The 44,134-nt window shown below is 40.6% G+C and carries 39 protein-coding genes (1 of these 39 running past the window's edge); 34 read left to right on the plus strand and 5 right to left on the minus strand.

From position 1 onward, the window contains the following. A protein-coding gene (gene pyrE, locus GT641_RS09735; protein WP_044944879.1) for an orotate phosphoribosyltransferase crosses the window boundary here: on the plus strand, positions 1–518 show its 3' portion. The gene continues 157 nt to the left of window position 1, outside the view; 518 of the gene's 675 nt are visible here — the last part of the coding sequence; its start codon lies beyond the left edge, outside the window; the stop codon is at positions 516–518. Positions 519–535: 17 nt separating this feature from the next. Further along, positions 536–1,405, plus strand: coding sequence for a methionyl aminopeptidase (locus GT641_RS09740; protein ID WP_008400640.1), 870 nt, complete (start codon positions 536–538; stop codon positions 1,403–1,405). Positions 1,406–1,678: 273 nt separating this feature from the next. Here GT641_RS09740 and htpG read toward each other — a convergent pair whose 3' ends face one another. Beyond that, positions 1,679–3,616, minus strand: a complete 1,938-nt coding sequence (gene htpG, locus GT641_RS09745) for a molecular chaperone HtpG (protein WP_161117413.1) — start codon at positions 3,614–3,616, stop codon at positions 1,679–1,681. A 243-nt stretch (positions 3,617–3,859) separates the two neighbouring features. Further along, the gene (locus GT641_RS09750) at positions 3,860–4,345 is read right to left on the minus strand and encodes a DUF5721 family protein (protein ID WP_008401024.1); all 486 of its coding nucleotides are present in this window, start codon (positions 4,343–4,345) and stop codon (positions 3,860–3,862) included. 187 nt (positions 4,346–4,532) lie between these two features. On the opposite strand from GT641_RS09750, the gene GT641_RS09755 reads away from it, so the two are divergent. Further along, positions 4,533–4,934, plus strand: coding sequence for a PH domain-containing protein (locus GT641_RS09755; RefSeq protein WP_243143736.1), 402 nt, complete (start codon positions 4,533–4,535; stop codon positions 4,932–4,934). Between the two features lie 560 nt (positions 4,935–5,494). Here the strand turns inward: GT641_RS09755 and GT641_RS09760 are convergent. Beyond that, the gene (locus tag GT641_RS09760; RefSeq protein WP_161117414.1) at positions 5,495–6,736 is read right to left on the minus strand and encodes a peptidoglycan-binding domain-containing protein; all 1,242 of its coding nucleotides are present in this window, start codon (positions 6,734–6,736) and stop codon (positions 5,495–5,497) included. A gap of 207 nt (positions 6,737–6,943) precedes the next feature. Between GT641_RS09760 and GT641_RS09765 the strand changes: the two genes are divergently transcribed. From GT641_RS09765 to hisF, 25 genes are all read left to right on the plus strand, one after another. Then, complete coding sequence (locus GT641_RS09765; RefSeq protein WP_008401020.1) at positions 6,944–7,588, plus strand: bifunctional precorrin-2 dehydrogenase/sirohydrochlorin ferrochelatase; 645 nt, start codon at positions 6,944–6,946, stop codon at positions 7,586–7,588. Between the two features lie 108 nt (positions 7,589–7,696). Next, the gene (gene rimP, locus GT641_RS09770; protein ID WP_226801019.1) at positions 7,697–8,167 is read left to right on the plus strand and encodes a ribosome maturation factor RimP; all 471 of its coding nucleotides are present in this window, start codon (positions 7,697–7,699) and stop codon (positions 8,165–8,167) included. 24 nt (positions 8,168–8,191) lie between these two features. After that, positions 8,192–9,373 carry a transcription termination factor NusA gene (gene nusA, locus GT641_RS09775; RefSeq protein WP_008401018.1) on the plus strand — a complete coding sequence of 394 codons (1,182 nt, stop codon included), beginning with the start codon at positions 8,192–8,194 and terminating at the stop codon, positions 9,371–9,373. Between the two features lie 69 nt (positions 9,374–9,442). Then, positions 9,443–9,712 (plus strand): YlxR family protein, encoded by a 270-nt coding sequence (locus tag GT641_RS09780; protein WP_161117415.1) that lies wholly within the window; start codon positions 9,443–9,445, stop codon positions 9,710–9,712. After that, the gene (locus GT641_RS09785; RefSeq protein WP_021943979.1) at positions 9,702–10,025 is read left to right on the plus strand and encodes a ribosomal L7Ae/L30e/S12e/Gadd45 family protein; all 324 of its coding nucleotides are present in this window, start codon (positions 9,702–9,704) and stop codon (positions 10,023–10,025) included. Before GT641_RS09780 ends, GT641_RS09785 begins: the two co-directional genes overlap by 11 nt. Positions 10,026–10,028: 3 nt before the next feature. Continuing rightward, positions 10,029–12,956 carry a translation initiation factor IF-2 gene (infB, locus tag GT641_RS09790; RefSeq protein WP_161117416.1) on the plus strand — a complete coding sequence of 976 codons (2,928 nt, stop codon included), beginning with the start codon at positions 10,029–10,031 and terminating at the stop codon, positions 12,954–12,956. Further along, positions 12,956–13,345, plus strand: coding sequence for a 30S ribosome-binding factor RbfA (gene rbfA / locus GT641_RS09795; RefSeq protein ID WP_161117417.1), 390 nt, complete (start codon positions 12,956–12,958; stop codon positions 13,343–13,345). Before infB ends, rbfA begins: the two co-directional genes overlap by 1 nt. Next, positions 13,335–14,282 carry a bifunctional oligoribonuclease/PAP phosphatase NrnA gene (locus tag GT641_RS09800; RefSeq protein ID WP_243143737.1) on the plus strand — a complete coding sequence of 316 codons (948 nt, stop codon included), beginning with the start codon at positions 13,335–13,337 and terminating at the stop codon, positions 14,280–14,282. Before rbfA ends, GT641_RS09800 begins: the two co-directional genes overlap by 11 nt. Continuing rightward, positions 14,276–15,208: a tRNA pseudouridine(55) synthase TruB gene (gene truB, locus GT641_RS09805; RefSeq protein ID WP_008401012.1), complete on the plus strand. Its 933-nt coding sequence runs from the start codon at positions 14,276–14,278 to the stop codon at positions 15,206–15,208. Before GT641_RS09800 ends, truB begins: the two co-directional genes overlap by 7 nt. A gap of 14 nt (positions 15,209–15,222) precedes the next feature. Beyond that, a complete protein-coding gene (locus GT641_RS09810; protein ID WP_021943975.1) occupies positions 15,223–16,152 on the plus strand; it encodes a bifunctional riboflavin kinase/FAD synthetase in 930 nt (309 codons plus the stop codon). Positions 16,153–16,247: 95 nt separating this feature from the next. Further along, positions 16,248–16,604 (plus strand): YlxM family DNA-binding protein, encoded by a 357-nt coding sequence (ylxM, locus tag GT641_RS09815; RefSeq protein WP_021943974.1) that lies wholly within the window; start codon positions 16,248–16,250, stop codon positions 16,602–16,604. Positions 16,605–16,636: 32 nt separating this feature from the next. Next, entirely contained in the window at positions 16,637–17,983 is a 1,347-nt protein-coding gene (gene ffh / locus GT641_RS09820; protein ID WP_008401009.1) for a signal recognition particle protein, read from the plus strand. Positions 17,984–18,024: 41 nt separating this feature from the next. Further along, positions 18,025–18,270 (plus strand): 30S ribosomal protein S16, encoded by a 246-nt coding sequence (rpsP, locus tag GT641_RS09825; protein ID WP_021943973.1) that lies wholly within the window; start codon positions 18,025–18,027, stop codon positions 18,268–18,270. A gap of 21 nt (positions 18,271–18,291) precedes the next feature. Then, a complete protein-coding gene (locus GT641_RS09830; RefSeq protein ID WP_008401006.1) occupies positions 18,292–18,519 on the plus strand; it encodes a KH domain-containing protein in 228 nt (75 codons plus the stop codon). Positions 18,520–18,589: 70 nt separating this feature from the next. Continuing rightward, entirely contained in the window at positions 18,590–19,099 is a 510-nt protein-coding gene (gene rimM / locus GT641_RS09835; protein ID WP_044945007.1) for a ribosome maturation factor RimM, read from the plus strand. A 17-nt stretch (positions 19,100–19,116) separates the two neighbouring features. After that, positions 19,117–19,842, plus strand: a complete 726-nt coding sequence (trmD, locus tag GT641_RS09840; protein ID WP_044945005.1) for a tRNA (guanosine(37)-N1)-methyltransferase TrmD — start codon at positions 19,117–19,119, stop codon at positions 19,840–19,842. Between the two features lie 80 nt (positions 19,843–19,922). After that, the gene (locus GT641_RS09845) at positions 19,923–20,624 is read left to right on the plus strand and encodes a response regulator transcription factor (protein WP_008401003.1); all 702 of its coding nucleotides are present in this window, start codon (positions 19,923–19,925) and stop codon (positions 20,622–20,624) included. Then, positions 20,599–22,206, plus strand: coding sequence for a HAMP domain-containing sensor histidine kinase (locus GT641_RS09850; protein ID WP_243143738.1), 1,608 nt, complete (start codon positions 20,599–20,601; stop codon positions 22,204–22,206). Before GT641_RS09845 ends, GT641_RS09850 begins: the two co-directional genes overlap by 26 nt. A 67-nt stretch (positions 22,207–22,273) precedes the next feature. Next, entirely contained in the window at positions 22,274–24,178 is a 1,905-nt protein-coding gene (locus tag GT641_RS09855; RefSeq protein WP_008401000.1) for a DNA gyrase subunit B, read from the plus strand. Positions 24,179–24,195: 17 nt separating this feature from the next. After that, a complete protein-coding gene (locus GT641_RS09860; RefSeq protein ID WP_161117419.1) occupies positions 24,196–26,475 on the plus strand; it encodes a DNA topoisomerase (ATP-hydrolyzing) subunit A in 2,280 nt (759 codons plus the stop codon). Positions 26,476–27,139: 664 nt separating this feature from the next. After that, positions 27,140–29,545 (plus strand): hypothetical protein, encoded by a 2,406-nt coding sequence (locus GT641_RS09865; protein WP_161117420.1) that lies wholly within the window; start codon positions 27,140–27,142, stop codon positions 29,543–29,545. Between the two features lie 289 nt (positions 29,546–29,834). After that, positions 29,835–30,419, plus strand: coding sequence for a hypothetical protein (locus GT641_RS09870; protein WP_161117421.1), 585 nt, complete (start codon positions 29,835–29,837; stop codon positions 30,417–30,419). 265 nt (positions 30,420–30,684) lie between these two features. Further along, the gene (locus GT641_RS09875; protein ID WP_161117422.1) at positions 30,685–31,665 is read left to right on the plus strand and encodes a hypothetical protein; all 981 of its coding nucleotides are present in this window, start codon (positions 30,685–30,687) and stop codon (positions 31,663–31,665) included. Positions 31,666–32,360: 695 nt separating this feature from the next. Next, complete coding sequence (hisH, locus tag GT641_RS09880) at positions 32,361–32,972, plus strand: imidazole glycerol phosphate synthase subunit HisH (protein WP_021943968.1); 612 nt, start codon at positions 32,361–32,363, stop codon at positions 32,970–32,972. A gap of 2 nt (positions 32,973–32,974) precedes the next feature. Beyond that, a complete protein-coding gene (hisF, locus tag GT641_RS09885; RefSeq protein WP_008400973.1) occupies positions 32,975–33,736 on the plus strand; it encodes an imidazole glycerol phosphate synthase subunit HisF in 762 nt (253 codons plus the stop codon). Positions 33,737–34,214: 478 nt separating this feature from the next. Here hisF and GT641_RS09890 read toward each other — a convergent pair whose 3' ends face one another. Then, positions 34,215–38,441, minus strand: coding sequence for an acyl-CoA dehydratase activase-related protein (locus GT641_RS09890; protein ID WP_347562885.1), 4,227 nt, complete (start codon positions 38,439–38,441; stop codon positions 34,215–34,217). A 249-nt stretch (positions 38,442–38,690) separates the two neighbouring features. On the opposite strand from GT641_RS09890, the gene GT641_RS09895 reads away from it, so the two are divergent. The 6 genes from GT641_RS09895 (at position 38,691) to GT641_RS09920 (ending at position 43,404) form a co-directional block, all read left to right on the plus strand. Then, complete coding sequence (locus GT641_RS09895; protein ID WP_008400969.1) at positions 38,691–39,026, plus strand: LysM domain-containing protein; 336 nt, start codon at positions 38,691–38,693, stop codon at positions 39,024–39,026. Positions 39,027–39,236: 210 nt separating this feature from the next. Then, positions 39,237–40,079 carry a hypothetical protein gene (locus tag GT641_RS09900; RefSeq protein WP_243104408.1) on the plus strand — a complete coding sequence of 281 codons (843 nt, stop codon included), beginning with the start codon at positions 39,237–39,239 and terminating at the stop codon, positions 40,077–40,079. A gap of 40 nt (positions 40,080–40,119) precedes the next feature. Beyond that, positions 40,120–41,547 (plus strand): hypothetical protein, encoded by a 1,428-nt coding sequence (locus GT641_RS09905; protein WP_161117424.1) that lies wholly within the window; start codon positions 40,120–40,122, stop codon positions 41,545–41,547. Positions 41,548–41,579: 32 nt separating this feature from the next. Then, positions 41,580–41,909 (plus strand): hypothetical protein, encoded by a 330-nt coding sequence (locus GT641_RS09910; RefSeq protein WP_119963046.1) that lies wholly within the window; start codon positions 41,580–41,582, stop codon positions 41,907–41,909. A 14-nt stretch (positions 41,910–41,923) separates the two neighbouring features. Continuing rightward, the gene (locus GT641_RS09915; RefSeq protein WP_161117425.1) at positions 41,924–42,997 is read left to right on the plus strand and encodes a DUF2953 domain-containing protein; all 1,074 of its coding nucleotides are present in this window, start codon (positions 41,924–41,926) and stop codon (positions 42,995–42,997) included. Then, positions 42,997–43,404, plus strand: a complete 408-nt coding sequence (locus tag GT641_RS09920; protein WP_117784793.1) for a spore germination protein GerW family protein — start codon at positions 42,997–42,999, stop codon at positions 43,402–43,404. The genes GT641_RS09915 and GT641_RS09920 overlap by 1 nt, the downstream gene beginning before the upstream one ends. 351 nt (positions 43,405–43,755) lie before the next feature. Here the strand turns inward: GT641_RS09920 and rpmB are convergent, their stop codons facing one another. Continuing rightward, the gene (gene rpmB, locus GT641_RS09925) at positions 43,756–43,941 is read right to left on the minus strand and encodes a 50S ribosomal protein L28 (RefSeq protein ID WP_008400961.1); all 186 of its coding nucleotides are present in this window, start codon (positions 43,939–43,941) and stop codon (positions 43,756–43,758) included. Positions 43,942–44,134: the final 193 nt, after the last annotated feature.

Consider the following 44,134-nt stretch of genomic DNA (forward strand, 5'->3'; position numbering starts at 1 on the left):
ATGCGGAAGCAATCAACAGTGCGTTTGGTCTTGATTTTGATGTATTGTTTGGACCTGCATACAAGGGAATTCCGCTTTCAGTAGCAACTACCATGTCAATTGCAGAAATGTATGATGAAGACATCAAATATTGCTCAAACAGAAAAGAGATCAAGGATCACGGAGATAAGGGGATCTTACTCGGAAGCCCGATCTCAGATGGTGATAAGGTTGTTATCATTGAAGATGTAACAACAGCCGGAACATCAATCCAGGAGACTATGCCGATCATTAAGGCACAGGGAGATGTAGATGTTATGGGACTCGTTGTTTCTGTTGACCGTATGGAGCGTGGACAGGGCAAGAAGAGTGCACTGACAGAGATTCAGGAAGAATATGGTATCCAGACAACTGCTATTGTTACAATGGCAGAGGTTGTAGAGCATTTATATAATAAAGAATATAAGGGAAAAGTCATAATCGATGATAAGTTAAAGGCTGCGATCGATGCTTATTATGACATTTATGGCGTAAAGTAGAAACGGTTGGTAGAAAAATGAAACTAGGAAGAAATGATATCTGCTGGTGCGGAAGTGGAAAGAAATACAAATCCTGCCATTTGAACATCGACAGCAAACTGGAAGAAATGAAGCTAAAGGGATATAAGATCCCGACGAGAAGAATGATGCGTTCACCGGAACAGATCGAAGGAATCCGCGTGGCATCCAAGGTAAATACAGAGGTGCTTGATTTCATCACTCCATTTGTAAAAGAAGGAGTATCTACAGGTGAGCTTGATCGAAGAATCTATGAATATACGAAATCAATTAATGCAATACCTGCCTGCCTTGGATATGAAGGATATCCGAAGAGTGTCTGTATATCGATCAACGATGTTGTCTGTCATGGTATACCGGATGAGAAAACAATCTTGAAAAATGGAGATATTGTCAACATTGACTGTACAACGAAATATAATGGATATTTTGGCGATTCATCCCGTATGTTCATGATCGGAGATGTTGATCCGGTCTGGAAGAAGCTGGTAGAGGATACAAAGAAAGCACTGGATCTTGGAGTAGAAGTATGTAAGCCATATTCAACGATCGGTGATATCGGATATGCGATCAATACATTTGCCAAAGAGCAGGGCTATTCTGTTGTCCGTGAGATCGGCGGACATGGTGTGGGACTTGATATCCATGAAGATCCGTATGTCAGCCATATCGGACAGCCGGGCAAGGATTATGTAATTGCTCCAAGCATGACATTTACGATCGAGCCGATGATCAATCTTGGTGTGCCTGACGTATGGCAGGATGCTGATGATGGCTGGACGATCCGTACAGATGATGGCAAGCCATCTGCCCAGTGGGAATACACCCTTCTTATGACCGAGCACGGAATTGAGATTTTGGCCAAATAATACTTTCATATAATTATACAAAACACAGGGATTGCCCCTATACAGACGATAAGCCCCATTATAAATGACTCGTTACGGTTTCTGTTCAATGCATATGCCTGATTCGTAAATACTCCTGCGCTAACTCGCCAACTAAACGTTGGCTCAGACAAGCGCTCGTATTTACTGGCAATATGCATTTCACGACGAAACCTTCACTAAATGTCATATTATAATGGGGCTTATGGTCTGTATAGGGGCAATCCCTGTGTTTTATATTTTAAATGAATGGCATTATTTGGCCAGAATGCTTAAGATCTCGTTGCTTCTTGCGACGAACTTGGTCATGGCATCGGCAGATAATGGTCTGTTGGCAAGGACTGCCAGATCATATAACTGACAGCAGATGGTAGGAGTGTTCTCGCCATCCGGGTTGTCAAGGACATATTTGACCAGATTGTTGTTGGCATTTAATACCAGTGTTTCGCCCTTGCCGCCGAACATGGCAGGATCCATGCCCATACCGGCCATACCATACATCTTCATCATTTCCTGCATACGTCTGGATTCTTCGGATAAGGTCAGCATAGAAGATAAGTCCTTATTCTTTAATGCTTCTACCTTGATCGTGATATTTTCGACATCCAGTGCTTTCTTGAAGAGTTCGGTCAGCTTATCGGTATAATCCTTTGCTGTTTCTTCGGATAATGCTTCATCTACAAAATTATCGGACAGATCTGCATCGATTCTGTAGAAATGTACATTTTCATTTTTCTGTTCCAGAAGCGTGATAAATGGGCTGTCAATCGTCTGTGTCATGATCAGGGCATCCATGCCTTCCTCTTTGAACATGTTAATGTACTGTGACTGAGCAACTTCATCCGTAACATAGAAGACTTTGTTTTCGTATTTTTCTTTTCCGGCTTCCAGATATTCCGGCAGAGTCAGGTATTTGCCTTCCAGATTCTTGTAGATACAGAAGTCTTTCATCTTCTCTAAGAATTTCTCATCCTTTAAGCAGCCGAATTTGATAAATGGGTTGATGTCATCCCAATATTTCTCATAATCTTCTCTGTGAACCTTATACATACCGGATAATTTATCGGCTACCTTCTTTGTGATGTAATCGGAGATCTTCTTAACAAATCCATCATTCTGCAGAGCACTTCTGGATACGTTCAGCGGAAGATCCGGACAGTCGATGGTACCTTTTAACAGCATCAGGAATTCAGGGATAACTTCTTTGATATTATCAGCTACGAATACCTGGTTGTTATACAACTTGATCGTTCCTTCCAGATTATCATACTGGGTATTGATCTTAGGGAAGTACAGGATTCCTTTCAGGTTAAATGGATAGTCCATGTTCAGGTGGATCCAGAACAATGGATCTTTGTAATCATGGAATACTTTATGATAGAAGTCTTTGTATTCATCGTCTGTACAGTCATTTGGATGCTTGGTCCAGAGAGGTGTTGTAGTATTTAAAGGCTTTGGTGCTTCTTTATCTTTCTTTTCGGCAGCATCCTTTGTTTCATCGGTTTCAGCAGTAGCTTCTTCTGATGCTTTAGCTTCGGTTGCCTTTTCTTCTTCATCTTTTGCAGGGGCATCTGCATTTGTAAAGTAGATCTCTACAGGCATGAAAGAGCAGTATTTGTCGATTACTTCTTTGATACGGTATTCATTTGCAAATTCATAGCTGTCTTCATTCAGATACAGGGTGATAACAGTACCTCTGGTTTCTTTGTCGCCTTTATCCATGGAGAAGTCCGTTCCGTTCTCACATTCCCAATATACAGGTTCTGCGTCCTGTTTGTAGGAAAGGGATTCGATTGTTACCTTATCGGCAACCATGAATGCGGAGTAGAAACCGAGTCCGAAATGACCGATGATCTGTTCCTCTGTTGCCTTGTCCTTGTACTGCTCAAGGAAAGCAGCAGCACCGGAAAATGCAATCTGATTAATATACTTTTCGACTTCTTCAGCAGTCATACCGATACCATTATCAATAAACTGTAAGGTCTTGTTGTCCGGGCTTGCGATCACATCGATACGATAAGGCTCATCCGGTTCGTCAAATTCGCCCATCAGAGATAATTTCTTTAATTTTGTTACAGCATCACAGCCGTTTGAGATTAATTCCCTGACAAAGATATCATGGTCGGAATACAGCCATTTCTTGATGACAGGGAAAATGTTTTCGCTGTTAATTGATAAACTTCCTTTTTTCATAAAAAATGCATCTCCTTATATAAATTCTATATTATTCCAGTTGTCAGAACAAATCGGAATACGCAAATATATATATGTGTAATGAGAGAAATATCTGCCCTATCTGTTCTGTGTTATCACTAACAGATATCATAAATCAGAAAAAAATAGAAGTCAAGACAAAATCAGCACTCAAATACGTTGAGTGCTAATAATTCACAAATATTTTATGGTTTATTTAGAAATGAATGCTGTAACAGGTGGTTAAAAGATCTGATTCTGTTTAAAAAAAGCAGATACATTTGCATCCCAGATGTTTGCAAGTGTTTTATCCATGGAGAAAATGTTCATGGATGCCATCGTTGTAAGTGAGATCTTTTCTCCGTCAAAGTAGATGTTTAAAGACAGATTTGCAATGTCGGATGTCGTGAGATTCAGATGGTTCTGTTCAATGATCCGGTTAATGTTCGCGTCCGATAAGATCAGCACGATCTTGAAGTTTAATGGGAGTTTATTGCCCTTGATGACATTGAAGATATGATGTCTGACAGCCCCCCATGTCGTATAAGTCTTTGAGGTCATTTCTTCCAGTTCTTCCGTATCAAAAAAAGATGGATTCAGTCTGCCGTCGATCGTATAAGAAACGTCGGAACGGACATAGGCTTCCACCAGCAAAAATGTGTCAAAGACCGGTTCCATCAAAAGCTTTTTAACGAAGTTTTTTGTTTCAGTAATTTCTATATTAAGCATATGCAGCTCTTACCTCCCTGCCATAAACAACGGATCGCGATAAAATGATGCTTTTAGTTTACAGGAAAAGAGGAAAGGTTGCAATCGGAAATCTGAAAACAGCCGGATGAGAAAATCCATTTGTTGAACTTTAGCGGGAGGTGTGTTAGTATTTTTACAGATTTATAAAAATATGGGAGGTTTTGAAATGGCAGAGATTATATGGAAGGATCGTAAACGTATATTTTTCGGATTACCATGGACATTTACAAAGTACAGCTTATCAGAGGATCGGTTATTTATCAGTACGGGGTTCTTCAGTGTGAAAGAAGATGAAGTACGACTTTATCGCATCATGGATGTTTCATTGGAACGTAAATTATGGCAGAGAATGTGCGGACTTGGAACGATCAAATGCTGTTCCGCAGATAAGACAATGGGAGATTTCGAGATCAAGAACATCAAGAAGTCCAGAGAGGTCAAGGAAATGTTATCAAATATGGTAGAAGATGAACGTACCAAAAAGAAGGTTTCCAGCCGTGAGTTCATGGATCATGAACGCGATGAACTCGACGACTACAACGAATACGACGACCACGATACATATTAAGAGGGACGATCAAAAGTGCGTTGTTGCTTTATATGTTTATATGATAGTAGCTTGCTTTGATCAGTAATGTAAGATCGTATCTGGTTGTTCAGCAAGAGGGATGCGTTGACAATTAAATGAGAACTGATATTACATATTATTCCGCAAGACGCTTCCGCTCTACCTTCGACGTAGTGGTACATAAGGCTGCAAAAGACGCAGCCTAAGTACCAACGCTCAGGCAGGCTTGCTTCATAATAGTAATATCAGTTCTCATTTTAAATTATAAGGTAAAGTGATTGCTGAACAACCAGATACGATCTTTTACGATATGAAAACAAGATACCATGATATAAAAGCAACAACGCACTTTTGATCTGTCAGTGGAATCAAGTATCGAAGTAGACTATATCTTATCATAGACAGACAGGGAACCCTGCATACCTTTATGGAGCAGACCTTTTTTCACGTCGGTTCTTAACGAGTCACCGAAGGTGAGAAGTTTAGTACCGTTACGTGAAAAATAGAACGCGAGTGTTCTGCGGAATAAAGGGTATGCAGGGTTCTCTGTCGTTCGGTGATCAGATATTCTCGGCTATCTTGGTGACGCCAACGTAGATTTGGGAGACTTTGTACCAGGTGGAGTAGTCGGTGATGCCGGTAACGGGCAGGTCGAAGATCTGCTGAAAGCGTCTGACGGCATCGGCTGTGGCAGGTCCATAGATGCCATCGGCGGCGACAGTTGGTATGGACGGATAATTCTGTGCGATACGATTTAACTGCTCCTGGAGCTGACGAACCTTGTCACCGGTTGCGCCGATTGACAGATCATATCCCGGATAAGAGGATGGAATACCGGCAATGGTTTCGGCAGAGTTGATATAAATGGAATCGCCATAGTAGTAGCGTAAGATCTCTATCGCAGACAGTCCCTGATCGGCAAGATGCTTGGAACCCCATTGGGTCATCCAGTTTGGACAGGTGACACGTTTCCCGTCACAATATTGTGTAAAGATCGGTTGTGTGACACCCGGCCTTGACAGATAATTGGCAAATTGTTCATCAACGATACGGGAGATATTTTTATATATAGTCTTGTTATAGATCCATTTCTGATCGTAAGCGGTTGAAGATGTGATCGTAAAATCGTATCCCTTTCCTCGATACCATTCTGTATAGACACGGTTTAATGTGAAGGACATAATTGCAAGAATATTGGCTCGCAGAGAAGCATCCGGCCACGTGGAGTAGATTTCATTTGATGCAACATTCTTTATGTAGTCTTTGTAAGGTACATAGTAGTCGATTGCAGTTGGGTCAGAAGGTGCTCCATCATGAACCACGATGGTTTCAGGAATCACGACACGGCTTAAGACGATCTCGCCTGTCTCTGCAACTGTTTTAATCTCATCCTCGGCAATCTTTGGCGGATATTCTTCCCAGAGGGTATGAGCACCGATCACCGTTGGGTTATAGCTCGATATGTCAGTATCAGAAACACGCAGCTTAACTGCCTGAATGCCCTTTTGTTCAGTAAACATCTGTACACCGGAGATAATACGTGGTTCAAATCCGGGTGCATTGATTTTCAGATTGTATTCGGAATATGGCTGGTTGTCAGATGGTTCCATGCTGTATTCCAGTGGAGGAGTTTCAAGGGTGATGCCGTCGATGATACCGTCACTGTCTGTTTGCAGTTCCTCTATTACTTCATCCGGAGTTCCGGTTGATGCGACAGAAACGACCGCATCGGTTACCGGATATGCAGTCTGTTCCGAGATGATCCTGATTTTTAATGTTCCGTTATTGTTTCCATTTGCCATTTTAGTAATCCTGAATTATAATCTGTTTATTATATGAAGCAAAGTTGCATTTCATGCCAATAATACTTTATCAATGCTGAAACAGGAAAAACATAATCAGTTGTTTACAGAAAGGTATGTTATGCATGGTATATAATGATGAGGTATATGAAAAAAGAATTTATTGAAAAGTAATATAAAAGAAAAGAAGCGACAGGAGGTTTCACTATGGCATATTTTCCAATGTTTATCAATCTGGAAAACAAAAAAGTAATCGTACTTGGCGGAGGAAAGACCGCACTTCGAAAGATTAACTCTCTGATAAAGTTTGACTGTAAGATCGCAGTTATCGCACCGAGAATCTGCGATGAGATCAAGGCAGTACAGGGAATCAGTGTACATGAGTCGAATATGACATTAGATGCGCTTGATACGGCAGATATGGTAATTGCAGCAACTAAGAGGGATGATGTAAATGCTAAGATCGGAAAGTATTGTAACGAACATAATATTCCGGTCAATGTAGCAGATAACAAGGATGTCAGCAGCTTCTTGTTCCCCGGAATTGTTATGCGTGAAGACTTGGTGATAGGGGTCACAACAGGAGGCTACAGTTCAAATGTAGCAAAGGAGATCCGTAATATGATCGAGAAGCTGATTCCTTATGAGTACGGAACCCTGACCAGAAAGATGGGAGCATACCGGGAGATTGCATCCATTAATATCAAGGATACTTATTTAAGGGAACTGGCACTGGATGAGATCATCAAACAGGCAATCAGCAATAAGTACATGATCGATGACCGAAAGGCAAATAAGATTCTGGATCGTTATGCGAAGGAAGATGAGCTGAGAGCGAAGGGCATGCGATAAAAAATACTTGCATTTTCTTTATAACGTGTTATAATCTTGTTTTAGTAAGATTATGGTAACTATTAAGAGTGGGTTTTGGCCCACTCTTAGTTTTTGTAGAAAGGTGGTATTGCTACGAAGAAAACAGATATTGAAGCAAAAGCAACAGAGATGGTTCTGCCGATCATTGAAGCAAATAACCTTGAACTGGTTGATGTGGAATATGTAAAAGAAGGCAGTGATTATTATCTGCGGATCTATGCAGATAAAGAAGGTGGAATAACGATCGGAGATTGTGAGATCGTGAACAGAGCCATGAGTGATCTGCTGGATGCAGATGACTTCATTAAGGATGCCTATATTCTGGAGGTCAGTTCTCCGGGGCTTACAAGACCATTAAAGAAGGAAAATGACTTTAAACGGAGTATTGGTAAGATTGTAGAGATCAAGACATATACCAAGATCGATAACTGTAAAGATTTTGAAGGTGAACTTACAGCATACGATGAAGAAACAGTTACCATTTTGACAGAAGATGAGAAAGAACTGAAGATTGCAAGAAAAGATATATCGATGATAAGACTTGCATTTGTATATTAATAAAAGAAGCGGGAGGATAAAAAAGTGTCAGAAATTATCGAAGCATTAAATCAATTAGAAAAGGAGAAAAACATCAGCAAGGATATTCTGCTGGATGCGATCGAAAGATCCTTAAAGGCGGCCTGCAAGAAGGACTTTGATACCGATGAGAATATCGATGTTGTTATGGATCGTGAGACCGGTGAGTTTCATGTATATGCGAAGAAAGAGGTTGTAGAAGAGGTTGAAAGACCTGCGACACAGATTTCTCTGGAAAAAGCTAAGATGATGAATTCCAAGTATGATCTCGGAGATATCATCAACATCGAGATCACAACAAAGGATTTCGGAAGAATCGCAGCACAGAGAGCAAGAAATGTAATCGTTCAGGCAATTAATGAGAGCGAAAGAGATGCGATTTACGATCACTTCTATACAAAAGAGAAGGATATCATCACAGGTATCGTTCAGAGATATGTTGGAAACAACATCAATGTCAGTCTGGATGACAAGACAGAAGCAATCTTAAAAGAGTCTGAGATGGTTCCCGGCGAAGTATATAACAGAGGTGACCGTATCAAATTATATGTAACAGAAGTAAAGAAAGGATCCAGAGGACCTAAGATCACAGTATCCAGAACACATCCTGATCTGGTAAAGCGTTTATTTGAAAAGGAAGTAACCGAGATTGCAGACGGTACAGTAGAGATCAAGAGCTCCTGCCGTGAGGCCGGTTCCCGTTCCAAGATCGCTGTTTATTCTCATGATGAGAATGTAGATCCGGTAGGTGCATGTGTAGGTGTAAACGGAAGCCGTGTTAATAACGTAGTTGAAGATCTGAACGGCGAGAAGATCGATATTATCTGTTGGGATGAGAATCCGGCAATCTTCATCAAGAATGCATTAAGTCCATCAGAGGTTATCGCAGTTGATGTAGATCTGAATGAAAAGAGCGCATTTGTCGTTGTACCGGATTACCAGTTATCACTTGCAATCGGTAAGAAAGGTCAGAATGCAAGACTTGCTGCAAAGCTGACAGGATATAAGATCGACATTAAGAGTGAGTCACAGGCAGAAGAGATGGGATATTTCTCAGAAGAAAATGATGACTATAAAGAGCCGGAGCAGGAAGAAGCATTTGACAATATCGACGATATCGTTGATGGTTCTTATGAAGAATCTCTGGAGCAGCAGGATACGGAAAAAGTAAAAGAAGACGAAGAATAAAATGAAGTTCTGACCGGGTACCATGCCGATTGGAACGGAGATAAATATATAAGCATAGGAAGTGATGTTATGGCAAAGAAGATACCGCTCAGACAGTGCCTTGGTTGTAATGAGATGATACCGAAAAAAGAACTCATCCGTATCGTGAAGGATAATGAGAATAATTTTGCGATCGACCTGACCGGCAAGATGAATGGACGGGGGGCATATATATGCCGTAAGGCAGAGTGCCTGAAAAAAGCTATGAAGAATAAATCTCTGGAACGCTCATTCAAGATGCAGATTCCAAAAGAGGTTTATGAGAAACTGGATAAGGAGTTAGAGGCAATTGAACAGTAAGAAGATTTATTCCATGATTTCCTTATGTGCAAAGGCCGGAAGGCTGGTAAGCGGAAACTTTTCAGTAGAAAAGGCCGTAAAAAACGGAAGCGCATGTGCCGTGATCGTGGCATGTGATGCAGCCCATAATACAAAGAAACTATTTGATCAAAAATGTAATTTTTATGAGATCCCATATTTTGAATTTGGAGACAAAGACAGTCTGGGAAAATTCGTTGGAAAAGAATTCCGGACGTCGATCGCAATCTTAGATGAAGGATTTGCGAAACAGATCATAAAATACATGAGTTTGAGTGAAAATATGGAGGTGTAACTTTTGACGAAACTGAGAGTACACGAATTGGCAAAAGAGCTGAATATAAGTAACAATGAAATCAAAGCAATCCTTGGCAAAAATGGTATCGAGATCAAGAGCCATATGTCGGCTGTTGATGAGAATATGATCAATATCGTTAAGAAGGCATGCGGAACCGGTACAAAGAAAGCAGATGCGCCGGCAGCAAAGCCTGTACCGGAGAAGAAGCCGGAGGACGTAAAGGCGGCAAAGACAGCGCCGGAAAAGGTTCAGAAAGAGATTCCTGTAAAAGAAGAGCCTAAGAAAACGGTTGCAAGAAATGATCGACCGGCTACAGGGGAAGCGAATAAGCCGAAACAGGGTAAAGATGAGGGACATACGAGATTTGTCAGAGATGACAGAAACAGAAATAATTCCGACAGACAAAATAATGAGAGAGTAAGATTTAACAATAGTGAGCGTATGAATTCTGATAAGACAAGATTTGGCGACAAGCAGGGAAATGACAGACCAAGATATAACAACGACAGAAATAACGGTGACCGTGTAAGATTTACAAATGGTGATAGAAATAATTCTGACAGACCGAGATATAATAATGACAGAAACGGTACTGACAGAAACAATTCCGACAGACCAAGATACAACAATGACAGAAATAACAATGACAGAAATAACACTGACAGACCAAGATACAATAATTCCGGTGACAGAAATAATTCTGACAGACCGAGATTTAACAATGACAGAAATGGTCAGGACAGAGGAAGATTCTCTAACAATGGCCGTGGTGGTCAGGATCGTGGCAGATTTTCCGGAAACGGAGATCGTCAGGGCGGCTTCGACAAGCCGAAGTTCGGTGACAGGCCGGATAACAGAAACAACCGGTTCAACAATAACAGAAACAATACTCCGATGGGATTCGGCAAGGATGACGAGGATGATAATAATAATAATCAGAGAAGAAGTCCAAGAGCAAATACCCGTAAGGATTTTGAAGCAAAAGAGATGCCGGGCAAGGATTTAAAGAGCCAGAACAGAGACAATTATAACAGAGATAAGAATAAGCCTCGTAAGGGCAACAGAAGATCTCCGGAAGAGGTTGAGGCAGATATCAGCAGACTGGCTAAAAATGTCAGAAACAAGCATCATCAGCCACAGCAGCCTCAGCAGCAGGCAGAGGACAAGGAAACGATCCGTACGATCACACTTCCGGAGGTTATAACGATCAAAGAACTTGCAGACATTATTAAGGAGCCTGTAAATGCGCTGATCAAGAAGCTTTTCCTTGCAGGTAAGATGTATAACGTGAACTCTGAGTTAGACTTTGAAACAGCAGCAGAGATCGCGTTGGAATATAACTGTATTGCTGAAGAGGAAGAGAAAGTCGATGTGATCGAGGAGCTCTTAAAAGAGGATGAAGAAGACGAGAAGGATATGGTTCCAAGACCACCTGTTGTCTGCGTTATGGGTCACGTTGACCATGGTAAAACATCCCTTCTGGATGCGATCCGTAAGACAAATGTAACATCTGCCGAGGCCGGTGGTATCACACAGGCGATCGGTGCATCTGTAGTAGAGATCAATGGACAGACGATCACATTCTTAGATACACCGGGACATGAGGCGTTCACAGCTATGCGTATGCGTGGCGCACAGTCTACCGATATTGCTATCCTTGTTGTAGCAGCAGATGATGGTGTTATGCCACAGACGATTGAGGCTATTAACCATGCAAAGGCAGCCGGTATCGAGATCATCGTTGCTATCAATAAGATCGATAAACCAAGTGCAAATATCGAGCGTGTAAAGCAGGAGCTTACAGAATATGAACTGATCCCTGAGGACTGGGGCGGATCAACGATCTTCTGCCCGGTTTCCGCACATACAGGTGAAGGACTGGATAACCTGCTTGAGATGATCCTGTTAACTGCAGAGGTTCTTGAGTTAAAGGCAAATCCAAACAGAAATGCCCGTGGTATCGTAATCGAAGCAGAGCTTGATAAGGGACGTGGTCCTGTTGCAACTATGTTAGTGCAGAAGGGTACACTTCATGTAGGAGATTATCTTGCAGTTGGATCTTCCCATGGTAAGGTTCGTGCAATGCACAATTCAAAAGGTGTCCGTGTAACAGAAGCAACTCCATCCACTCCGGTGCAGATCCTTGGTCTGGATACAGTTCCATCAGCCGGTGAGATCTTTATGGCGGTTGATAATGAGAAGGAGGCAAGACAGATTTCCGAGACATACATTTCGCAGAGCAGAGTGAAGATGCTTGCTGAGACGAAATCCAGAATGTCACTGGATGATCTGTACAGCCAGATCCAGGCAGGTAATGTCAAGGAACTGAACATCATTATCAAAGCTGATGTACAGGGTTCTGTAGAGGCTGTTAAGCAGAGTCTGTTAAAGCTTTCAAATGATGAAGTTGCAGTAAAATGTATCCATTCCGGTGTTGGTGCGATCAACGAGTCAGATATTATTCTGGCATCCGCATCCAATGCAATCGTAATCGGTTTCAATATCCGGCCGGATGCAAGAGCAAAAGAGACAGCAGAGACAGAAGGTGTAGATGTTCGTTTATACAGAGTCATCTACAATGCAATTGAAGATATTGAGTCTGCAATGAAGGGTATGTTAGATCCTATCTTTGAAGAACAGGTAATTGGTCATGCAGAGATCAGACAGACCTACAAGGCTTCCGGTGTCGGTATGATCGCAGGTTCTTATGTATTAGATGGTATCATCAACCGGAATTGCAGCGTAAGAATAACCCGTGAAGGAAATCTGATCTACGAAGGCAAGATGGCTTCCTTAAAGAGATTCAAGGATGATGTGAAGGAAGTTAAGTCAGGATTTGAATGTGGTATTGTTCTTGAGAACTTTAATGACATTCAGGTAGAGGATCAGATTGAAGCATATCAGATGGTAGAGGTTCCAAGAAAATAATGAGAAAGAACAGTGTAAAAAATACAAGAATTAATGCAGAGGTTCAGAGAGAACTCTCACGGATCATCAGCAGAGAAATCAAGGATCCCCGCATTAATCCGATGACATCCGTAGTAGAGGCGGTTGTAACACCGGATCTGAAATACTGCAAGGCATACATCAGTGTCCTTGGAGATCAGGATTCCGTAAACTCCACACTGGAGGGACTGAACAGTGCAATGGGATTTATCAGAAGAGAACTTGCACATTCCATTAATCTCAGAAATACACCTGAGATCACATTTATCATGGATCAGTCGATCGAATACGGTGTAACAATGTCCAAAAAGATTGATGATGTTGTAAAAGACATCGAAAATGATGAGGATGATACAGAAAATGAAGAATGATTTTCTTACCATGATCGAGCAGGCAGACACAATCGCTATAACCGGACATGTACGTCCGGATGGCGACTGTGTAGGCTCAACGGTTGGATTATATAATTATATCATCAGCAATTATGATAAGCAGGTACAGATCTATCTGGAGGAATTCTCCAAGGATTTTCTGTTTTTACATGATGCAGATAAGATCAGTCATACACCGACAGATCAGGTCTATGATCTGTGTATTGCGGTGGATTGTGGTGATAAGGAAAGACAGGGAGATTTTCTTCCGATCTTTGAACGTGCGAAGCGTACAATGTGTGTGGATCATCATATCTCCAATCCGGGATTTGGTGAGGTATGCTATGTAGATGAAGAAGCGTGTTCCGCGGCAGAAGCACTTTATAAGCTGATGGAACAGGACAAGATTAATAAGAATGCTGCCGAAGCACTCTATATGGGAATTGTACATGATACAGGCGTATTCAAACACAGTAATACAACAAAGAGTGCGATGAGTATAGCGGGTGATCTGATCGAAAAGGGTGCAAATCCGTCATTTATTATAGATGAAACCTTCTATAAGAAGACATTTGTCGCAAATAAGCTGCTTGGAATCGCTCTGACAAAAGCAGAGCAGCATGCAGATGGCAGGATCATCAGCACAGTGCTTGAGACAGAGGATTTCCGAAAAAGTGGTGCAGGCAAGATCGATACGGATGGTATCGTTGATCAGCTTCGGATCACAGAGGGAACGGAAACGGCGGTATTTATCTATCAGACAGGAGAAGAAGAATACAAGATTTCACTTCGGTCGAATAATATCGTTGATGTAAGCAGGATATCCTGCAATCATGGCGGCGGTGGTCATGTTCGTGCTGCAGGTTTCAGCATGAAGGGAGATATCAAAGAGATCCTTGCCGGCGTGATAGAGGAGATTAAGGAACAGTTATGCTAGACGGCTTTTTGAATGTATACAAGGAGCAGGGCTATACATCATTTGATGTAGTAGCCAAGCTTCGTGGTATTTTAAAACAGAAGAAGATCGGTCACACAGGCACACTTGATCCGATGGCGGAAGGTGTGCTTTTGGTGTGTCTTGGACAGGCAACAAAATTAAGCGAAATGCTGATCGATAAGGATAAGACATACCGCTGTGTCATGCTGCTCGGAAAGACAACAGATACAGAGGATGTAACAGGAAAAGTCCTTACAGAGACAGCAGATATCCCGGATGAAGCATCGGTAATAGAAGCGGTAAACAGCTTTATCGGCACTTATGGACAGATACCGCCAATGTATTCGGCTATCAAGGTAAACGGCAAAAAGCTCTATGAATATGCCAGACAGGGAATTGAGATCGAACGGAGTCCGAGAGAGGTAACAATCCTTGAGGTAAAGATAGAGGATGTGTCGCTTCCAAGGGTTACATTTACCATACATTGTTCCAAAGGAACGTATATCAGAAGCTTATGCCGGGATATCGGAGAAAAGCTTGGCTGCGGAGCAGTCATGGAGAAGCTGGTCCGTACTGAAGTGAAGAACTTCAGGGTTGAAGACAGCCTGACACTTGCGGAGATCGAGCAGGCGAGAGATCAGGGAACGATCGCTTCATATGTAATGAAGAAAGAACTATTGCTGCCGGAGTATCCGGAGCTTCATATCGGTACAGATGAATATGCAAGAAAGCTGTTAAGAAATGGAAATAAACTTCAGCTTTCCCAGTTTGCGGAAGCTGTGAGTCCTGAAACGGTTACAGATGTTCCGGGCATCCGTGTCTATGATGAAACGGACAGCTTTGCAGCGATATACCGATATGAAAAGGAAAAGAGCATCTGCCAGCCGGTAAAGATGTTCCCGAAGAATGCAGAGACAGATAGATGATAGGATAGAAGACAATGCAGCATTATTTTAATCAGAAAGATATACAGATCAATACAGAAAAAGGTTCCGTCGTTGCACTTGGCAAGTTTGACGGTTTTCATCAGGGCCACAAGCTGCTGCTTGACGAGGTGCTTCGTTTACAGAAGGATGGATATACCGGAGTCGTATTTACCTTTGATATTCGTAAAAATTCGATCTTTGATGTAGATAAGCTTCAAAGCATCATAACCTCGGAAGAAAAATGTATGCTTGCAGAACAGATGGGAATCGATGTACTGGTGGAGTATCCGTTTGATGATGCATTTGCATCGATGGAACCGGAAGCTTTCGTAACGGATATCCTTGTAAAAAGGTTACATGCCGGATATGTAGTCGTAGGAACCGATTACGGATTCGGAAAAAAGAAACGCGGGAATGTAGAGCTTCTGCGGAAGATGGCCGGCGAATACGGCTATCAGGTGATCGTGATAGAAAAGAAAAAGATCCATGATGTCATTGTAAGTTCCACTTATATCAGAATGTTGATCAGTGAGGGAAAAATGGAAGAAGCAGAAACCTTCCTTGGCAGACCTTATTTTCTGTCCGGTCATGTAGTGCATGGCAGAGAGCTTGGTAGGACGATCCAGGTTCCGACGGCAAATCTGCTTCCAAAGCATGGGAAAATCTATCCGGTAACGGGTGTTTATGCATCAAGGATACATCTGGAGGACGGCAGGGTCTGTTATGGGATTACGAATATCGGAGACAATCCGACGGTGAATACAGATCGCAGGGTAACGATCGAGACGCATATCTTTGATTTTGATGAGGATATCTATGAACAGAAGCTGGTCGTGGAATTGTTATCCTTTATTCGCGGAGAGCAGAAATTTTCAGGTGTTTCAGAATTAAAAGCACAGATGCTTGCAGACATGGAAGTGGCAAAACAGAGGATATTCGGATAAAAATTAATTTGTCAAGATATTTTACTTGACAACGATGCAGGCATGGTATAGAATAACCCATGGTAAAGGGAAAATACTTTACAGGCGGTGATCGTATGGAGAAAATAGTCAGACAGTCTTTATTATATGATTTTTATGGAGAGCTTTTGACGGAGCATCAGAAAGCAATTTATGAAGATGTGGTCAATAATGATATGTCCTATTCCGAGATTGCCAGAATGAATCAGATCAGCAGACAGGGTGTCTATGACATGATCAAGCGCTGCGATAAGATCTTGGAAGAATATGAAGATAAGTTACAGCTTGTTGACAAATTCATGAAAGCGAGAAAGCAGGTCGAGAAGATGAAAGACTGCATTTCAGAGCTGATGGAGGAGAATCGGGATGACAGGCTGAATTCGAAGATAGAAGCAATCGACCGGTTATCGGATCGGATACTGGACGAGTTTTAGTAGATGAGTGTTAGGAACGAAGGGAGATATTCATGGCTTTTGACAGTTTATCTGACAAGCTTCAAAATGTTTTCAAGAAACTGAGAAGCAAGGGTGTTCTTACAGAAGATGATGTAAAAGAGGCAATGAAAGAAGTAAAGCGTGCTTTACTGGAAGCCGATGTAAACTTCAAGGTTGTTAAATCATTTATCAAAGCTGTAAGTGACAGAGCTGTTGGTGAAGAAGTCCTTAAGGGTTTGAATCCCGGACACATGGTCATTAAGATTGTAAAAGAAGAGATGGATAAGCTGATGGGTTCTGATGTAACAGAGCTGAAATTACTTCCGTCAAATGAGATTACAGTCATTATGATGTGCGGTCTTCAGGGTGCCGGTAAGACAACAACGGCTGCAAAACTTGCATATCAGTTTAAGAATAAAGGCAAGAAACCATTGTTAGTTGCCTGTGATGTATACAGACCGGCTGCGATCAAGCAGCTGCAGATCAATGGTGAAAAGGTTGGCGTGCCTGTCTTTACGATGGGAGATAATCATAAGCCGCTTGATATTGCCAAGGCTGCGATCCTGCATGCAGAAAAGAATCATATGAATCTGGTATTTATCGATACTGCCGGACGACTTCATGTAGATGAAGATATGATGGATGAGCTTGCGGAGATCAAGGAAAATATCAATGTTACATATACAGTTCTTACCGTTGATGCGATGACAGGACAGGATGCTGTCAATGTTGCAACGACATTTAACGATAAGATTGGTATAGATGGTGTGATCCTAACGAAGTTAGATGGTGACACCAGAGGTGGTGCGGCACTTTCCATTAAGGCTGTTACCGGAAAGCCGATCCTGTATGCAGGAATGGGTGAGAAGCTGACAGATCTGGAACCATTTTATCCGAGCCGTATGGCGAGCCGTATTCTTGGAATGGGTGATGTGGAATCGCTGATCGAGAAAGCACAGAATGCGATCGATGATGAGAAAGCGAAAGAGATGGAACAGAAGTTCCGGAAAGCATCCTTTGATTTCAATGATTTTATGGAACAGATGGATCAGCTTGAGAAGATGGGTGGAATCGGAGACCTGCTCTCCATGATGCCCGGAATGTCCAGTCAGATGAAGAATGTACAGATTGATGAAGATGCAGGCAAGAAGCCGAAGGCGATCATTCAGTCCATGACACCGAATGAGAGATGTTTGAAGGATCCGATCTCACCATCCAGAAAGAAACGTATTGCAGACGGCGCGGGCGTTCAGATCGCGGAAGTCAACCGTTTCTTAAAGCAGTTTGAACAATCCAAGAAAATGATGAAGCAGATGTCCGGTATGATGGGTGGCAAAAAACGCCACGGTGGATTCAAGCTTCCGTTTGGATTTAAATAAATTTTTATATTTTATATTTTATTTCAGGAGGAACAAACAAAATGGCAGTAAAAATCAGATTAAGAAGAATGGGTTATAAGAAGCATCCTTTTTACAGAGTAATCGTTGCAGATTCAAGATCCCCAAGAGATGGTAGATTCATCGAGGAGATTGGAACATATGATCCTAACCAGGAGCCAAGCGTAGTAAAAATCGATGAAGAAGCAGCTAAGAAGTGGCTTCAGACAGGTGCTCAGCCAACTGAGACTGTTGCTAAGTTATTCAAGCAGGCAGGTATTGAAAAATAATATCACCAGGGAGGTGTTTAAATGAAAGATTTAGTTGAAATCATTGCAAAATCCCTAGTAGATCATCCAGAGCAAATATCTGTTACTGAGACAGAGAAAGACGATATAATTAAAGTTGAACTGACTGTTGCACCAGAGGATATGGGCAAGGTTATCGGAAAACAAGGCAGAATTGCCAAATCCATCCGTACAGTTGTAAAAGCAGCTGCTTCAAAGGGTGACAAAAAGGTAATTGTAGATATTAAGTAGTACAAAGATCTTTTTGGGGGAGTTATCATAACTCCCCCATTTTTAGTTATAGTGGAGGAAAGATATAATTTTGGAAGACAGACTGAGAGTGGGTGTGATCACAGCACCGCATGGTATCAAGGGAGAGGTAAAAGTATATCCGACAACGGATGACCTGAATCGATTTAAAAGCCTGAAAAAATGTTTTCTGGTATCAGGCAGCAAAGAGATTGAAACTGAATGTACATCCTGTAAATTTTTAAAAAACATGGTAGTTTTGAAGTTTGCAGGGTATGATAGTATAAATGATGTAGAAGCTTTAAGACAGTATGATATTCTTGTAAACAGAGAGGATGCCGTAGCCTTAGAGGATGGTGAGTTCTTTATCTGTGATGTGATTGGATCAAAGGTATACGATCAGAATGACACAGAGATCGGTGTGATCGATGATGTACTGGAGACACCGGCGAATCATATCTTTGTTATAAAGAAAAAAGGACAGGACGATATCTATGTTCCGGTTGTAAAGGAATGGGTAACAGATATTGATACGGTAAATAAAACGGTAAAGGTACATCTTCTGAAAATCGCAGAAGATTAGGACGAATGGAGAGAATGATGAATTTTTATGTTCTTACATTATTCCCCGATATGATCATGGACGGGCTTAGAACCAGTATTACCGGCAGGGCGATGGAAGCAGGGCTGATCCATATTGAAGCAGTGAATATCAGGGATTTTACAAAGGATAAGCATAAGCATGTAGACGATTATCCGTATGGCGGCGGAGCCGGAATGGTGATGCAGGCGGAGCCGGTTTATAATGCCTATCAGTATTTGTGTGAAAAGACAGGAAAGAAATTAAAGGTTATATATATGACACCGCAGGGACGGACATTTACACAGAAGGTGGCAGAAGAATTTGCTGTTGAAGATGATCTGGTGCTTTTATGCGGACATTATGAGGGTATCGATGAACGTGTGCTGGAGCTGATCGTAACGGATTATGTATCGATCGGTGATTTTGTCTTAACCGGCGGTGAGCTTCCGGCAATGGCAATCATTGATACTGTATCCAGACTGGTTCCTGGGGTATTGAACAATGATGACAGTGCGGAGATCGAATCCTTTCATGACGATCTGTTAGAATATCCACAATATACAAGACCGGTAGAATTCATGGGGAAGAAGGTTCCGGATGTGCTGCTTTCCGGTCATCATAAGAATATAGAGGCATGGAGACTGGAACAGTCGATCAGCCGGACAAAAGAACGGCGACCGGATCTGTATGCGAAATATGAAGCAAATCACCCGGTTGTGGAGAAGAAAAAGAGAAAAAGGTAAATTTCCCGATTGAAATTCACATTTATGACATAGATGTTTGTTAGAATACAGCAAGAAATGGAAATAACAGGAGGTCGCATATGGATAGTATAAAGGTATTGGTAGTTGACGATGAGAGCAGAATGCGTAAGCTGGTCAAGGATTTCCTGAGTAAGAAAGGATATATCGTTCTGGAAGCAGGAGACGGTGAAGAAGCGGTTGATATCTTTATGAATAATAAAGACATCGGACTGATCATTTTAGATGTTATGATGCCGAAGATGGATGGCTGGGAGACCTGTAAGGAGATACGGAAGTTCTCACAGGTTCCGATCATCATGCTGACTGCAAAGTCAGATGAAAGAGATGAACTTCTGGGATTTGAACTTGGTATTGATGAATATATCACGAAGCCGTTCAGTCCGAAGATCCTGGTTGCCAGAGTAGAAGCAATCTTAAGAAGAACCAGTGATGTACCGGCTGACAGTGTGATCTCAGCAGGCGGTATCACGATGGATCTTGCAGCCCATATCGTAACGATCGATGGAGAACCAATCGAGCTCAGTTATAAAGAATTTGAACTGTTGAATTATTTTATGGTGAATAAAGGAGTTGCATTATCCAGAGAGAAGATACTGAATAATGTATGGAATTATGATTATTTTGGAGATGCCAGAACGATCGATACCCATGTAAAGAAGCTCAGAAGCAAGTTGAAGGATAAAGGTGACTATATCAAGACGATCTGGGGCATGGGATATAAGTTCGAGGTGGATGATGAGAAAAAGGTCGATAAGGAGTAAGATAACACTTTGTCTGATGGCGATCATTACTGTGATGATCCTGCTGTCAGGCATTTTGTCCGTTATCTTCATTAAAAAATATTATTACAATGAACTGAAAAATAATCTGATCCAGACCTATCAGGAATGTGATGCTTTTTTCAAAGATTCATCAAATAAGAACAGAGATGGCAGCTATGACCTTGACAGCATGGAGAGCCTGCTCGAGAATAAATCCGATGCGATGATCTATATTGTGGATGATGTTCATATGAAGATCTATACAACGGTAAATGAGGATACGGCTGTATTTAACAATCTGAAAAGTATCGGTGAGTTCCTGATGTTCTCAGACAGTATAGATGCGAATAATTCCCAGATCGAACGGGAAGAGGTCGAGAAGCATAAGGATTATAAGATACAGATCACAAAGGATAAGGATACAGCTCAGAGTTATTTTGATCTGCTCGGATTTCTGGATAATGGATTTGTTATTATCGTGCGTACCACAATTGCCAGAGTGGATTCCACGATCCAGACAACGATCAAATATTTTATGGCTGTACTGATTACAACAGCAATCATCAGTTGTATTCTGATGTATTTTGTCAGTGAGATATTTGCCGGACCGATCAAACGGCTTACCAGGGTTGCAAAACGAATGGCAACTCTTGATTTTGATGCAAGGATCGAGCATCCGTCCAATGATGAGATCGGTGAGCTGTCCTGTTATATGAATGATCTGTCGTATAAGCTGAATAAGACGCTGACGGAGCTTAAGGAGACAAACCAGAAGCTTCAGGTGGAAATTGATGAGAAGATCAAGATTGACGAGATGCGTAAGGAATTCCTGTCACATGTATCACATGAATTAAAGACACCAATCGCACTGGTACAGGGTTATGCAGAAGGCTTGCGGGATAATATCAATGATGATGAAGAAAGTAAGAATTTTTACTGTGATGTCATTGTTGATGAAGCAAACAAGATGAATAAGCTGGTAAAGCAGTTACTTGATCTGAATGAGATAGAATTCGGGCAGAACCGAGTGAATAAGGAAATGTTCAATATCGTTGATCTGATCCATAATTCCATCGATTCGTCTGCAATCCTTGCAGAGCAGAGTCAGGTTACGATCGTTTATGATGATGTAGATCCGATCAATGTCTATGCGGACGAATTCATGATCGAAGAAGTCTTCCGTAATTATCTGACAAATGCGATCCATTACTGCTATAAAGAGAAAGAAGTCCGTGTCTGGACAGAAAAATATATGTATGAAAAACCGGGAGACACATATGAAGAAGGATCGATCCTTGGAAATCTCCGTGTCTATGTATATGATCAGGGACCAAATGTACCGGAGGGCGAACTGGAGAAGCTGTTCATCAAGTTCTACAAGGTAGATAAGGCAAGAACCAGAGAATATGGCGGAAGCGGCATCGGTCTGTCCATTGTCGCGGCTACCATGCAGGCACATAAGAAGTGTTATGGTGTGTATAATGTAAAAGATGGAGTTGTATTCTATTTTGATCTGGATATCATCGGGGAGACAGACGATATCGAAGAAAAAATCGGTATTGAAAAGAAAGAAACAGAATAATTTCTTTGCAAAAAAATGGAATACAGAATATACTAATCAATGATTATGTGGATAGAGAGGAAATGTTATGTCGTATAGTGCAAAAAATATAGAGGTGCTGAAGGGACTAGAGCCTGTAAGACTCAGACCGGGTATGTATATCGGTAACACCGGAAGAAGCGGTCTGAACCATCTGATTCAGGAGCTGATCGATAACTCCGTGGACGAGCACCTTGCAGGTTATTGTAAAAATATATATGTCAGTATCAATGAAGACGGTTCAGCGACCGTGTCAGATGATGGACGGGGTGTTCCTGTTGATATACATGAGACAGAGGGAATACCTGCGGAACGTGTCGTATATACCGTACTGCATGCCGGTGGTAAGTTCAACAGCTCCACATATAAGATCAGTGGTGGTCTTCATGGTGTAGGTTCTGCTGTTGTAAATGCGTTATCAAAGAAGCTATTGGTTGAGGTCGCAAGAGACGGATATCTCTACACGGACAGCTATGAGTATGGCGTTCCGGTAACGGAGCTGACTCCGGAAGGAAATCTGCCGCGTACCCGGTTAAAAGAGAAACGAACCGGAACAAAGGTAACCCTATATCCGGATGATACGATCTTTGAAACAGTAAAATTCAAAGCCGATGCGATCATGCAGAGAATCAAGGAAACGGCATATCTGAATCCGGAGCTTACGATCACATTTCATAATAAGAGAGACGGCAAGGAACCGGTCGTATTCCATCAGCCGGGCGGTCTGTCCGCATTTGTAGAGGATATATCGGAAGGACTTACACATACTTCACCGATCATTGCGATCAGCGGAGAGAAAGAGAATATAACTGCTGATATCGTATTCGTTATGACAGAGGATGGGGAAGAAAACATCATCGGTTTTACAAATAATATCACGAATCCGGAAGGCGGAACACATGTAACAGGTTTCAAGTCAGGATTTGCAAAGCTGATCAACTCGTATGCAAGAAATGAGCTTGGGTTATTAAAGGAAAAGGATGCAAACTTAAGTGGTGCGGATATTCGTTCCGGTATGCAGGCGATCATATCTGTAAAGCATCCGGATCCGCAGTTTGAAGGGCAGACGAAGACGAAGCTGTCGAATACAGACGTTACAAAGGCAGTCGATGATATTGTAAAAGAACAGCTTACTGTTTATTTTGACCGTAACTACGATGTCTTAAAGGATATCTGTGATCGTGCAGTCAGCCTGTCTAAGAAGAAGGCTCTGGAAAAATCCAAGATCAATCTGAATAAATTCTCCTTTGAAGGAAATGGAAAGCTTGCCAAGCAGGAATCCAATGATTCGTCCAAATGCGAGATTTTCATAGTCGAGGGTGATTCTGCCGGTGGCTCTGCTAAAACAGCCAGAAACCGTAAATATCAGGCGATCCTGCCACTTCGTGGTAAGATCTTAAACGTAGAGAAGAAAACAGTAGCCAAGGTTCTTGAGAATGCCGAGATCAAAGCACTTATTAATGCATTTGGATGCGGCTTTATGCAGGGCTATGGCAACGATTTTGATATTAATAAATTAAACTATGACAAGATCATCATTATGACTGATGCCGATGTCGATGGCGCGCATATCGCTACATTGCTTCTGACATTTTTCTATCGGTTTTATCCGGATCTGATCAATGAGGGTCACATCTATATCGCAATCCCGCCGCTTTACAGAGTGGGCGAGGGCAAGCATATGCAGTATCTGTATTCAGATGAAGAACTGAACCGTTATCGAAAGAAGCATACCGGTAAATTCACGATCCAGCGTTACAAAGGTCTTGGAGAAATGGATGCAGACCAGCTCTATGAGACAACGATGAACCCGGAGAGCCGTGTGTTAAAGCAGGTATCGATCAACAGTATCGTGGAAGCAAATAAGCTGACACAGACGTTGATGGGAACAGAAGTAGCACCGAGACGAGAATATATTGAGACACACAGTACAGATGCAGTGCTTGATATCTAAGAGGAAAGAGGAAATCTATGTCTGAAAAAATCTTAAATGTTGATTATGAAAGTGAAATGGGACAATCCTATGTAGATTATTCCATGAGCGTTATAACAGAACGTGCGCTCCCTGATGTCAGGGACGGTTTAAAGCCGGTACAGCGTCGTATCCTGTATTCATTAAATGGTCTGGCAGGTTCAGATAAGCCACATCGTAAATGTGCGAGAATCGTCGGTGATACGATGGGTAAATATCACCCACATGGAGACAGTTCAATCTATGAAGGTCTTGTAAATATGGCGCAGAACTGGAAGCTTCCGATCCCGCTTGTAGATCCGCATGGTAACTTTGGTTCGGTAGATGGCTCCGGTGCAGCGGCAATGCGATATACCGAGGCAAGAATATCCAAATATACCGAGGATGTCTGCATGAAGGATCTGTCTTTCTTTAAGGATCAGTTTATTCCAAACTTCGACGGAACAGAGACAGAGCCTACATTTCTTCCGTTTCAGGTTCCGAATATCCTAGTCAGTGGTTCGACCGGAATTGCAGTTGGTATGGCGACCAATATTCCGACACATAATCTCGGAGAAGTGATTGATGCAACCGTGATGTATCTGAATGATCCGGAAGTACCGCTTGAGGATCTATTAGATGTGATGAAAGGACCGGATTTCGCAACCGGCGGCATCATCAATGCATCCAAGGAAGATCTGATGCAGGTCTATGAAACAGGGCTTGGCAGGATCAAGGTCAGAGGTAAGGTGGAGATCCGTGATATCGGTCATGGAAGAAAAAGTATCTGTGTAACCGAGATCCCGTTTACGATGATCGGTGGAACAGCGAAGTTCTTGGATACGGTTGCAGAGCTTACCAGAAACCGTGAATTACCGGCCGTTGTAGATATCGCTGACCGTGGAGATAAGAACGGAGAATGTTTGTGTATCGATGTAAAGAAGGGTACAACAGATGAAGAAATCCGGAATATCATTAATATTTTATATAAAAAGGCAGGACTTGAGGATACCTTTGGTGTAAATATCAACTGTATTTATGACGGCAAGCCGGAGGTCATGGGACTGAAGCGGATCCTGTCAATCTATACAGATTTCAAATACGGACTATACAATACTAAATACACGAAGTTGTTAGAAAATCAGATGGAAGTACGGGAGATCAAGACCGGTCTTCTTACAGCGGTTGACTGTATCGACCTGATCATAGAGATTCTGCGTGGAAGTAAGAAGGTAGCGGATGCAAAGGCATGTCTGATGCATGGAGATACCTCCAACATTACATTCCGGTTCAAAGGTTCAGAGGCAGATGCAAAGTTCTTATGCTTTACCGAGAAACAGGCAGATGCGATCCTTGCCATGCGTTTACAGAAGCTCATCGGTCTGGAAGTAAATGCCCTTAAGAAAGAACTGGAAGATGCAGAGAAGCTGATCAAGAAGTATTCAAAGCTGCTTGAAAGCAAGAGCAATATGAAGAAGCAGATGATCGCAGATATGTTAGAGATTAAGGAGAAATATGCGATTCCAAGAAAGACTGTGATCGCAGATTGTGGCGAAGTTGTCGTTAAGAAGGCACAGGCAGTCGAGACAGAGGTTGCTGTACTTCTCGATCGTTTCTATTATATCAAGGTCGTTGATGCCAATCTTTATGATAAAAACAAAGCGCAGATCGACAAAGACTACCGGTTCTCATTCAAATGTAAGAACACAGAACGTGTCGGTGTATTTGCAGATAATAATCAGATGTATATGATCAAGGTTGCTGATATCATCAAGCTTCAGGCAAAGAAGAATACCGGTAAAAAGGGAAATGGTTCCGGTCTGATCGGCAGATTGTCGGATAAGGGTATTCAGATCTTTGAATTCTGCAATATGAATGGAAATGAAAACATATTATATATGTGCTGCCTCGAGCAGATCATAGATAAGAACCTGTTATTTGTGACCAAGCATGGTCAGGCAAAGCTGGTTCCGGGAAATAACTACGATGTACTTCGTAAGATGATCGCAGCGTCCAAGCAGGAAGAAGATATCATCTTTATCCATGATGCAGAGATGGAAGATTTCATCGTTGTAAAGAGTATGCTTGGCTACTATGCAAGAATCCAGATCAGCGAGATCCCGGTCAAGGGAAAAGGCGCAGGCTGCATCCGCCTGGTAAACATCACCGACGATGATGAGATCGAAGAAGTAGCAGTCGGCAGCACAAAGGACAGCTTCTTTGTAGATAACACAGAGATCCTGTTTACACGAATCAAAGCATGTAAACGCGGCAGTAAAGGAACAAAGCTGCGGTTGTAGGGAAGAAAGGTAGGATTCGTACCGGAAAGAAGCAGTTATAAGACAATTAAAAAGGGCACTTGAAAAAACAAATGCCCTAGTATATAATCTACTTAGAAAGGTTATCGGATGTGTTATCCGATTTGCCCTCAGTTGAGAAAAACTAATAAGAATAGCATCCTAAACTTTAGCGAGGGTTGGGGATGCTATTTCTTTTTATTATTATGATTGTCTATGTAAGACAGAGCCGCAAAAATTACTAGCACTAAAGTTAAAACTTCAAGCGTGTTCATAGGGCATCACCCTCCTTTGTAAACTAGAGGGCATCTAATAATCGGAACATCACATCCTGCTTTCTTTTCAATTATACAACAATAGTATAACACAAATAGAACAAATGTTCAATTAAAAAAGAATTAGTTACTACAAAGAGTAATTAGACACTATACCGTTTGTGTGTTATAATAGCACAGGACATTAATCAGGAACGTATAAATATAGTGATAAGTTTTAAGAATTGTTGATAAAAGTTAGTGTAATAAGATAAATTCTTTTACGATTATTGAATTTACAGACCTTAAAGATAATTTTAAATCTTTATTAATAATTAATGTTGTAATGAAGGAAGAAGATTTCCAGTACAGCAGATAACCAAATAAATGTGTATGTTGAAGGAGGAATTTCTATGAAAAATTTCAAAAGAATCATTATTGCATTAATTGTAGCCTGTGTGATTACAGCAAGTATCCCAGTAAGTGGAAGCGTTGTAGATGCTGCAACTATTAAGGTGAAATCTGGTGCGGATGTAACAAAGGTAGAGAGAAGTGGTAAAAAATATGTTGCGTATCGGGGGAAGCAGGCAGTTAAACCTGAAAAGGGTTGGTACAAGAAAGGAAGTACCCAGTATTACTTTGATGGCAAAGAGAACTATGCTACTTATGTGTGGTACAAGAACTCTGGTAAGTGGTATCTTAAGAAATGGAATAAATCCAAGAAAGTTTATAAGAAGTATACTGGTACCAAACGATTAAGCAATGACAAGTCTTACTACTTTAATAAGGGCAAGAAAGCTTCCGGAGTAGCAAAAGTGAGTGGAAAATACTATTATTACAAAGGTGGTAAGCAAACTGTTTATTCAAAAAGCTGTGATAAATGGAAAACTGGTAAAACACAGTATTACTTCGGAAAGGGTAATAAATCTGCAACATATGTGTACTATTCAGATAAAAAGACACTTAAAAAATGGAATAAGACCAAGAAGTCTTACCAAAAGTATACTGGAGTATTTACTTTAAGTGATGGTAAAACTTACCGATTTAGTATCGGTAAGAGAGGAACGATTAAGTCATCAATTACTGCTGGGACTGATAAAACAACGGCTGTTTACAAAAATGCAAAGGGTAACCCTGAAAATGTAACTGGTTGGAAACAGGTCAAGGATGTGCGGTACTATTTTAATAAAGCTGCAACAGCATCTTTTAAGATTGAAAAAGATGTGTGCTATGTTTTCGTAGCTGGAATTGACGAGCAGTCTACAGATAATCTGGATATAAATGGTACTTGGAAGAAGTATAGTGGTGTTTTTGATAATGAGTACTATGTTAAGGGAAAGGTTAAACCTGCTGAAAAGGACACTATTACTACTGACCAGTCTGGCTTGCGTGTAAAGTGGGATGGTAAGAAGTGGAAGAAATTTACTGGAACTTACAAAAAACTATACTATGTAAATGGCGATTATGCCAGTGGCATTGTTGATGGCAAATACTACAGAAATGGCAAGCTTGCTACCGGTATCTGCGAGAATAAATATTACAAGGATGGCGTTTTAGGCACTGGAAGCTACAATGGCAAGCGATACTTCGAGGGCAGTTTACTTACTGGTGATTACAAGAACAATTTCTACAAGAATGGTGAACTTTATACTGGTATGCGTAAATCAAATGGTAAATACTATGTAAATGGTGAACTTGCTACTGGAAGCTACAAGAATAAATACTACAAGGATGGCGAACTTTACACTGGTATTTACAAGAGTAAATACTACAAGGATGGCGTCTTAGGCACTGGCACTTGTAATGGCAAGTTCTACAAAGATGGTGAACTTTACACCGGTATGCGTAAGTCTAATGGCAAGTACTATGTAGATGGCGTGCTTGCAAATGGTACTTATGACGGCGTGAAATATGTAGATGGTGTAGCCCAGAGTGACTCAGAGGATCCAAGTGAACCTGAAGAAAAGCTTACTGAAGGAGAATTCAGAACTTCTGGCGGTAAATTGCAGAAGTGCCAGTATGAGCTAGCCAATGGCAGTGTTGGAGAATTTCCTAAACTTTGGAACTTTGATGACGGTGATATGATTTACAGTGATGAATCAACATTCAAACTTTCAGAGCATCCTAATATGAAAAAGGAGAATGGCAAATACTACACATTAGCGTGGAGAGATTACACTGGTGAGTATGAGAGCAAGTTCTATGAAGCTGGTAAGCATGTAGACTATAAGTTGTATGGTGCAGATGGTAAGTTATACACTGGTTGGTGCAGACTTTACAATCCAAGCAATTGGGAATACGCAAAGTGGATTCATGCAATCAACGAGAAGCAGTATTCTAATCTGTTATATGTAGAGAGTGGTGTTGTAAAACAGTACTATGTATATGAGAAAAATGAAAAAATTCATAGGTACTGTAATGAGTGCGGAGCGGATATTACATTAGAAAATGTAGATTTGTCTCTTTCAAGGCATGCAGAAGAGTGTCACAAAGGCACTATTATGCCAGAACTTTATTGGGATGGCGCCACAGATAATACAGCTCTGCCGGACAAGTACACTAATAATGGCAAGACATACTGGGTAACTGCTTCATATTTTAATTACTATCGTTGGGATACTTCTATTCAGCAGTATGTGAAGCATTTTGTAGATAATGCAGAGCAAAATGGTAGAGTCTGTGTTGATGCAGGTGCTTCTGATCTGTACTTGAGCAAAGAGGCTTCAAAAAAGACTTATTACGTTGTCTACTCTGCTTCTGACTGGAAAGTTGGACAGAGTTCAGTAATTGTTGTTGAGAATGATATTGTTCTTAAATAAACTTAGATTATTCCTGCAAACTGAAAATCTTTTTGGAGATTTAGAGTCTTCGAGATTTTCAGTTTGTGCGAAAATCTAAGTTTATTTTAATTTTGGTGAGGTAACTGTAAAAGGTTACCTCATTATTTTATGTTTAATTTGTCTTTTTAATCATTTACAAGGAAAGGAAAATGCATTATGGCTATCTAAAGGAGGTAGCTATAATGCTAGGTGTTGTTAAGTTAAGCTAAAAATTACATTCTTCTCTTTTTTGAAAAAGAAAGGGAGGTGTTTTTAGGGAAGGAAACGTATGAGTAAAAGAATGATAAAAGCTTTGAGAAATAAATATGTTTATGTAGATATAGACGGCACTTTAGCTGAATACCGCTTTAATAATCATGTAAGTGCAAAAGATGGGACTACTAACGGGCAAACTAGAGAAGAGATAGAGAATCATATTTTTTTGCATAGTAGACCATTAAAATCTATAATTAAAACACTTAAAAGAGCAAAACATGATGGGATTTGGATATGTGGTGCTATCATATCAACTGTGGAATTACAAGACAAAATTGTATGGCTTAAAGAAAACTGCAAGGACATTGAGTTCAACGGTAAGTTTTGGTTTGTGCCAGAAGAATATTGGGATTCGTTTCTTAATTATTTTGATCACTATAATAGTTTAATTTACAAGGTATCTAAGGATGATACTTGTATTGAAACTGAATATGGCGCAATTATGAAAGGTTCTAAAACTCGCATATGGGACTGGATTGTAAGTCATAATTTTACTGAGCTAGAAAAAACTGTATTTATTGATGATGTGTTACCTTATTTAAAATACGCAGAAGAAAAAGGTGTTACGGCCTATCATATAAGTAGTTTTGTTGAATAATTACTTACAAAAGAAGAAGAATTTCTGTTCCCAGATTCAGCTTTTCACTATTGGGTGAATTTGGACTTTAAAAGCGTGTGCGGTCAGCGCACAATAAAAAATGTCTACCAAAGCTTTTATAGCTCAATAGACATTTTCTTTTGATTTTGTAATCTCTTACTCAATGCCTGCTCAGATACTAGTAGTTGTCTCTTTAATTATTTACAAAGAAAGGAAAATGCATTATGACTATCTAAAGAAGGTAGTTATAACGCTAAGTGTTATTATGGATTCAATCAGAAAGAACAGTTTAGATGCTCAGTATTTATGTAATTTTGTTAATTATTCTATTTATTTGAAATCGCTTCTAAGTAGCTACAAGTTAGCTAAATCTCATGATATTTCAGACGATGTTGATATTTTCATGACGAATTTTATAAGCGATATGCGAAACCTGTATAGCTTTTTAACAGATTCTGAGGAAAATTATGAATTAACAGAAGAGGATTTTCTTTTAGATGGTAAGACGAAAGCAGCCTTTTTAGCAGCTTTAAAGACCTTTTTCCAGGATAAGATTCAGACTGTGGAAGAAAGGGAATATTGTAAATTTAAAAGCCTTCTATTCAGTCTGCTTGAGTCATTACAGGCATTGCAAAAAGTGTTAAAAAAGTTTTATTGTAATATTATTACAATAAATAAAGCAGTGGATGATAATTTGATAGGCCCTGTGTTGATAAAAACTGTGTTAAGTCTGAAGAAATCTTACTTAGAAGAAATGTGCAAACCTTATACAATTTCCACGAGAGTTGTAAACACTCTTGATGGTACAACAGATTGGTATCAGAATAATATGCGCGAGATCGCATTAATATATGATCTTGATTACGAGCATTTAATTTATATGAGTGCCTCGGATTTATGTACAGATAATGGAAGTACCTGTGCAACTTATGTAACAGGAAAAGGTCTATGCTTTTCAGATTCTTTTGTTGAGAGTCATTTACTATTTGGTATTCCAATACCAACAGATATGGAGATTGTTATGAATCTGTGTGGTGCATACCCTGCAATTACACTGGATGTTCTAAAAAGGGAGAATGAAGTTCTGCTATCACAGAAAGCTAGACAGATTGGTATTGTAGTGTCTGAACGTTATTACAGTACTATGGATCTAAGTGATAGATGTGGTGTTAAGGCTTACAGCGAGTATGCAGAGTTACCGGTGTATGTTGCCAGAAATGGTCGTTATGAAAAGATAACACTTTAGTAAATTAGGCAGAGCAATTGTAAAAGGTTGCTCTGTTTTTAGGTAGAAAAATAGAGCCAATCAAGGTTCTATTTTTGAGTTGAGGCTTCTCTGCCTTTCATAAAATTTCTTGTTTTACCCATAAATGATAAACCACTTGTGTCTAATTAATCTCTGCACTTTATGCCATTATACTCTGTGATGGAAAGTGTATATAAAATGGCAAAAGTTTCTCATATTAACTTGTACTAAATCTTGACATAGGACCAAAAAGGGCACTTGAAAAAACAAATGCCCTAGTATATAATCTACTTAGAAAGGTAATCGGATGTAATATCCGATTTGCCCTCAGTAATATGGTATTTATTAAGAAATAGCATTCACTTTGGTCGGAGGATGCTATTTCTTTTTATTATTATGATTGTCTATGTAAGACAGAGCCGCAAAAATTACTAGCACTAAAGTTAAAACTTCAAGCGTGTTCATAGGGCATCACCCTCCTTTGTAAACTAGAGGGCATCGAATAATCGGAACATCACATCCTGCTTTCTTTTCAATTATACAACAATAGCATAACATAAACAGAACAAATGTTTAATTAAAAAGAAAAAGTTACTATATAGAGTAATTAGACACTGTACCTTTGGTGTGATATAATGATGAAGGTCATTGCTGATAAAGGATGATTTATACCTGATTTGAAAGGAAATAGACAAATGATAGCGATTATTGATTACGATGCAGGTAACATCAAAAGCGTCGAAAAAGCCGTACAATTTCTTGGCGAAGAAGCCATAATTACGAGAGACAGGGATGTCATTATGGACAGCTCTGGAGTTATTCTTCCGGGTGTTGGAAGTTTTGGCGATGCAATGGGAAAAATCAATGAATATGGATTGAAAAATGTTATTTATGATGTCGTTGATTCGGGAAAACCATTTCTGGGTATCTGTCTTGGACTTCAGTTATTATTTAAGACAAGTGAGGAGACACCGGGAGTAACAGGATTGGGAATCGTAGATGGACAGATCCTTCGGATTCCGGATGCACCGGGACTTAAGATTCCACAGATCGGATGGAACTCACTTGATATCAATCCGAAAGCAAGGTTATTTAAAGGACTTCCGGAACATCCATATGTATATTTCGTTCATTCGTATTATCTGAAGGCAGATCATGAGGAAGATGTAGCTGCATCCACATTTTACTCAACGAATATCCATGCTTCGATCGAACATGGTAATGTATTTGCCTGCCAGTTCCATCCGGAGAAAAGTTCAACCGTTGGACTTCAGATCCTGAAGAATTTTATAGAATTGGAGGCGTAATCATGCATACAAAGAGAATTATTCCATGTCTGGATGTGAAAAACGGACGAGTTGTAAAGGGTATTAATTTTGTAAATCTGGTAGATGCCGGAGATCCGGTTCAGGTTGCTTCAGCTTATGATAAAGCCGGTGCGGATGAGCTTGTATTCTTAGATATCACTGCATCCTCCGATCAGAGAAATATCGTAGTAGATATGGTCAGACGTGTGGCTGAGACGATCTTTATTCCATTTACGGTTGGCGGTGGTATCCGTACCGTTGATGATTTCAAAGCCATTCTCCGCGAAGGTGCAGATAAGGTATCGGTTAATTCAGCAGCAATCGACAATCCGAATCTGATCGCAGAAGCAGCCGATAAGTTCGGAAGTCAATGCGTAGTTCTTGCCATTGATGCAAAGAAACGACCGGATGGCGGTTGGAATATCTTCAAGCATGGCGGAAGGATCGACTGCGGTATCGATGCAGTGGAATGGGCAATGAAAGCAGTTGAACTCGGTGCAGGGGAAATTCTTCTTACCAGTATGGACTGTGATGGTACGAAAGCCGGATACGATATCGACCTTACCAGAACGATTGCAGAGAATGTAAATGTACCGGTTATTGCTTCCGGTGGAGCAGGAACCAAAGAACACTTCTACGACGCACTAACAGAAGGAAAAGCAGAAGCTGCACTCGCGGCATCATTATTCCATTACAAAGAGCTTGAGATCTCAGATCTGAAGAAGTATTTAAGTGAACGTGGCATCCCTATGCGGATGATATAAGATATTATCTTACTATAAGAACAAAATACATGCAAAAAAAGGGTAAATAAAAACAGCTACAAAATATCTCTATGAAGCAGACCTTTTTTCACGTCGGTCCTTAATGAACCGCAAGAGCGGTGAATTTAGTACCGTTACGTGAAAAACAGAACGCAAGTGATCTGCGGAATAGAAGATATATGTAGCTGTTTTTATTATGAAATACTTGCCTTGTGTAGAGAATGATAATGCTTCGATAAATATAAAAACTGCATATAGGCATTCGTATATAAAAGAAAAAACAGACACATATATTTCTATGAAGCAGACCTTTTTTCACGTCGGTTCTTAATGAACCGCGATAAGCGGTGAATTTAGTACCGCTACGTGAAAAACAGAACGAAAGTGATCTGCGGAATAGAAGTTATATGTGTCTGTTTTTGTAATTGTTAAGTATATTTGTCTATATGCAGTTTGCCGCAATGTCCAAACAGGCGGGCTATTTCAGCTTCTTGTTGGCCGCTGCCAGCATCAGCTTAATACGGTTGATCTGGTTAACCTCGGATGCCCCAGGATCGTAGTCGACTGCCACAATGTTAGCATCCGGATAAGCCTCACGAAGATGCTTGATAACACCCTTGCCGACAATGTGGTTTGGCAGACAGGCAAATGGCTGTGCACAGACAATATTTGCGGCACCGCTGTTGATCAGCTCGATCATTTCACCTGTTAAGAACCAGCCTTCACCGGTTTGGTTACCGATGGATACAAAAGGTCTGGCATATTCTGCAAGATGCGTGATCGGTGTAGGTGGATCAAAACGTTTGCTTGCCTTTAAAGCATCAGTTGCAGGCTTTCTCATATGCTCAAGGAGCGAGATGGCTGCATTTCCGATGATTGCGCCTTTGTGTGTCTTGCCCAGATATTCATATTTGTAATTACTGTTGTAGAAGCAGTACATGAAGAAATCAAGTAGATCCGGCATAACAGCTTCAGCACCTTCCGATTCCAGCAGATCAACCAGATGGTTGTTTGCAGATGGAAGGAACTTTACAAGGATCTCTCCAACGATACCGACTCTTGGCTTCTTGATGTCAAGAAGCGGGAGAGTATCGAAGTCATGTACGATTCCATTGATATTCTTTTTAAATCTTGCTGTGCTTCCTGTTTCTTCCAGTGTCTTCTTACAGATCTTTTCCCATTTCTCATGGATCGCATTTGCAGATCCCGGTTCTTTCTCGTATGGTCTTGTATGGTAAAGACAACGCATGAAGACATCACCATAGACAAGTGCCTGAATTGCCCGCTTTGCAAGCTTTAAGGTGATAGGGAAACCGGAGTTCTTCTCAAATCCCTGAGCCGATAATGCAATTACAGGGATCTGGCCGTAACCTGCTTTTGCAAGCGCACGTCTGATAAATCCGACATAGTTGGTTGCACGGCAGCCACCACCGGTCTGGCTCATGATAACTGCAAGTTTATTTACATCATATTTACCGGATGTGATGGCACTCATCAACTGACCAACGACGATCAGAGATGGATAACAGGCATCGTTATTTACATATTTTAATCCGACATCGATCGTTTCCTTGGTTGCATCCGGCAGGATCTCGATATTAAGTCCCATAACTTTGAATGCAGATTCCAGCAGATTGAAATGGATCGGTGACATCTGTGGAGCAAGAACGGTGTAGTCCTTCATCATATCCTTGGTAAATTCGATTCGGTTGATCGCACTGCTTGACGGGCAGGTCTTGTAGTTCTGTTCCTTTCTGGAATTAACTGCACTGATCAGTGAACGGATACGGATTCTGGCAGCACCAAGGTTACTTACTTCATCAATCTTCAAAACGGTATAGATCTTTCCTGATTTTGTCAGGATATCATTTACACAGTCGGTTGTTACGGCATCCAGACCACAGCCGAAGGAGTTCAACTGGATCAGTTCCAGATTGTCACAGGTCTTAACATAGTTTGCTGCCTTATATAATCTGGAGTGGTACATCCACTGGTCAGATACGATAAGCGGACGATCTACCTGTCCCAGATGAGCAACGGAATCCTCTGTCAGAACAGCGATCTTATATGAGTTGATCAGTTCCGGAAGACCGTGGTTGATCTCAGGGTCGATATGGTATGGACGACCGGCAAGGACGATTCCAAGGATGTCGTGTTCATCGATATATCGAAGAGTTTCTTCGCCTTTTTCACGGATATCGGTCTTTACTTTTTCTGCTTCTTCATATGCAGCACGGACAGCAGATGCGATCTCATCGGTTGTAACATCGTAGTATTTTTTCATTTCACGATACATACGATCGACAAGAGCCTGTTCATTATCCAGTGCGACGAACGGACGGATAAAGGTGATCTTGTCATCCTTTAATTCTTCCATGTTGTTTTTGATATTTTCGGCATAGGATGTAACAATCGGGCAGTTGTAGTGGTTATTTGCTTCCGGTGTTTCGTTCATTTCATATGGAACACAAGGATAGAAAATGGATGTGATACCATTCTTTAACAGCCACATAACATGTCCGTGTGAGATCTTAGCCGGATAACATTCGGATTCACTTGGAATCGATTCAATACCAAGACTGTAGATATCTCTGGATGACTTTGGAGAAAGTACTACCGAGAATCCGAGCTTTGTCAGGAAAGTGAACCAGAATGGATAATTTTCATACATATTCAGAACACGAGGGATACCGATCACACCACGTTTTGCCATATCAGGTGTAAGCGGGGTATAGTCGAAGATCCTGTTTAATTTATATTCGAACAGATTCGGGATGTTATCAGCATTCTTCTTAAGACCGACACCCTTTTCACAACGATTTCCGGTAATGAAGTTCTTACCGTTTGAGAAACGGTTGATCGTCAGCAGACAGTTGTTGGTACAGCCCTTACATCTGGTCATATTTGTGGTATAAGTCAGCTTGCTGATCTCATCGATCGACAGCATAGAAGTCTTAAAGCCCTCTTTATATTTATTCATGGCAATAAGGGCAGCACCGAAAGCACCCATGATACCGGAGATATCCGGTCGGATAGCGGTTCTGCCGGAGATCACCTCGAAGCTCTTTAAGACAGCATCGTTGTAGAAGGTACCACCCTGTACGACGATGTTCTTACCGAGATCCTTTGGATCCGTCAGTTTGATAACCTTTAAAAGTGCATTCTTAATAACGGAATATGCCAGACCGGCTGAGATATCAGCTACAGACGCACCTTCCTTCTGTGCCTGTTTTACTTTTGAATTCATGAATACCGTACATCTGGAACCAAGGTCGATAGGAGTCTTGGCAGTTGTAGCGATCTTTGCAAAATCCGCAATATCATAATTTAAGGATTTGGCAAATGTTTCAATGAAAGAACCACAGCCGGAGGAACATGCTTCATTTAACATGACATTATCTACGACTTTGTTCTTGATCTTGATACATTTCATATCCTGACCGCCGATATCGAGGATACAGTCAACTTCAGGATCAAAGAATGCTGCTGCCGTATAGTGGGCAATCGTTTCTACTTCGCCAAAATCAAGAGAAAGTGCCTGCTTGATCAGGGCTTCGCCGTAACCGGTAGAGCATGAACCGGCGATGACAGCACCCTCCGGCAGCTTGGAATAGATATCCTTGATCGCTTTGATCGTCGTATTTAACGGACTTCCGTTGTTGCTGCTATAGAAGTCGTATAATAATTCACCATTTGAACCGACAAGAGCTACCTTGGTGGTTGTAGAACCGGCATCAACACCGATGAAGCAGTTTCCTTTATATGTAGCAAGGTCACCGCGTTTTACTTTATATTTATTGTGCTCCTCCTTGAATGCTTCATAGGCTGCTTCGTCTTCGAATAATGGAGGGAGACGGAGTACATTTTCAGCCATATGTAACTCGCCGTCTAAGGAATGGCTGAGTTCGCCGAGCGTTCTGGATACCTCCGGCTTGGAATTCAGGGCAGCACCTGTTGCAGCAAAAAGATGAGAATGACCCGGATCGATGATCGCATCCCCGGTCAGATTCAGAGTACGGATAAATGCATTTTTCAGTTCCGGGAGGAAATGAAGCGGGCCGCCTAAGAACGCAACATTTCCTTTGATCGGCTTACCACATGCAAGACCGGAAATTGTCTGGTTGACAACAGCCTGAAAGATAGACGCAGCCAGATTCGGCTTGGTTGCACCTTCATTGATCAGAGGCTGGATATCTGTCTTGGCAAATACACCACAGCGGGCAGCGATCGGATAGATCGTATCATAGTCCTTTGCATATTCGTTCAGACCACTGGCATCTGTCTGAAGAAGAGTAGCCATCTGGTCGATGAAGGAACCTGTACCACCGGCACAGACACCATTCATACGCTGTTCGATTCCATTTGTAAAATATATGATCTTAGCATCTTCGCCACCAAGCTCGATCGCAACATCCGTCTGTGGAGCATAGTCCTGTAATGCTTCGGAAACACAGACTACCTCCTGCGTAAAAGGTACACCGATAACCTCTGCCAGCGCAAGACCGCCGGAGCCGGTGATCGCCGGAGTAACTTCTACATCACCAAGCCTGGCTTTTGCATCATTTATAAGAGACTGTAATGTCTCCTTTATGTTTGCGTAGTGTCTTCTGTAATCAGAAAATAAAATCTTGTGTGAATCATCAAGAACAACAACTTTAACGGTTGTTGAGCCAATGTCAATTCCTAATTTGTACATAAAAACCATCCTAATCTTTTTGCAAAATTTTCTCTTTATTGAACCGAATCTATTATAGTGGAACGTTTTACAAAAAACAATGATTTTTTCCCTTTTCTGACGAACTTAATATTTATTTTAGGATTGATTTTCCTTGATTTTTTATTATTTAATTTTTATTTTAGAAAAAGGCAGAGAAAGATTTATATTTTAATAAGAAGAAAAGGGAACATTTTTCAGATTCCGAATATAATAATAAAAAAAGCCGGATGGTATGAAATGGAAAATTATGATCATTGCAATGGAGTGATCCATGTAGTAGAAAAAGGGGATACATTATATAAGCTTTCAAAACACTACAAATGTAATCTCTGTGACATCATAACTGCAAATCCGTATGTAAATGTCTATAATATGCAGGAAGGGGAAGAAATCTGTATTCCGATAGAACAGGAAGGCTCCGGAGATGGAAAGATGCATTATACAGTGAAAAAAGGAGATACCTTTGAATCTGTATTCATGTATTTTGGTGTCGGTCCACAGGAATTATTTGAGAACAATAAGAACTTGTATCAGGTCGTTTTGCCGGAAGGATTGGAGCTGGTTGTGGATTAAGATATATAAAAGTTAGAAATTCTTCATGATTGTGCTGTTGTAAAGTTTTTCGTTCTATTATATAATTTGATAATGTCGGGATACTATCAGCCATATTCTCATTGGATGGGAATATGGCAGTTCCCTGATTTGTGGATATAACAGATGTTGGAAAATCTGTTTATATACCGAAAACAAATAGTTTGAATGAAATTAAAAGGAGATCCATTCATGAAGATGATAAACAAGCTTGAAAGGAAGTTTGGTCGGTATGCGATCAAGAATCTGTCCCTGTATCTGATCCTTGGATATGTCATTGGCTATCTGCTTCTGATGTTTGCACCACAGGTTTTATCAAAGCTGATTCTTATTCCTGCATTTGTTATGCAGGGAGAAGTTTGGAGATTGCTTACATGGGTAATCACTCCTCCGGAATTAAGTGTCAGTATTTTTACTATCATTATGTTGTTTTTTTATTATAGTATCGGTAATCTATTAGAACGTTCAATCGGTACGTTTTTGTACAACCTGTATATATTTGGTGGTATGTTTCTCACGATGGCAGGAACGATGATCGCATATATACTTTGTCAGTATGTATTTCATATTCCGATGTCATGGGATTCTCATATCTATATCGTATCCAGTTATTATATCTGCCTGTCTTTATTTTTGGCAGTTGCAGTTTGTTATCCGGATATGCAGGTACTGTATGCAATGATCATTCCGGTTAAGATGAAGTGGTTATCTGTTTTGTATCTGGTGTTTATAGGATATTATTTTATGAACGCAAACCTGATGGGACGTGTAAATATCGTAATGTCACTTTTAAACTTTGTAATTTTCTATTTCAGCACAAAGGATTTCAGACGGCTTTCTCCAAAGCAGATCAAGCGAAGGAGGAATTATGCGAAGCAGGTGCGTGTCAACAATTCAGAGAATGTGACACATAAATGTTATGTATGCGGCATCACAGATAAGGAAGCACCGGACATGCAGTTCCGTTATTGCTCCAGATGTACAGGCAACAAGGAATATTGCCAGGATCATTTGTTCACGCACGAGCATAAATAAGAGATGGATTTAATTAAGGATGAGAGGATAATAGATAGTTATGTATAATGAAGATAAAAAACTGATCACAGAGATAACCCGTAAGAACAATATGGATGAGAATCTTGCAAAATTTGCAGATGCAGTAATGACGGCAGATTTCGAATATGCCTGTCAGAAATTTGCGTTAAACTATGTCGTGGTCCGTGAACTGATGGCAGACAAAGATTTTGCAGAGGATCCATATATTTATGAATGTGTTATGGGAATCAATAAGCTGGTCGGAACTTATCTGGCAGGAGATGCGGATCAATTGGATGACAAGGATCTGGCGTTTATCTCCGGAATGAGAAATAAGATCACGGAGAAGATGAAGGTACTTACTGCATATACTGATGCGTTTGAGTTGTACGAATATATCCTGAACCGAAAAGAATATGGATTCGAGGAAAATGTGGACGAAGAACTTGAGAAGATGTTTGAGGAATTTGATGCAGAGCAGTTCAGTGCGGAGGTCTTTAACTTCATCTTTGCAGACAAGGATAAGGTAGCGGTAAATGCGAAGATCCAGCAGATCGTAGGTCAGCTTCCGCTTCGTATGACAAAGGCAAGATTTTACGATATTATCGGACAGACTTTATCAATTTATAATGGTTGTGAGATCAGTTCATTGGATGATTTTATAGAGACAGTAGAAGAAACTGCCTTATTACAGCTTCCGGAGAAATTCGAGACAGAATATTCTTCTCTGCATGAAGCGTACGAGATTATTAAAGAGGGAGATTATGCACATCTTGATTTTGACGGATACAGGAATCTGTCAACGGTTCTGGATAAAAGTGCAGGCTTTATCAATGATGTCGTATCTGATTATATGATGCTGATCGAGCTGGTAAATGATCTGTACAGCATGATGCTTGCGGCTGAATGCAAGTCAGGAGTATCGGAATCCTGTATGCGGGCATTATCTATTATCAGACGTATCTATGAATCCATGGAAAATGAAGATGAATTCCCGACGGATGCATATGACATGCTGGTTGCAAATGAAGGCGCACAGGAGGAAGCGGGAGAACACCGGATGGTGCTTGAAGCTCCGATCTATGATATCATATCTTCCAATCAGCCGGATATTATCCGCCTTGGTCTGGAGGATGCTTATCATCGTATTGATACACTGGAAAAGCTGTTATCCGGCAGTATGTTTGTAGATATCGATCATGTGAAGATTGAGACAGGCGCACTTGCGGATTCTGAATATATTATTTCGAAAAAGGATAAACTCATAGAAGAATTCGGAGAGGTATTTACCGGAAACTCACAGGTAGTTAATCGTGCGGTCATGGCGAAGATACTTTCTACAATTCCTGTGTTCTTTAATACACAGCAGGAGATCAAAGATTATATTGATAATGCACTGGTGCGCTGTTCAAATCGCAGCGAGGTTCTTGCATGTTATGTGATCATTCAGGGAATTATGGAAGATTAGAGAGAGGTCTGACAGAGCAGGGGAGTGAAAAAATGACAATAGTAAAGCGGCTTTATACCGGAGTTATGCCGGATAGGACGGCATCCCGACTGATAAAAAGAATAAAAAAGCGGAAGCCCTGTGCGGATGTTTATGTCATAACACTTCCATTGTTTGAGGACGGGCTGTTAGAGGTTTATGAGGCAAATGAATTCCTGCAGCCGTACTATAAGAAACGAACGGATGATATCGTTATCGTTGGAATGTCGATGACAAAGGCCGGAGCGTTTTTTCTTATACGGGATATTATCCGGGATGTATACGGTACGACCGGAAAGTTTGATTGTAAGGACTATTTTCTATATGACATGACAGTGTGCTGATATAAGGGGAGCATATGTTACATATTTTCTTATTGATATTAAAGATTCTGTTGATTACAGTATTGATCCTGATAGGGCTTGTACTTGTACTGTTGCTTTTATTATTATTCGTTCCTGTCCGGTATCGGTTTTATGCAGAAAAACATGACAATTTTATATGCAAATTAAAAGCCTCATGGTTGGGTTTTGTATTCTGCTTCAAAGCAAATTATGATGAAAACGGCTTTGTATATTGGCTGCGGTCATTCGGCGGAACGCTGGTATCCAATGAAGATGGATTTTCGGAAGAAAGCCAGGAAGAAACAGATACGGAGACAGAAGCCGCAGAAAGTGAAAAAGAAACTCGTATGCGGAAAAAAGCTGAAGTCAGAGAAGCAAAAAAACTGAAAAAACAGGAAAAGGCAGAGACACGAAAAGCAAAGAAACAGGAAAAACGCGAACAGGCGGAAGCCGGAAAAGCGAAAAAAACGGAAAAGCAGGAAGCAGAAGATGCTGAATCCGATCAGCAGGATGGTTTGTCAGATCAGATGATACAGGATGCAGATCCCGACAGAGAAGATAGAGATGCTAATCGGGAATTTGCAGAAGATCATTCGGAATTTCAAAAAAGTCCGGAGACGATATTTACCCGTATCGGTAAGAAGTTTGACCGATTTGTTATTGCGGTAAAGGATAAGATCGAAGCAGTTGTAAGAAAACTGCGCCATATGAAAGATAAGGCGGAGCAGTATAAGAAATTCGTCCGGGCGGGTACAACGAAGCAGGCATTTCAGGTGTTAAAGCGAAACGTGATCCTGTTATTAAAGCATCTGAATCCGACAAAGATCAAAGGGCAGGTGACATATGGTTCAGGAGATCCGGCATCTACCGGAAAACAACTTGGATATCTGAGTTTGATTTTACCGTTATATTATAATAAAATAGATATAACTCCGGATTTTTCCAAGAAGATATTGGAAGGGGATATTTTCATAAAAGGAAGAATCAGGGTTTATAATATATTATATTATTGCTGCAATGTATACTTTAATAAATACGTGAAAAGATCTATGGCATATTTAAAAAAGATTTCGGGAGGAAATAAGTAATGGCAAATACAAATATTGACGGAACGATCAGCACTTTGTTTCATGGAATGGATGGATTTGTTTCATCCAAATCTGTAGTGGGAGATCCTATCAAGGTAGGAGATACGATCATTATTCCACTTCTTGATGTGAATTTCGGTATGGCGGCCGGTGCGTTCAATAAACAGACCGGCAATAATGCGGCCGGTGGTATCGGAGCAAAGCTCAGTCCGGCTGCGGTTCTGGTTATCTCAAACGGTAAGACAAGACTTGTTAATATTAAGAATCAGGATGCCATCAGCAAGATCATTGATATGGCACCTGAGATCGTTGACCGGATCACCGGCTTCTTTAAGAAGGAAAAGACAGAGGAAGAAGAGCAGATTGAACAGGCGGTAGAAGAAGCATCGAAACCGGCAGAGGAATAAAACAGACATAAAAGAAAAAGACTTTGCATATCTTATAATGGTATGTGAAGTCTTTTTTTGGCGGTGATGTTGTTTGAAGCGTGTAGTTGGATTTGCCCTCTTTTTCGTTGCAATCGGAATGATATTCAGCTATCTGGTAGAAGGGTTTCTGGAATTTTTGATTATTGTAATCTTTTTTTTAATGGCATATATATTATTTTGCAGATGCTAAAAGTCAATGACCTGACCGGGTTACGGCAGGAGAGATTTTGAGAATTTATGATAGAAGCTTGGCCGGCAGTCTGAAAAAAGAAAATAAAAAAGACTGCCATTGTTTTATGGCAGTCTTTTTTAGAAAGAATACGAGGTGAACTATGCACGCTCAACCTTTCCAGATTTTAAACATGAAGTACAAACATAAATCTTCTTTGGAGAACCATCTACGATAGCCTTAACAGACTTAACATTTGATTTCCACATCTTATTTGCTCTTCTATGTGAATGGCTCACTTTGATACCGAAATGAGCACCTTTATTACAAACTGAACATTTTGCCATGATAGCACCTCCTTATTTTTATTAAACTTATCCTCTCATAAGTTCACAACAAATGTTACTATATCAGATAATTTTGTTATATGCAAGCATATTTTTAATTTTTTTAAAAAGAATAGTGTAGGATTACAATACATGTGTTACAACTGAATATAAAAAAAGCAGAGATACTTCTTTTGTGTTATATTTTAGTCAC

Origin of the sequence: Clostridium sp. BIOML-A1, assembly GCF_009874105.1 — a bacterium.
Lineage (GTDB): Bacteria > Bacillota > Clostridia > Lachnospirales > Lachnospiraceae > Coprococcus.

Bases quoted from the DNA above. Each gene is read 5' to 3' on its own strand.
- GT641_RS09740 (WP_008400640.1), top strand. From the start codon at position 536: ATGAAACTAGGAAGAAATGATATCTGCTGGTGCGGAAGTGGAAAGAAA.
- htpG (WP_161117413.1), bottom strand. From the start codon at position 3,616: ATGAAAAAAGGAAGTTTATCAATTAACAGCGAAAACATTTTCCCTGTC.
- GT641_RS09750 (WP_008401024.1), bottom strand. From the start codon at position 4,345: ATGCTTAATATAGAAATTACTGAAACAAAAAACTTCGTTAAAAAGCTT.
- GT641_RS09755 (WP_243143736.1), top strand. From the start codon at position 4,533: ATGGCAGAGATTATATGGAAGGATCGTAAACGTATATTTTTCGGATTA.
- GT641_RS09760 (WP_161117414.1), bottom strand. From the start codon at position 6,736: ATGGCAAATGGAAACAATAACGGAACATTAAAAATCAGGATCATCTCG.
- GT641_RS09765 (WP_008401020.1), top strand. From the start codon at position 6,944: ATGGCATATTTTCCAATGTTTATCAATCTGGAAAACAAAAAAGTAATC.
- GT641_RS09780 (WP_161117415.1), top strand. From the start codon at position 9,443: ATGGCAAAGAAGATACCGCTCAGACAGTGCCTTGGTTGTAATGAGATG.
- rbfA (WP_161117417.1), top strand. From the start codon at position 12,956: ATGAGAAAGAACAGTGTAAAAAATACAAGAATTAATGCAGAGGTTCAG.
- GT641_RS09800 (WP_243143737.1), top strand. From the start codon at position 13,335: ATGAAGAATGATTTTCTTACCATGATCGAGCAGGCAGACACAATCGCT.
- truB (WP_008401012.1), top strand. From the start codon at position 14,276: ATGCTAGACGGCTTTTTGAATGTATACAAGGAGCAGGGCTATACATCA.
- GT641_RS09810 (WP_021943975.1), top strand. From the start codon at position 15,223: ATGCAGCATTATTTTAATCAGAAAGATATACAGATCAATACAGAAAAA.
- ylxM (WP_021943974.1), top strand. From the start codon at position 16,248: ATGGAGAAAATAGTCAGACAGTCTTTATTATATGATTTTTATGGAGAG.
- ffh (WP_008401009.1), top strand. From the start codon at position 16,637: ATGGCTTTTGACAGTTTATCTGACAAGCTTCAAAATGTTTTCAAGAAA.
- rpsP (WP_021943973.1), top strand. From the start codon at position 18,025: ATGGCAGTAAAAATCAGATTAAGAAGAATGGGTTATAAGAAGCATCCT.
- GT641_RS09830 (WP_008401006.1), top strand. From the start codon at position 18,292: ATGAAAGATTTAGTTGAAATCATTGCAAAATCCCTAGTAGATCATCCA.
- trmD (WP_044945005.1), top strand. From the start codon at position 19,117: ATGAATTTTTATGTTCTTACATTATTCCCCGATATGATCATGGACGGG.
- GT641_RS09845 (WP_008401003.1), top strand. From the start codon at position 19,923: ATGGATAGTATAAAGGTATTGGTAGTTGACGATGAGAGCAGAATGCGT.
- GT641_RS09850 (WP_243143738.1), top strand. From the start codon at position 20,599: ATGAGAAAAAGGTCGATAAGGAGTAAGATAACACTTTGTCTGATGGCG.
- GT641_RS09855 (WP_008401000.1), top strand. From the start codon at position 22,274: ATGTCGTATAGTGCAAAAAATATAGAGGTGCTGAAGGGACTAGAGCCT.
- GT641_RS09860 (WP_161117419.1), top strand. From the start codon at position 24,196: ATGTCTGAAAAAATCTTAAATGTTGATTATGAAAGTGAAATGGGACAA.
- GT641_RS09865 (WP_161117420.1), top strand. From the start codon at position 27,140: ATGAAAAATTTCAAAAGAATCATTATTGCATTAATTGTAGCCTGTGTG.
- GT641_RS09870 (WP_161117421.1), top strand. From the start codon at position 29,835: ATGAGTAAAAGAATGATAAAAGCTTTGAGAAATAAATATGTTTATGTA.
- GT641_RS09875 (WP_161117422.1), top strand. From the start codon at position 30,685: ATGGATTCAATCAGAAAGAACAGTTTAGATGCTCAGTATTTATGTAAT.
- hisH (WP_021943968.1), top strand. From the start codon at position 32,361: ATGATAGCGATTATTGATTACGATGCAGGTAACATCAAAAGCGTCGAA.
- hisF (WP_008400973.1), top strand. From the start codon at position 32,975: ATGCATACAAAGAGAATTATTCCATGTCTGGATGTGAAAAACGGACGA.
- GT641_RS09890 (WP_347562885.1), bottom strand. From the start codon at position 38,441: ATGGTTTTTATGTACAAATTAGGAATTGACATTGGCTCAACAACCGTT.
- GT641_RS09895 (WP_008400969.1), top strand. From the start codon at position 38,691: ATGGAAAATTATGATCATTGCAATGGAGTGATCCATGTAGTAGAAAAA.
- GT641_RS09900 (WP_243104408.1), top strand. From the start codon at position 39,237: ATGAAGATGATAAACAAGCTTGAAAGGAAGTTTGGTCGGTATGCGATC.
- GT641_RS09905 (WP_161117424.1), top strand. From the start codon at position 40,120: ATGTATAATGAAGATAAAAAACTGATCACAGAGATAACCCGTAAGAAC.
- GT641_RS09910 (WP_119963046.1), top strand. From the start codon at position 41,580: ATGACAATAGTAAAGCGGCTTTATACCGGAGTTATGCCGGATAGGACG.
- GT641_RS09915 (WP_161117425.1), top strand. From the start codon at position 41,924: ATGTTACATATTTTCTTATTGATATTAAAGATTCTGTTGATTACAGTA.
- GT641_RS09920 (WP_117784793.1), top strand. From the start codon at position 42,997: ATGGCAAATACAAATATTGACGGAACGATCAGCACTTTGTTTCATGGA.
- rpmB (WP_008400961.1), bottom strand. From the start codon at position 43,941: ATGGCAAAATGTTCAGTTTGTAATAAAGGTGCTCATTTCGGTATCAAA.